Below are 56227 nucleotides of genomic sequence, written 5' to 3'. Positions count from 1 at the left end.
TGCGGTTCATCGTGGAGCAGAAGCAGACCGTCTTGTCGAGGAAGACGATCTCCTTGTCCTCGGCAGCGAAACGATTGGCCAGGCGGCGGACCAGGTTCAGCTCGGTGCCGATGGCCCACTTCGACCCGGCGGGTGCCGCCTCCAGGGTCTTGATGATGAGCTCCGTGGAGCCCACGTAGTCGGCCGCGGCCACGACCTCGTGCTTGCACTCCGGGTGCACCAGCACGTTCACGTCCGGAATGCGCGCCCGGACGTCCTCGACCGACTCCAGCGAGAAGCGGCCGTGCACCGAGCAGTGCCCGCGCCACAGGATCATCTTCGCGGCGCGCAGCTGCTCGGCGGTGAGGCCGCCGTTCGGCTTGTGCGGGTTGTAGACCACGCAGTCGTCCAGTGTCATGCCCATGTCGCGCACCGCGGTGTTGCGGCCCAGGTGCTGGTCGGGCAGGAAGAGCACCTTCTCACCCTGCTCGAAGGCCCACTCCAGGGCCCGCTTCGCGTTGGACGACGTGCAGATCGTGCCGCCGTGCTTGCCGGTGAAGGCCTTGATGTCCGCCGAGGAGTTCATGTACGAGACGGGCACGACCTGCTCGGCGACGCCGGCGTCGGTCAGCACGTCCCAGCACTCCGCGACCTGCTCGGCGGTGGCCATGTCGGCCATCGAGCAGCCGGCGGCCAGGTCGGGCAGGACGACCTTCTGGTCGTCGGTGGTCAGGATGTCGGCGGACTCGGCCATGAAGTGCACGCCGCAGAAGACGATGTACTCGGCGTCCGGCCGCGCGGCCGCGTCCCGCGCCAGCTTGAAGGAGTCGCCGGTGACGTCCGCGAACTGGATGACCTCGTCGCGCTGGTAGTGGTGGCCGAGCACGAAGACCTTGTCCCCGAGCTTCTCCTTGGCCGCGCGGGCCCGCTCCACGAGGTCGGGGTCGGAGGGCGCGGGCAGGTCGCCCGGGCACTCCACGCCCCGCTCGCTCTTCGGGTCGGCCTCCCGGCCGAGAAGGAGCAGCGCGAGCGGCGTGGGCTGCACGTCGAGGTCCTGACGGGACTGGGCGGTGGTCACGACACGCACCCTCTCTTCGTAATCGATCAGTGCGGCAGGGCCGCTCCAGTGGAGCCGGTGCTTGGCACCGGGTTACTTCTCGTCGAAATGACGCTATCTATCATAGCCGCTTCACGTCAGTTTGACGATGGGCATTGTGTCGATGTGACGCATCACCCGGTCGGCCGTACCCCGTCAGTCGCTGACCTTCGCGGCGGTGTGTGCGAGCATGAAGAGGGGCGGAAAATTCCCCAGAACTTCGAGCCCGCCCGGAATGAATCCGGGGCCCCGTCGGTTACTGCCGAGGGCAAGGGGTCCGTACAACCCGGGAGAGATGTAGATGAGCGTTCAGGACGAGACCACCGTCAGCGACGGCATCATCCTGTCCGACGCAGCCGCGTCGAAGGTCAAGACCCTGCTGGAGCAGGAAGGCCGGGACGACCTCGCGCTGCGGGTGGCCGTTCAGCCCGGTGGCTGCTCCGGCCTGCGCTACCAGCTCTTCTTCGACGAGCGCTCGCTCGACGGCGACGTCGTGAAGGACTTCGGCGGCGTGAAGGTCGTCACCGACCGGATGAGCGCCCCGTACCTGGGTGGTGCCTCCATCGACTTCGTCGACACCATCGAGAAGCAGGGCTTCACGATCGACAACCCCAACGCCACCGGCTCCTGCGCCTGCGGCGACTCCTTCAGCTGAGCCGGCCGGCTCCGGCACACGGAGACATACGACGAAGGCGGCGTTCCCCGCGGGGAACGCCGCCTTCGTCATGGCCGCCCTCGGACCTCCGGCTCGCGGCGGCCCGCCGTCACTTCTGCGGCACCGTCTCACCGCTGGAGGCGTCGATGACCTCCCGGCCGTCCAGCGGGGAGTCCAGCGTCACCGTCTTGCTGAACTGCTTGGCGATCTTCACGCAGACCCCGCCCGGCTTCTTCTCCTTGCCGGTGACCTGCGCGGTCACGGCCGTGCCCGACTGATCGGCGCTGGCCGAGTAGTTGCTGCACACGCCGCCCCAGAAGCGCAGCGTCAGCTTCTTGCCGTCCTTGGAGACCGCGTACGACTCCAGGCTCTGCGCACCCTTCTGGCCCTCCTTGCCGCCCTGCGGCGGCTGCGCGGGCCGCTGGGTGGCGGCGTCACCGGCGTTCCGGTCCACCACGAACTTCGGGTCGACCGCCGGGTGCGCGACCGTCGTGCCGGCGTCCTTGCCGCCGGGCGAGCCGGGCTGCCGCACCTCGTACATCCACGACGGCACGAGCGCCTGGCTGCCGTTCACGAACTGCACCGACAGGCCGAACCGGGCGCCGGTCACCTCGGCGGGCGAGGGCTTCCCGGGCGCCGGCTCGCACGGCGCGACACCCTTGTCGCCCTTGCCGTCGGCCTTCTCGTCCTTCTCGCCCTTGTTCGGCAGCGGCGTCGCGCACTTCTCCTTGCCCTTGCCCTCGGCGGAGCCGGCCCCGCCGTTCAGATGGTCGAGCGTCTTCCCCGCGCTCAGCACCGGGTAGGTGTCGCCCTTGACCGGCCGCGCGAGCTGGCCGCTGCCGCCCACGACCCGGCCGTCCGAGCCGACCTGGAGGTCGCTCTGCCAGCCGTACGTGGGCAGGCCGCCGAACGTCGGGTTCGCGGAGACGATCCGCACCGCGCCGGACAGCCCGCCGGCGTCCAGCTTCGCGTCCTGCTGCCCCAGCGCCGCGAGCACCGGCTGCACCGCCTGCTTCGCCTCGTTCTGCGACACGGCGCCCTTGCCGCTGCCGTCGTCCTCCGTGCTGGCCTCCCGGCCGCGGTACGAGGGGCAGCCGGGCCCGTCGGAGGAGTGGCCGGTCTTCGCGTCCGCCGCCTCGCCCTTGGGTGCGGCGGGCAGCGCGCAGTTGACCCCGCCCGGGGTGCCGTACTGCGCGAACGTCCACGAGCCGGTGCCGGCCTTGGCGACCTGGAGCACGGGCCCGCGGGAGTCCTTGTCCTGGCCGCCGACCTTCCAGGTGCCGCCCTCGGAGCGGATCCGGCCCGAGACGTCCAGCGCCTTGGCCAGTTTGGCCACCGCGGCCTTGCCGACCGGGCCCTGCGGACGGTACACGGGTGCGTCGGCCGGGCCGTCCGGCAGCTCGCCGACCGCGCGGTACCCCGCGCCCTGCGGGTTCGGCTCACCCGGCGCGATGCCGCTGTTGCCGCTGTTCCCGCTGTGCGACTGGCCGTAGCCCTCCAGGGCCAGGGGCGGCGGATCGGCCGCCGCGCCGGCGCTGCCCTCGCCGTCCTGGCCGGAAGCGCCCGATGCCCAGTACGCCGCGCCACCGCCGGCCAACAGCACGGCGGCGGCCATCGAGGCGACCACCAGCGGGCTGCGCCCGCGCCGCCCCGGGGTGGTGGGGGTGTCGGTGGAATTCTTCCCGCTGCCGGTGGCAGGGGGAGTGTCCTCGGTGCTCACCGCATCGCTCCTTCGGCTCCGCTGAACAACTGATGCGCCATCCTCCGTGAGGGGGACGCCGATTGGACGGAGCCGGGCCGCGGACGGTTCCGCCCGCGGCCCGAACGGGCCGCTGAAGGCCCGTGGAAGAGCGGTGGAGGAGTGGCTCGCCGTACTCAGTCGCCGTACTCGGACATCCCGTCCAGCAGTTTCGCAGAGGTGGCGGGCACCGTGATCCCCCGGAGCTCGGCGACCGGACGCGGCGGCGCGGCGAAATGGCCGTCGACCCGCCAGTGCGGCGCCATGCGGGCGCAGTCGCCGAGCAGTTGCTCCATCGAGTCGTGCGCGGCCCCGTCCGGGTGACGGCCGGTGGAGCGATCTGTTGTGACAGGCTTCACATGTGGGGTCATATGCGCACCGTACGCACCCTTCACACCGCGAAAGAAGACCTACTATCGGGTAGTTTCGCCAGGTCGGAAGGGTCGTCCCGAACGGGTAGCGTTGGGTCACGTCCGTCACCGCCCCACGCCTCCCCGCAGGAGCGAATCGCCGTGCGTATCGCAGTCACCGGCTCCATCGCCACCGACCATCTGATGACCTTCCCCGGACGCTTCGCCGACCAGCTGGTCGCCGACCAGCTCCACACGGTCTCCCTCTCCTTCCTCGTCGACCAGCTCGACGTGCGGCGCGGTGGCGTCGCCGCGAACATCTGCTTCGGCATGGGCCAGCTCGGCACCGCGCCGATCCTGGTCGGCGCCGCCGGCAACGACTTCAGCGAGTACCGCGCCTGGCTGGACCGGCACGGCGTCGACACCGCCTCCGTACGGATCTCCGAGGTGCTGCACACCGCCCGCTTCGTGTGCACCACCGACGCCGACCACAACCAGATCGGCTCCTTCTACACCGGCGCGATGAGCGAGGCCCGGCTGATCGAGCTCCAGCACGTCGCCGAGCGCGTGGGCGGCCTGGACCTCGTCCTGATCGGCGCGGACGACCCCGAGGCGATGATCCGGCACACCGAGGAGTGCCGTACCCGCTCGATCCCCTTCGCCGCCGACTTCTCCCAGCAGATCGCGCGGATGGACGGCGACGACATCCGCACCCTCATGGACGGCGCGGCCTACCTCTTCTCCAACGAGTACGAGAAGGGCCTCATCGAGTCCAAGACCGGCTGGACCGCCGAGGAGATCCTCGGCAAGGTCGGCACCCGTGTCACCACCCTCGGTGCCAGCGGGGTCCGTATCGAGCGCGAGGGCGAGCCGGCCATCGAGGTCGGCGTCCCCGAGGAGAAGGCCAAGGCCGACCCGACCGGCGTCGGCGACGCCTTCCGCGCCGGCTTCCTCTCCGGCCTGGCCTGGGGCGTCTCCCTGGAGCGCGCCGCGCAGGTCGGCTGCATGCTGGCCACCCTCGTCATCGAGACGGTCGGCACCCAGGAGTACGAGCTGCGCCGCAGCCACTTCCTGGACCGCTTCACCAAGGCGTACGGCCACGAGGCCGCCGCCGAGATCCAGCAGTACCTGGACTGAGCCCCGGCACGGACTAGACGCGGCGCCGCACCACGTACGCGGCGCCGCGCTCCGGGGACTCGGCGGCTTCCCCCAGGTACTCCTGGCCCTGCGTCCAGCACCACGCGGGGATGTCCAGCGCCGCCACCTCGTCGTCGGACAGCACGGTCACCGTCGTGCCGACGGCCACTCCGGCGACCGCCTTCGCCAGCTCGATCACCGGCACCGGGCAGCGCGCGCCGAGCGCGTCCACGACCACGTCGCCGGAGACGCCCTCCGGGGCCCGCGCGGGCCGCGCGGCGGGCGCGCCCAGCTGCTCCCGCACCCCGGCCACCGCCTCCGGCAGCACTGCCAGGAAGCGATCCACCTCGGCTTCGTCGGTCCCGGCCGGCAGCGACACCCGTACGTTGCCCTCGGAGAGCACGCCCATCGCCTTCAGGACGTGGCTGGGCGTCAGCGTGCTGGAGGTGCAGGAGGAGCCGGAGGAGACGGAGAAGCCCGCCCGGTCCAGCGCGTGCAGCAGCGTCTCGCCGTCGACGTAGAGGCAGGAGAAGGTCACCAGGTGCGGCAGCCGCCGTACCGGATCGCCGACCACCGCCACGTCCGGCACCAGCTCCGGCACCCGGGAGCGGATCCGGTCCACCAGGCCGCGCAGCCGCGCCGCCTCGGTCAGTGCCTCCCCGCGCACGGCACGCAGCGAAGCGGCCGCCGCCACCACCGCCGGGATGTTCTCGAAGCCGGGCGCCCGGCCCGACTCGCGCTCGTCCGCCGGGCCCCGGTGCGCGAAGCGGGTGCCCTTACGGACCGCCAGCAGGCCGACCCCGGCCGGGCCGCCCCACTTGTGCGCGCTGCCCGCCAGCAGCGACCAGGGGCCCTCCACCGCCCCCCAGGCGAGCGACTGGGCGGCGTCCACCAGCAGTGGCACGCCTGCCGCGCGGCACGCCTCGGCCGCCTCGGCCACCGGCTGTTCGGTGCCGACCTCGTGGTTGGCGGACTGCAGGACGGCCAGCGCGGTGTCCGGGGTGAGCGCCGCGGCGAACTCCTCGGCGGCCACCCGGCCCGTACGGTCGCAGCCCACCACGGCCACGGTGCCGCCGGCCGCCTCGTGCGTCTCCGCCGCGTGCAGTACGGAGGAGTGCTCGACGGCGGAGTGGACCAGCCGGGTGCCGACACGCCGACGGCCGGCCAGCACGCCCGCCACACCCGTGTGCACGGACCGGGTGCCGGACGGGGTGAAGACCAGCTCGTCGGGGCGGCAGCCGACCGCCTCCGCCGCGGCCTCGCGCGCGGCGTCCAGCAGCAGCCGGGCGCGCCGCCCCTCCCGGTACAGCCGGGCCGGGTCGGCCCACCCCTCGTCGAGCGCGGCGAGGAGCGCCTCGCGGGCGACCGGGTGCAGGGGAGCGGAGGACGCGGCATCGAAGTAGGACACGTCGAAACGCTAACGCGTTCGGGCGGTGACTCCTCCGGTGCGCCCGGCCGGGCCGGGGAGTGCCGGGCCGGCCCGGCGGCGCGGCGTCAGATGCCGGGCAGAAGCGGGGAATCCGGTTGTTCCGGGGGGCCAGTGAGGGGGCCGGGCCACCCCTTCGGGGGGTGACGCGCCGCGTTGGGCACCCTCCCCGCGCGACGCCAAATAGCGTCCAGTAGGGTTTGGTCCGCATAAACATCCAAACCCCTGCCCGTGACAGGGCCGGCGACCGACCAGCTGAGACGGCCGCAGCCGGTCCGCGGGCGAGACTCTCGGGAAGGCGCTACGTGAGTCCCAACGGCTCCGACCGCTCGTCGCGGCGCCCGATGCGGCGGAAGCTGCCGCAGGTGCTGGCTGCGGGCCTGGTCCTGCTGACCGCGACCGGTTGCACATACAAGGACTTCCCCCGCCTCGGCATGCCAACGCCCGTCACCGACGAGGCGCCGCGGATCCTCTCCCTTTGGCAGGGCTCCTGGGCCGCCGCCCTCGCAACGGGCGTGCTGGTGTGGGGCCTGATCATCTGGAGCTGGATCTTCCACCGCCGCAGCCGGACCAAGGTGGAGGTCCCCGCACAGACCCGGTACAACATGCCGATCGAGGCGTTGTACACCATCGTCCCGTTCATCATCATCGCGGTGCTCTTCTACTTCACCGCGCGTGATGAGAACGAACTCCTCAAGACTTCCAAGAAGCCGGACCACGTCGTGAACGTGGTGGGCTTCCAGTGGAGCTGGGCGTTCAACTACGTCGAGAACGTGGACGGCAACAAGTCGACCACGAACATCGACTCCAAGGAACTCTCCGCGATCCCGGACAAGTGGAAGAAGTCGGCGCCCCAGGGTGCCGAGGGCGTCTACGACCAGGGCACGCCGGGCGAGCGGAACCCGCAGAACGGCAACCCCGGCCCCACGCTGTGGCTGCCGAAGGGTGAGACCGTCCAGTTCATCCTGACCTCGCGTGATGTCATCCACTCCTTCTGGGTGGTGCCGTTCCTGATGAAGCAGGACGTCATCCCGGGTCACACCAATGTCTTCGAGGTGACTCCGAACAAGGAGGGCACCTTCATGGGCAAGTGCGCCGAGCTCTGCGGCGTTGACCACTCCCGGATGCTCTTCAACGTCAAGGTCGTGTCTCCCGAGCGGTACCAGGAGCACCTGAAGGACCTGGCGAAGAAGGGCCAGAACGGTTACCTGCCGGCCGGTATCGAGCAGACCGACCACGCCAGGAACGCGGAGACGAAGAACAAGTGAGCATCCTCAACGAACCTCAGGGTGCCGCCGCCGCATCGGCCTCGGCAGCACCACCCGTACGCAGGAAGCAACCCGGCAACGTCGTGGTGAAGTGGCTGACGACCACCGACCACAAGACGATCGGCACGCTCTATCTGGTGACGTCGTTCGCCTTCTTCTGCATCGGCGGCCTGATGGCGCTCTTCATGCGCGCCGAACTGGCCCGTCCCGGCACGCAGATCATGTCGAACGAGCAGTTCAACCAGGCGTTCACGATGCACGGCACGATCATGCTGCTGATGTTCGCGACGCCGCTGTTCTCCGGGTTCGCGAACTGGATCATGCCGCTGCAGATCGGCGCGCCCGACGTGGCGTTCCCGCGGCTGAACATGTTCGCGTACTGGCTGTACCTCTTCGGCTCGCTGATCGCGGTGGCCGGCTTCCTCACCCCGCAGGGTGCGGCCGACTTCGGCTGGTTCGCCTACTCCCCGCTGTCGGACGCGGTCCGCTCGCCGGGTGTCGGCGCCGACATGTGGATCATGGGTCTGGCCTTCTCCGGCTTCGGCACGATCCTCGGCTCGGTCAACTTCATCACCACGATCATCTGCATGCGTGCCCCCGGCATGACGATGTTCCGGATGCCGATCTTCACCTGGAACGTCCTGCTGACCGGTGTGCTGGTCCTGCTGGCCTTCCCGGTGCTGGCCGCCGCGCTGTTCGCCCTGGAGGCGGACCGTAAGTTTGGGGCGCATGTATTCGATGCGGCCAATGGCGGCGCATTGCTCTGGCAGCACCTCTTCTGGTTCTTCGGACACCCAGAGGTGTACATCATCGCGCTGCCGTTCTTCGGCATCATTTCCGAGGTCATTCCGGTCTTCTCGCGGAAGCCGATGTTCGGTTACATCGGTCTGATCGCGGCGACGATTTCGATCGCGGGCCTTTCGGTGACCGTGTGGGCGCACCACATGTACGTCACCGGCGGAGTACTCCTGCCGTTCTTCTCCTTCATGACGTTCCTCATCGCGGTTCCGACCGGTGTGAAGTTCTTCAACTGGATCGGCACGATGTGGAAGGGCTCGCTGTCCTTCGAGACACCGATGCTCTGGGCGGTCGGCTTCCTGATCACCTTCACCTTCGGTGGTCTGACCGGCGTCATCCTGGCCTCGCCGCCGCTGGACTTCCACATCTCCGACTCGTACTTCGTCGTGGCGCACTTCCACTACGTCGTCTTCGGTACGGTCGTCTTCGCGATGTTCGCCGGCTTCCACTTCTGGTGGCCGAAGTTCACCGGCAAGATGCTGGACGAGCGGCTCGGCAAGATCACGTTCTGGACGCTGTTCATCGGCTTCCACGGCACCTTCCTGGTCCAGCACTGGCTGGGCGCCGAGGGCATGCCGCGTCGTTACGCCGACTACCTGGCGGCCGACGGCTTCACCGCCCTGAACACGATCTCGACGATCAGCTCCTTCCTGCTGGGCCTGTCGATACTGCCGTTCATGTACAACGTGTGGAAGACGGCCAAGTACGGCAAGAAGATCGAGGTCGACGACCCGTGGGGCTACGGCCGCTCGCTGGAGTGGGCGACCTCCTGCCCGCCGCCGCGGCACAACTTCCTCACGCTGCCGCGCATCCGCTCGGAATCCCCGGCGTTCGACCTGCACCACCCTGAGATCGCCGCTCTCGACGCGCTCGAGAACGACGAGCAGAAGGACTCGGCGCTCATGGGCGGCAAGAAGGAGGCCGGCAAGTGAAGATCCAGGGCAAGATGTTCATCTGGCTCTCCGTCTTCGTCCTCGCCATGGCGATCGTCTACGGCGTCTGGTCGAAGGAGCCGGCGGGCACCACCGCGCTGTTCCTGGCGTTCGGTCTCTGCATCATGATCGGCTACTACCTGGCCTTCACGGCCCGGCGAGTGGACGCGGGTGCGCAGGACCGCAAGGACGCGGACGTCGCGGACGACGCCGGCGAGGTGGGCTTCTTCAGCCCGCACAGCTGGCAGCCGCTCTCGCTGGGCATCGGCGGAGCGTTCGCCTTCATGGGCGTCGTCTTCGGCTGGTGGCTGCTGTACTTCTCCGCTCCGATCATCCTCGTCGGCCTGTTCGGCTGGGTGTTCGAGTACTACCGGGGCGAGAACCGCACGCAGTAAGCGCGGTTCCGCACCGACGGGCCGGGCCCGGCCACTCCACGGAGTGGCCGGGCCCGACCCATTTGGCCTCCTCCAACGCGCCGTACGGGGGAGGTTTTTCCTATTTTGTTGCTATGAGCCACATGCCACGATCCCGGACGGTGCTCAGCTCCGCCCTCCTGCTGCTGCCTCTGGCGGCGGGGGTCACCGGGTGCGGCGGGGCGTCGTCGGATCCGCTCGCCGCCCAGCCCTACGACGCGGCCGGCCAGATCGCGGCCAACGCCCCGGCGGGCGAGCAGAAGGCCGATCCGGACAAGCCACTGGAAGTGACCACCAAGGGCGACGAGGCGAGGATCACCGATGTCACCGCCACGGACGCCGCCGGCCGCTACATCCGCGGCCGCCTGACCGCCGACGGCACCCGCTGGCGCAGCACCGTGCCGCTCGCCGCCGGCACCCGCTACACCGTGCGGGTGAGCACCGAGGACAGCGACGGCAAGCCGGGCCGCAAGGTCCTGCACACGGAGACCGAGGGCAACGGCGACCGGCGGCTGCGGGTGACCTTCGGGCCCGACAGCGGCACGTACGGCGTCGGGCAGCCGCTCACCGCCGAGCTCAGCCGGCCGGTGCACGGCAAGCGCGCCAGGGCGCTCGTGGAAGGCGCCCTGAAGGTCGACAGCAGCCCGCGCGTGCTGGGTTCCTGGCACTGGGCGGACGACAAGACCCTGCACTACCGCCCGCGTTCGTACTGGCCCGCGCACGCCACCGTCGAGGCGTACAGCAACCTCCAGGGTCTGAAGATCGCCAAGGGGCTGTACGGCGGGCCGGGCAAGCCCGTGAAGCTCCGTACGGGCGACCGGGTCGAGGCGCTCACGGACGCCACTGCCCACCGGATGACCGTCCGGCGCAACGGCAAGGTGATCAAGACCCTGCCCGTCACCACCGGCAAGCCCGGCTTCGACACCCGCAACGGCATCAAGGTCGTGCTGGGCAAGGAGGCCTTCGTCCGGATGAACAGCAACACCGTGGGCATCGCGCGCGGCAGTTCGGAGTCCTACAACCTGCCGGTCCACTGGGCCACCCGCGTGACGTGGAGCGGCGAGTACGTGCACGCGGCCCCCTGGTCCGTGGGGTCGCAGGGCGCGGCCAACGTCAGCCACGGCTGCACCGGCATGTCCACCGCCGACGCCCGCTGGTTCTTCGAGCACGTACGGGTCGGCGACCTCGTCGAGGTGGTCCACAGCAAGGGCGACGCCATGACCCCGTTCGACAACGGGTTCGGCGACTGGAACATGCCCTGGGACAAGTGGCGCGCCGGCAGCGCCCTCGGCGGCGGTATGAGCGGCGCGGACAGCGGCGAGAAGGCCGCGGGCCCCGCCGACGCGGCCAGACTGCGCCCGCAGGTCTGAGAAGCCCGCAGAAAGGCACACAGCGCCCCGTCCGGGCTTGTCCGCCCGGACGGGGCGCCGTACGTCGTGCGGCCGGTGTCGCTCAGGCCTCCGCGAGCAGCCGGCGGCGCAGCAGCCCCGCCAGTGCGTCGGCGAACGCCACCGGGTCGATCGGATGGGTCACCGCGGCGTCGGCCCGGCTCCAGGTGGCCAGCCAGGAGTCCTGGGGGCGGCCGATCAGCAGCAGCACCGGCGGGCAGTGGAAGATCTCGTCCTTGATCTGCCGGCACACGCCCATGCCGCCGGCCGGCGCGGTCTCGCCGTCCAGGACACAGGCGTCGATGCCGCCCTGTTCCAGGGCCGCGAGGACGGCCGGGAGTGTCGCGCACTCCACAATCTCCACCTGCGGCACATCGGCGGCGGGGCGCCGGCCGGCCGCGAGGCGTACCTGCTCGCGGGTGCCCGAGTCGTCGCTGTAGACCAGCACCGTGGCAGTCGCCTGCATCGTTCCTCCACGCTTTTGGGGGAGCACCGTTCACGGGAGCACCTCGGGGGCCGGTCCCGTTCAGCGGATGCTACTGCCCGGAAGGCCCCGCGCAGGAGGGTCCGTACCGGACGAAGATCTGCCCGACGACCCGTCAGGACTGGTCGGAGCGGGGGCGTCAGGGGGGTGCGGAAGGTGTGCTTCCCCCCTTCGGGGGACCCCGCCACTGGACCGTACGGGCAGGGCACACCCCCTTGACACACCGAACGGCACCCCCCGGAGTGAGCGCAAGATAAGCGACCGACATAATGTCGGTCGTGGCGACAGCAACAGCAGTAGAAACCGGGCACGCGCACCCGTCGGTCAATCGGCCGAACCTCACCAGCGTCGGAACCATCATCTGGCTGAGTTCCGAGCTGATGTTCTTCGCGGCCCTCTTCGCGATGTACTTCACCCTCCGATCGGTGACCGGAGCCGAGTATTGGAAGGAATCCGCCGATGCGCTGAATCTTCCGTTCTCCGCGACGAACACCACGATCCTGGTGCTCAGCTCTCTGACGTGCCAGCTCGGTGTTTTTGCGGCCGAGCGTGGCGACGTCAAGAAGCTCCGGGCCTGGTTCGTGATCACCTTCGTCATGGGTGCGATCTTCATCGGCGGTCAGGTCTACGAGTACACGGAGCTGGTCAAGCACGAGGGGCTCTCGCTCTCGTCCGGCCCGTACGGCTCGGTGTTCTACCTGACCACCGGCTTCCACGGACTGCACGTGACAGGCGGTCTGATCGCCTTCCTGCTGGTCCTGGGCAGGACGTACGCGGCCAAGAGGTTCACCCACGAACAGGCCACCGCGGCCATCGTCGTGTCCTACTACTGGCACTTCGTCGATGTCGTCTGGATCGGCCTCTTCGCCACGATCTACCTGATCAAGTAGGCAGTCCGGTCCCCGACCGGACCCGCAGTTCAGACAGACACAGTCCAGAAGCATCGACGCAGAAGATCCTGACACCGGGGTAATCCGTGAAAAAGCTCTCCGCACGACGGCGCCATCCGCTGGCGGCGCTCGTCGTCCTACTCTTCGCGCTGGCGGTCACTGGGGGGCTGTACGCCGCGTTCGCGCCGGCGGACAAGGCTCAGGCCGATGACACCGCCCAGTCTCTTGCCATCAAGGAGGGCAAGAAGCTCTTCGCCGTCGGCTGCGCCAGCTGCCACGGCACCGGCGGTCAGGGCACCTCCGACGGCCCGAGCCTGGTCGGCGTGGGCGCTGCCGCCGTCGACTTCCAGGTGGCCACCGGCCGCATGCCGGCGCAGCAGCCGGGCGCCCAGGTACCGCGGAAGAAGAACATCTACAGCCAGGCCGAGATCGACCAGCTGGCGGCGTACGTCGCGTCGCTCGGCGCCGGTCCGTCCGTGCCGGAAAAGAAGGACTACAGCGCCGACGGCGCCGACATCGGCAAGGGCGGTGAGCTCTTCCGTACGAACTGTGCCCAGTGCCACAACTTCACCGGTAAGGGCGGCGCCCTGACCAACGGCAAGTTCGCACCGGCGCTGGACGGGGTCGACCCGAAGCACATCTACGAGGCCATGGAGACCGGCCCGCAGAACATGCCTTCGTTCGGCGACGGCAGCCTCTCCAAGGCCAACAAGAAGGACATCGTCGCGTACCTCGGTGAGGTCAACGGCGACAAGACCGCGAGCCCCGGCGGCATGGACCTCGGCGGTCTCGGCCCGGTCAGCGAGGGCCTCTTCGGTTACATCTTCGGCCTGGGCGCGCTGGTCGCGGTCGCCATCTGGGTCGCAGCCCGGACAGCGAAGGCCAAGAAGTCATGAGTGAGACTGGACGACACGCAGACGTGCCAGAAGAAAACCTGCCCAGTGAGCGCGACGGTGCTCACGGTGACGTGGCGACGAAGAGCAACCCCTTCGCCGACCCGGGCCTGCCCCCCCACGAGCACCGCATCCAGGACATCGACGAGCGGGCGGCCAAGCGCTCCGAGCGTGCCGTGGCACTGCTCTTCGTGGTGTCCATGCTCGCGACGATCGGCTTCATCGCCTCGTACGTGATCTTCCCGATCGACAAGATCATCTACGTCTGGCCGCTCGGCCACATCAGCGCGCTGAACTTCGCGCTGGGCCTGACGCTCGGCGTGGCGCTGTTCTGCATCGGCGCCGGCGCGGTCCACTGGGCCCGCACGCTGATGTCCGACGTGGAGGTCGCCCAGGAGCGGCACCCGATCGAGGCCGAGCCCGAGGTCAAGGCCAAGGTCATGGCCGACTTCCGGGAAGGCGCCGCGGAGTCCGGCATGGGCCGCCGCAAGCTGATCCGCAACACCATGTTCGGTGCGCTGGCCCTGGTGCCGCTCTCCGGTGTGGTGCTGCTGCGCGACCTCGGTCCGCTGCCGGAGAAGAAGCTCCGCACCACGGGCTGGAAGAAGGGCATCCGCCTGGTCAACCAGTCCACCAACCTCCCGCTGCGTCCCGAGGACATCGCGGTCGGCTCGCTCACCTTCGCCAAGCCCGAGGGCCTGGAGGAGGACGACCACGAGTTCAACCAGAAGATTGCCAAGGACGCCCTGATGCTCGTGCGGATCCAGCCGCAGAACATCAAGGACAAGCAGGAACTTGAGTGGTCGCACGAGGGCATCGTGGCGTACTCGAAGATCTGCACCCACGTCGGTTGCCCGATCTCCCTGTACGAGCAGCAGACGCACCACGTGCTCTGCCCCTGCCACCAGTCCACCTTCGACCTTTCCGACGGTGGCCGCGTGATCTTCGGCCCGGCGGGCCACGCCCTGCCGCAGCTGCACATCACGGTGAAGGACGGCTACCTCGAAGCCGTCAGCGACTTCGCGGAGCCCGTCGGCCCGAGCTTCTGGGAGCGCGGATGAGTAACGAAACGAGCGCGACCAACGCGCGTCGCGGCCAGGCGCCGCGGGGTGAGCGGATCGCCGACTGGGCGGACGGCCGGCTGGGCATCTACAGCCTCGCCAAGTCCAACATGCGGAAGATCTTCCCGGACCACTGGTCCTTCATGCTGGGCGAGATCTGCCTCTACAGCTTCATCATCATCATCCTGACCGGCGTCTACCTGACGCTGTTCTTCCACCCGAGCATGGCCGAGGTCGTCTACCACGGCTCCTACGTGCCCATGCACGGCATCCGGATGACGCAGGCCTTCGAGTCGACGCTGGACATCAGCTTCGACGTCCGCGGCGGTCTGCTGATCCGGCAGATCCACCACTGGGCCGCGCTGGTGTTCGTCGCCGGCATGATGGTCCACATGATGCGGGTGTTCTTCACCGGCGCCTTCCGCAAGCCGCGCGAGGTCAACTGGCTGTTCGGCTTCCTGCTGCTGGTGCTCGGCATGTTCACCGGCTTCACCGGCTACTCGCTCCCGGACGACCTGCTGTCCGGTACCGGTGTCCGGTTCATCGAGGGTGTCATCCTGGCGATGCCGCTGGTCGGCTCGTACCTGCAGATGTTCATCTTCGGCGGGGAGTTCCCCGGCCACGACATCATTCCGCGGTTCTTCTCGGTGCACGTGCTGCTGCTGCCGGGCATCATGCTCGGCCTGCTGGTGGCGCACCTGATCCTGGTCTTCTACCACAAGCACACCCAGTTCCCGGGTGCCGGCAAGACGGAGAAGAACGTCGTCGGCATGCCGCTGCTGCCGGTCTACATGGCCAAGGCCGGAGGCTTCTTCTTCCTGGTCTTCGGTGTGATCTCGGTGATCGCCGCGATCGCGAGCATCAACCCGGTGTGGGCCATCGGCCCGTACCGCCCGGACCAGGTGTCCACCGGCGCCCAGCCCGACTGGTACATGGGCTTCGCCGAGGGTCTGGTCCGTGTCATGCCCGGCTGGGAGTGGGACATCGCCGGTCACTACACCGTCAACTTCGGTGTGCTGATCCCGATCATCATCTTCCCGCTGGTCCTGGCGGCCATCGCGGTCTACCCGTTCATCGAGTCCTGGGTCACCGGCGACAAGCGTGAGCACCACCTGCTGGACCGTCCGCGCAACGCCCCGACCCGCACCGGCTTCGGTGTGGCCTGGCTGATCGCGTACTTCGTCATGCTGATCGGTGGCGGTAACGACCTGTGGGCCACGCACTTCCACCTGTCGATCAACTCGATCACCTGGTTCGTCCGGATCGCGTTCTTCGTCGGGCCGGTGCTCGGCTTCATCGCGACCAAGCGGATCTGCATGGGCCTGCAGCGGCGCGACCGCGACAAGGTGCTGCACGGACGCGAGTCCGGCATCATCAAGCGTCTGCCGCACGGTGAGTTCATCGAGGTGCACGAGCCGCTCGGCCAGGAGCAGCTGCACGCCCTCACCTCGCACGAGCAGCCCAAGCCGCTCGAGCTCGGCCCCGAGGTCGACGAGAACGGTGTCAAGCGCAAGATCCCGCGCTCGCAGAAGCTGCGCGCCAAGCTCTCCAAGAGCTACTACGGCGAGGACAACGTCATTCCGAAGCCGACGGTGGAGGAGTACGAGGAGATCACCAGCGGCCACGGCCACCACTGATCTCCGCGGGGGAGCGGTGCCCGCACCGTGACCCCGAGCACGTAGCAGAGAACGCCACCCAGAGGGCCCCGTCCGTTCCCCAAGCTCTTAAGGAGCAGGGGAGACCCCTATCGGACGGGGCCCTCCGGCGTACCCGCGGGCCCGATAGGCTCGCCATGAAGCAGTTGACATGAACCAGGAGTGTGGACCATGAACGTTGTGACCCCGGATGACGGCGGCAGCGTGGCGGCCCGCACCTGGCCGGGCGTGCTGAACGCCCTCCTGGAAGGCCGTGACCTCTCCGCCGACTCCACCGAGTGGGCGATGGACCGGATGATGCGCGGCGAGGCCAGCGACGCGCAGATCGCCGGCTTCGCGGTGGCGCTGCGGGCCAAGGGCGAGACCGTCGCGGAGATCTCCGGACTGGTCCGTGCCATGTACGAGCACGCCAACCTCATCGAGGTACCGGGCCGCGGTGTGGACATCGTCGGCACCGGCGGCGACGGCGCCAAGACCGTCAACATCTCCACGATGTCCTCGATCGTGGTGGCCGGCACGGGCGCGAAGGTCGTCAAGCACGGCAACCGCGCCGCGTCCTCCGCCAGCGGCGCCTCCGACGTCCTGGAGAAGCTGGGCGTGAACCTGGACCTGACCCCGCGCCGGGTGGTGGAGGTCGCCGAGGAGGCGGGCATCACCTTCTGCTTCGCGGTGAAGTTCCACCCGGCGCTGCGGCACGTGGGCGCCGCCCGCGGCCAGCTGGGCATCCGGACCGTCTTCAACTTCCTCGGTCCGCTCACCAACCCCGCCAAGGTGCGCGCCCAGGCCGTCGGCGTGGCCGACGCCAGGATGGCGCCCATCGTGGCCGGCGTCTTCGCCGAGCGCGGCCACTCCTCGCTGGTCTTCCGCGGCGACGACGGCCTCGACGAACTGACGACGACGACCACCTCCCGGGTCTGGGTGGTGCGGGACGGCGCGGTCCGCGAGGAGTCCTTCGACCCGCGGGACGTCGGCCTCGAACTGGTCCCCGTGGAGGCGCTGCGGGGCGCGGACGCCTCCTACAACGCGGACGTCGCGCGCCGCCTCCTGGCCGGCGAGACGGGCCCCGTACGGGACGCGGTCCTGCTGAACTCCGCGGCGGCGCTGGTCGCCCTGGAGCCGACGGACGCGCCCCTGACCGACCAGATCGCGGCAGGCATCGCCCGCGCCGCCGAGTCCATCGACTCGGGCACGGCCCAACACGTCCTCCAACGCTGGGTGGCCGCCTCCCAGGCGTAGCTTCAGGGGCGGCAGCCCAGGGGCGCGGGACGTGTCGTAATGCGGCTCCGCCGCGTGGGCGCGAGCAACCACAGCGGCGTCGCACCCGGCATCCGGCGAATTGACCCTCCCTGGATGCCGGGCACGGCGTCCGGCATACGGACGCCCCTTGCGACACGGCGATCATGTGGCATGATTCTCGGCAGGTCACGAGCGACAGCGAACAGGCCCCGGCCCGCTGTCCGGCAACCCTCCGTCCGTGGCGGGGTGCCCCGGGTGATGACCAGGCCGCAGGCAGCAAGGCCCGCGGCAAGCGCGGATCCCTCGCCAGGGATCCTGGTTATCGAGGGAGCCTTTCCGTGATGCAGCGAATGCGATAGGGCCGGTCGGCCCCTTTCTTCGAACACCCCGCCCTGGGCGCCCCCTTTATTTCTGTGTGCGCGGCGCCCGCGGGTTTCTTCCACGCCCCGTGCGTGTCATTCGACTGCTCCGTACGTCTCGTACGGTTCTACGCCTCCGGGAGACTCCGCCATGTCCGTGCGCCCTGACACCGCCACCGCCGCCGCCCCCACCGCCGACGCCGACCCCGCCTGCGCCACCGCCGCGCCGCTTCCCGTGCTCGGCCGCGACGTGAGCGTCCCGCTCGTCACCGGCGGCGAGGTCACCTACGCCGCGCTGGACTACGCGGCCAGCGCCCCGGCGCTCCAGCGGGTCTGGGACGACGTGGCCGCGTACGCGCCGTACTACGGGAGCGTCCACCGCGGCGCCGGGTACCTCTCCCAGCTCTCCACCGACCTCTTCGAGAACAGCCGGCAGACCGTCGCGGAGTTCCTGGGCTGCCGGGAGGCGGACCAGGTGGTCTTCACCCGGTCGACCACCGACTCGCTCAACCTGCTGGCGGGCGTGCTCCCCGCGGACACCAGGGTGTTCGTCTTCGAGACCGAGCACCACGCCTCGCTGCTGCCCTGGGAGCAGCGGGACGACCTGACCGTCACCTACCTCGACGCCCCCCACACCCCGCAGCAGGCGGTCGACACGCTGGAGAAGGCGCTCGCCCACCGCGAGCCCTACGGCCCGGCGCTGGTGTGCGTGACGGGCGCGTCGAACGTGACCGGCGAGCTGTGGCCGGTGCGCGAACTGGCCGCCGCGGCCCACGCGCACGGCGCGCGGATCGTCCTGGACGCCGCCCAGCTCGCCCCGCACCACCCCGTCGACATCGCCGACCTGGACGTGGACTGGGTCGCCTTCTCCGGCCACAAGCTCTACGCGCCCTTCGGGGCCGGTGTGCTGGCCGGCCGCGCCGACTGGCTGCAGGCGGCCGAGCCGTACCTGGCCGGCGGCGGCGCCAGCCGGACGGTCGCCCGCCGCGAGGACGGGGGCGTGGCGGTCGAGTGGCACACCACCGCGGCGCGTCACGAGGCCGGTTCCCCGAACGTGATCGGCGTCTACGCGATCGCCTCCGCCTGCAAGGCGCTGACCGAGGCGGGCTTCGACGCGCTGGTCGCCCGCGAGCGGGAGCTGATCGCGAAGGTGCGGGCCGGGCTGGCCGAGGTGCCCCAGGTGAAGGTGCTTTCGCTCTTCGGTGACGAGGCCGACCGGGTGGGCGTGCTGTCCTTCGTCGTCGAGGGCTGGAACAGCTCGCACTTCGCGGCCGCGCTGTCCGCCGAGTACGGCATCGGCGTACGGGACGGTCTCTTCTGCGCCCACCCGCTGGTGCGCACCCTGCTGGGCAGCGACCCGCAGGACCCGGGCGCCTGCGGTGCACCCGAAGGGGCGCCGGGGGAGCGGTCGCTGAACGCCATCCGGGTGAGCTTCGGTGCGGGTACGCCCGACGAGCACGTGGAGCGCTTCGTGCGGGCGGTCAAGGAGCTGGTCTCCGACGGCGCGCGGTGGTCCTACCGGACCGAGGAGGGGCGCTGCGTGCCCGACCGCGGCTGAGCCGCGGGAGTCACCGGCCGGTGGCGGTCCTTGCGGGGACCGGTGCCGGCCGGTGGCCGTTCGCCTTCGGACCTGTCCTCAAGCGCCGGACGGGCTTGATTTTCAGGCGTCCAGCCCGATCGCGAACGCCGCCTCCAGGTCGTGCTGGGAGTACGTGCGGAACGCGATGTGCGTCTCGGTGGAGGCGACGCCGGGGACCTTGCTGATCCGGCCGGGGATGACGTCGGCCAGCTCGTCGTGGTCGGCCACCCGGACCATCGCGATCAGGTCGTGCGCGCCGGTGACCGAGTAGACCTCGCTGACGCCGTCGAGGGCCGCGATCTTCTCGGCGATCTCCGGGATCTGGTCCACGCTGGTCTTGATGAGCACGATCGAAGTGATCACGGTTGGCTCTCTCCCTCGGTCGGCCGTTCTGTGGGTCCCACCCTACCGGGGAGCCCCGGCACGGCCCGCGGTGGAGCGTCCGGTGCGCGGTACCGCACCCAGGCGTAGACGAGGCCCAGCAGGAACCCCACGACGTGGGCCAGATAGGCGACGCCGGGCCCGTTGACCGCGCGCTGTGCCGCCAGCCACTGGAGCACGAACCAGAAGATCAGTACGGCCCAGGCCGGGAAGCGCAGCGGCAGGAAGAAGAGGAACGGGAAGAGGCTGGTCACCCGCGCGCGGGGAAAGAGGTAGAGGAAGGCGCCGAGCACGCCGGAGATCGATCCGGACGCGCCGACCAGGGTCTGGCCCGACTCGGCGTGCGCCGCCGCGTAGCCCAGCAGGGCCACGTAGCCGGTCAGGACGTAGAACACCAGGAAGTGCAGCCGGCCCATCCTGGCCTCGGCCATGCCCCCGAAGACGTAGAGGAAGAGCATGTTGCCCAGCAGGTGCAGCCAGCTGCCGTGCACGAAGAGCGCGGTGAGCGGGGTGAGCAGCGCCTTCGGGTCACCGCTCCACAGATCGCGCGGAATGACGCCCCAACGGGCGAAGTACGCGCTCTGCGCCTGGAGGAGCGACTCGCCCGTGCCGTGTATCCCGTTGAGCCCCGATGCCGGGCCGATGACGAAGACCACGCAGCAGATGCCGATCAGGACGTTGGTCATACGGGAGAACACGGTCCGCGGGGACGGGATCGAGGCCGACATGAAGTGATCATGCCGTAATGACCATAAAGGGGACAGAGTGCCTCGCCGTGTTCCGGCAGCCGGGCACGGACGGCGCCGGGCCGCCGCCAGGCCGTAGGGTTACGGGCAGTACTTTCCGTACTTCCGCAGTTCGACGGCGCACCGCGTGAACCCGCACAACCGCACGAGCTTGACGAAAGAGGACGACACAATGGCTGTTCCCCTGCCGACGGCCGAAACCCGGTGGCGCTGCACCCTGTGCGGCAACCTCACGCGTTTCGACGTGACCCGCCAGTCGAAGGTGGTGGAGTACGTCCACCTCGACCTGGCCGGTGAGCCAAAGGTCGAGGAGCGCGAGGTGCTCAGTGAGAGCATCGAGTCCGTCCGCTGCCGCTGGTGCAACGCGGTCGACCAGATCGAGCTGGTGGACCGGCCCGGCGCGGACGCCTGAGATCGGAGCGGTGCAGCAGTGGTGGAGCGTCCAGCGGGGCATGAGGGGGAAGAGCGCGACCCGGAGGCCGGTGCGGCCGACGAAGTGCTCGACCGGCCCCTGCCCGAGGGCGTGCGGCGCCGTGTCGTGGCGCTCACCGCGGAGTCCTTCGGCGGCCTGACGGTCGCCGAACTTCCGCCGCCGCTGCGCCAGTACGCGCGGTTCACGCCGTCCCGGCGGCTGAAGTTCGCGGGCAACGCCATGGCCGCCGCGCTGGAGAGCGACCCGGTCTTCCGGCAACGGATCGCGGCCCGGCTCCGCGAGACCCAGCGGGAGCTGGCCGACGCCCTCCAGCAGGGCACCCCGCCCGCCGCCGCCGACCCGCAGGATGTCGCGGCGGCGGCGTACGTGCTGCGCCCGCCGGGCTGGGCGAAGCTGGTCGCCGCGGCGGGCGAGGAGGTCCGGCGCGCCGACGAGCAGCGGGCCGACGAGGAGACCGAGCGGGAGCTCGCCCGGCTGCGGGAGGAGCTGGCCGAGGCGCGGGCGGCGTCCCGCGCCGAGGCCGACAAGGCCAGAGGCGACCTCGAAGCGGCCCGCAAGGAGAACGACGTCCTCCAGCGCAAGCTGCGCAGCGCGCTCAGCGACGTCAAGCGCGCCCAGGCCGCGGCGCGCAAGGCGGACGCCGAGACCGAGTCGCTGCGCTCCGCCGCGGCCACGGAGAAGGCGGCCACCGACAGCGAGATGCGGCGGCTGAAGGCCCGGGTCGCGGAGGCGGAGGCGGCGCTCGAAGCCGGCCGCCGCGCCGCGCGCGAGGGGCGCAGTGTGGAGGACATGCGCCTGCGACTGCTCCTGGACACCGTGCTGGACGCGGCCCAGGGGCTGCGCAGGGAGCTGGCGCTGCCGCCCGCCAACGTGCATCCCGCCGACACCGTGGACGCGGTGGAGCCGGGCCGGATGACCCCCAAGGACGTCGCCACCCGCGCGCTGTCCGAGACGGACCCGGCGCTGCTCGACCAGCTCCTGGCGCTGCCGCAGGCCCACCTGGTGGTGGACGGCTACAACGTCACCAAGACCGGCTATCCGACGATGCCGCTGGACAAGCAGCGGCTGCGGCTGCTGGGCGGACTGGCCGTGCTCGCCGCGCAGACCGGTGCGGAGATGACGTGCGTCTTCGACGGGGCGGAGCTTGCCGCACCGGTACTCCTCGCCCCACCTCGGGGCGTTCGGGTTCTTTTCAGCAAACCGGGCGTAACGGCCGATGAGTTGATTCGTCAGCTCGTACGTGCCGAACCGCCCGGCCGTCCGGTCGTGGTGGTCTCCACCGACCGCGAGGTGGCCGACGGAGTGGCGAAGGCGGGCGCCCGTCCCGTCGCATCCGCCCTGCTCCTCAAGCGACTTGCCCGTACCTGAAGGCGTACGGAGCATCCCGCGCGCCGTGTGGGATAGAACACTCCGGCTGCATTTCGCCGGTGCCTGAGCGTCAATTCCCAGCTACGCGCGGTGCGCTATTGGTAAAGGATGCTCGTGTGGCCAAGTTTTTTCCCGTGAAGATTTGAAGCGATCACAACTCGGTTACTAAGGTCAGGCCTCGAACCTTCATGCAGTTGATCATCCAACCGGGATGAACAGTGAAGGAACCGCCGAGTCCGCAGCGTTCACGCGGAGCCGGGGAGCCCAGTCCCCCCATCACCCGGTAGGCGGCTGAAGGAAGAAGGAGCTCGCCCCCGTGGCGTCCCACCGTCGACCCAAGCAGCCGAGCCGCACGCGCGTCACTGTGCTCACCGCGACCGCCGCCGCGGCCGTCGCCCTCTCCTCCCAGGCCGCCCAGGCCGCTCCGAAGCAGTCCAAGGAAGAAGTCAAGTCCGAGGTCGACAAGCTTTACGAGCAGGCGGAGCAGGCCACCGAGAAGTACAACGGGGCCAAGGAGGACCAGCAGAAGCTGCAGAAGGAGGTCGACCGCCTCCAGGACAAGGTCGCCCGCGGCCAGGAGGAGCTGAATTCGCTCCGCAAGGGCATCGGGACCGTGGCGTCGGGCCAGTACCGCAGCGGCAGCATCGACCCCTCGGTGCAGCTCTTCCTCTCCGGTGACCCGGACACCTACCTGGAAAAGGCCTCCACGCTCGACCAGTTGAGCGGTAAGCAGGCTTCCCAGCTGAAGACCATCGCGGACAAGCAGCGCACCCTGTCCCAGGAGCGCGAAGAGGCCGCCGGCAAGATCAAGGACCTCGCCGACACCCGCAAGGCGCTGGGTGACAAGAAGGACGAGATCCAGGGCAAGCTCGCCAAGGCGCAGAAGCTGCTCAACTCCCTCACCGCCAAGGAGCGCGCGGCGCTCCAGGCGAAGGAGGAGCGCGCCAACCGCGCCAACAGCCGGGTCGACCTGGGCAGCGCCGTCCCCAGCTCGCAGCGTGCCGCCGCCGCCCTCGCCGCCGCCAAGACGAAGATCGGCTCGCCGTACGTCTGGGGCGCCACCGGCCCGTCCTCCTTCGACTGCTCCGGCCTGACCTCCTGGGCGTACCAGCAGGCCGGCCAGTCGCTGCCGCGGACCTCGCAGGAGCAGGCCACCGCCGGCACGCAGATCGGCCGCGACCAGCTCAAGCCGGGCGACCTCGTGATGTTCTACAGCGACCTGCACCACATCGGCCTGTACGCGGGCAACGGCCAGGTGCTGCACGCGCCCAAGCCGGGCGCCGCCGTGCGCTTCGAGTCGATGGACAACATGCCCTTCATGTACGGCGTCCGCGTCTGACGCCGGGTGACCGCGGCCGGGCCCGACACGCCGAGGGCATCCGGACGCGCCGCCCGATCGGGGGAATTGCGGCAGCCGCCGCTGACTTATCGCCTCGCCGGTGACCTGCGGAGTCACCGGCGAGGCGCTTTTTTGTGCGGGCCCCGAGGTCTTTGGCCGGGGTGTACCGCCGCGATTACTGTCTGCCCTCGCAGTCGCCGGTCAACGACCGCCCGCCCCGGGCGGCAGGGGCTGCACGGGAAGGGAGTGCGGCCTCACGTGGCGTCCCACCGCCGTTCCTCGCCGTCCGGTCCGCAGGGCCCGGCACGGATCACCCTGATGTCGGCCGCAGCGGCGGCCGCCGCCGCGCTGACCGCGGTCCCCGCGAGCGCCGACCCCGGCACCGGCCGGGCCGCCGGGCGCGCGGAACTCACCGCACGCGTCGACGCGCTCTACGCCCAGGCCGAGCGGGCCACCGAGAAGTACAACGGCGCCAAGGAGCGCACCGCCGAACTGCACGACCAGGTGGGCGTGCTGCAGGACCGCACGGCCCGCGCCCAGGAACGGGTGAACCGGCTACGCGACCGGCTCGGCGCGATGGCCGCCGCCCAGTACCGCGCGGGCGGCGTGGACCCCTCGCTCGCCCTGATGCTCTCCGCCCGCCCGGCGGACTACCTCGACAAGGCGCAGACGCTCAGCCGGCTCGGCACCGCCCAGGCGGGGCGGCTCAACCGGCTGGTGGACGCCGAGCGGGTGCTGAACCGGCAACGCCGCGCCGCCGCCGGCCGGCTGACGCGGCTGGAGGAGGCGCGCCGGGCCGTCGAACGCCACAAGGACGCGGTCGAGCACAAGCTCGCGGCCGCCAAGCGGCTGCTCGACGCGCTGCCCGAACGGGACCGGGCGGCGTACTCGCGTGCCTCGCGCGGCGACCGGCACGGCTCCCTCCCGGAGCTGACCGAACTGGCGGGCGCCTCCGGCCGCTCCTCGCTGGCAGTGGCCGCCGCGCGGTCCGCGGTCGGCGCCCCGTACGTCTGGGGCGCGTCCGGGCCGCGGTCCTTCGACTGCTCCGGGCTGATGCAGTGGGCGTACGCCAGGGCCGGCGTCTCGCTGCCGCGCACGTCGCAGCAGCAGCGGTCCGCCGGGCGGCAGGTGCCGCTCTCCCAGGCCCGCCCCGGCGACCTGGTCATCTACCGCTCCGACGCCAGCCACGTGGGGATGTACGTGGGCAACGGCCAGGTCGTCCATGCCCCGCACCCGGGCGCCCAGGTCCGGTACGACCCGGTCGGGATGATGCCGGTGTCCGGGGTGACCCGGGTCTGACCGCGGGCGCGGGCGGGTGGCCGCGCGCCGGGCGCACGATCCGGTGACCGGCGGCCGGATGTTGCCCGTCCGTATCCGCTCACGCATACGATTTGCCGCGTGGCGGAAAAGCAGCGGCCGTACCGGCGGCACACGGCGGCGATCTGGGCGGCGGGCGGCCTGGCCGGGCTGCTGACGGCACTGACGGGCTGCGGGGGCCCGGCGACCGAGCGGACCGGCCCCGCGGCCGTCCAGCGCGTACTGGACGCCCGCGCGGCCGCCGTCCGCGACCGGGACGCCGACGCCTTCCTCGCGTCCGTCGACCCGGCCGCCGACGGATTCCGCGACCGGCAGCGGCGGATGTTCGCGAGCCTGCGCGGCGTGCCGCTCGCCGACTGGCGCTACCGCGTCGTACGGACCGGCGCCTTCCCGCTCCCCGCTGCGGCCGGCGGCGGCCCGCGGATCGCCGTCGAGGCCCGGCTGAGTTACCGCCTCGCGGGGTACGACACCGCGCCGGTCGGCGCCGTCCAGTACCTCACCCTCACCCGGCGCGACGGCCACTGGCGGATCAGCTCGGACTCCGACGGCGCGGCCGACGGCAAGCGGACGGCCCGCCAGCTGTGGGACCAGGGCCGGGTGCAGGTGGTGCGCGGCGACCACAGCCTGGTGCTGGGCACGGGACAGACCGGGGCCAGACTGCGCGAACTGGCCCGGCGCGCGGACGACGCGGTGCCGGCCGTCGCCGACGTCTGGCCGGGGCGCTGGTCGCGCGAGGTGGTGGTCGAGGCGCCGGACTCGGTGCGCGGCATGGCCGAACTGCTGGGCTCCTCGGACGACTCCGCGTACGAGGGGATAGCGGCCGTCACCACGGGCGAGGCGGGCGCCTCGAACCGGGCGCCGGCGGACCGGGTGATCGTGAACCCGCGCGCGTACGGGGAGCTGAGCGGGCTGGGGCGGCGGATCGTCCTCACCCACGAGACGGCCCACGTCGCCACCCGCACCACGACGACGGCCGAGACCCCGCTGTGGCTCTCCGAGGGGTTCGCCGACTGGACCGCGTACCGCACCGCGCAGCGCACGCCGCGGGCCGCCGCGCCCGAACTGACCCGCGCGGTGGCCGCCGGCCGGCTGCCGGACCGGCTGCCGACCGCGGCGGACTTCGGCTTCGACGCGGGCGCCGACCGGCTGAACCGCGCGTACGAGGGCGCCTGGCTGGCCTGCCGCATGATCGCCGACACGTGGGGCGAGGACCGCCTGGTCTCCTTCTACCGGGCGGTGGGCACGGCGCCGAACGGCCCGGGCGCCCTGGACCGCGCGCTCCGCGGGGAACTGCACCTCTCGGCGGCGCAGTTCACCGAGCGCTGGCGGACGTACGTGGCCCGTGTCCTGGGCTGACCACCGGGCGACCGGCCGGCACGACCGCGTACCTGGGCCGTGTCGCCGGGTGGGTACGCGCTACTGTCGGCCCCGATGGACAAGACCCTGATCGTCACGAACGACTTCCCGCCCCGTCCCGGTGGCATCCAGGCCTTTCTGCACAGCATGGCGCTGCGGCTCGACCCGGAGCAGGTCGTCGTCTACGCGTCGACCTGGAAGCGCAGCCCGGAGGGCATCGCGGCCACGGCGGCCTTCGACGCCGAGCAGCCGTACCCCGTCGTCCGGGACCGCACCACGATGCTGCTGCCCACCCCGCGGGTCACCCGGTGCGCCGTGGACCTGCTGCGGGAACACGGCTGTACGTCGGTGTGGTTCGGCGCTGCGGCGCCGCTCGGCCTGATGGCGCCCGCGCTGCGCAAGGCGGGCGCGCGCCGGATCGTGGCCACCACCCACGGCCACGAGGCGGGCTGGGCGCAGCTGCCGGGCTCGCGCGAGCTGCTGCGGCGGATCGGCGAGGGCACCGACACGATCACCTACCTCGGCGAGTACACCCGCTCCCGGATCGCGCGGGCGCTGACCCCCGCGGCCGCCGGACGCATGGTGCAGCTGCCGCCCGGCGTGGACGAGAAGACCTTCCACCCCGGCTCGGGCGGCGACGAGGTCCGCACCCGCCTCGGGCTGGCCGACCGCCCGGTCGTGGTGTGCGTGTCCCGGCTCGTCCCGCGCAAGGGCCAGGACACCCTGATCGAGGCCCTGCCGCGGATCAGGGCCGAGGTCCCGGACGCGGCCCTGCTGATCGTCGGCGGCGGCCCGTACGAGAAGGACCTGCGCGCGCTCGCCGCGGCCCGCGGTATCGGGGACGCCGTGCACTTCACCGGTGCCGTCCCGTGGGAGGAACTGCCCGCGCACTACGGCGCGGGCGACGTCTTCGCGATGCCCTGCCGCACCCGGCGCGGCGGCCTGGACGTGGAGGGCCTGGGCATCGTCTACCTGGAGGCGTCCGCCACCGGCCTGCCGGTCGTCGCGGGCGACTCCGGCGGCGCCCCGGACGCGGTCCTGGACGGCGAGACCGGCTGGGTGGTCCCCGGCGGCTCCCCGGCGGCCGCGGCCGACCGCATCGTCCCGCTCCTGCAGGACCCCGCGCTGCGCCGCCGCATGGGCGAGCGCGGCCGCGCCTGGGTCGAGGAGAAGTGGCGCTGGGACCTCCTCGCGGAACGCCTGCGCACCCTGCTCTGACGGCCCTCGCGGCCGCACGAAGCCGGCCGGGCCCCTCTCCGGGGGCCCGGCCGGCTCATGTCGTGCGGGGAGCGCTCAGCCGCGGTACAGGGCCTCGATGTCCTCGGCGAAGTCCTTGGCGACGACGTTGCGCTTGAGCTTCAGGGACGGGGTGACGTGGCCCGACTCCTCGGTGAACTGGGTCGGCAGGACGCGGAACTTGCGGACCGACTCGGCGCGCGAGACCGCCGCGTTGCCGTCGTCCACCGCGCGCTGGACCGCCGCCAGCAGCTCCGGGTCCTGGGCGAGCTCCTCGGGGCCCTTGCCCACCTTGCCGTGCTCGGTCGCCCAGCGCGGCAGGAACTCCTCGTCGAGGGTGATCAGCGCGCCGACGAAGGGGCGGCCGTCGCCGACGACCATGCACTCGGCCACCAGGGCGTGCGCCCGGATGCGGTCCTCGATGACGGCGGGCGCGACGTTCTTGCCGCCGGCCGTCACCAGGATCTCCTTCTTGCGCCCGGTGATGGCGAGGTAGCCGTCCTCGTCCAGGGTGCCGAGGTCACCGGTGTGGAACCAGCCGTCGGACAGCGCGTCGGCGGTGGCCTGCTCGTTGTTCCAGTACGTGCTGAAGAGGTGCTCGCCGTGCAGCAGGACCTCGCCGTCGTCGGCGATCCGGACGACCGAGCCGGGCAGCGGCTGGCCGACCGTACCGATCTTCTGCCGGTCCCAGGGGTTGAAGGCGGTCGCCGCGCAGGACTCGGTGAGGCCGTAGCCCTCCAGGACGGTGAAGCCGATGCCGCGGTAGAAGTGGCCCAGCCGCTCGCCCAGCGGCGCGCCGCCGGAGATCGCGTGGGTGGCGCGGCCGCCGAGGACGGACCGCAGCTTGCTGTAGACGACCCGGTCGAACACCTTGTGCTTCAGCCGCAGGGCCATCGAGGGGCCGGCCGGGGTGTCCTGCGCGCGGCTGTAGGCGATCGCGGTGTCCGCGGCCTTGTCGAAGATCTTGCCCTTGCCGTCGGCCTGCGCCTTGGCCCGCGCCGTGTTGTAGACCTTCTCGAAGACGCGCGGCACGCCGAGCACCATCGTCGGCCGGAACGCGGCCAGTTCGTCGGTGAGGTGCTTGATGTCCGCGACGTGCCCGAGCTTGATGGGGGCCATCACGGAGGCGACCTCGACCAGCCGCCCGAAGACGTGCGCGACCGGGAGGAAGAGGAGGACCGAGGAGTCGCCGGTACGGAAGAGGGGGCGCAGCCGCTCGACGATGTTGCCGCACTCGGCGAAGAACGCCCGGTGGCTGAGCACGCAGCCCTTGGGGCGGCCCGTCGTGCCGGAGGTGTAGACGATGGTCGCGGGGGAGTCGGCGTCGGCCAGCGCGCTGCGCGCCTCCACCTCGTCGTCGGAGAGCCCGTCGCCCGCGGCGTGCAGCCGGGCTATCGCGTCCCGCTCGATCTGCCAGATGTTGGCCAGCCCCGGCAGCCGGTCGCGCACCGACTCCACCGCGGCCTCGTGCCCGGGCGTCTCGACCACGCAGGCCACCGCGCCGGAGTCGCCGAGGATCCACTGGATCTGCTCGGGCGAGCTGGTCTCGTAGACGGGGACGGTGACGCCGCCCGCGCTCCAGATGGCGAAGTCCAGCAGCGTCCACTCGTACCGCGTGCGGGACATCAGGCCGATGCGGTCGCCCGGCCGGACGCCGGAGGCGATGAGGCCCTTCGCCGCGGCGCGCACCTCGGCGAGGAACGCGGCGGCGGTGACGTCCTGCCACCGGCCGGCGACCTTGCGGCCGATGACGGCGACATCGGGGTGCTGCGCGGCATTCCGGCGGATGAGATCCGTCAGATTGCCGTCCGCGGGGACCTCGTAAAGGGCCGGAAGGCTGAACTCGCGCAAGACTGCTGCTCCTCGGTGGCCGCCGGCGTCACCACGCGGTGCGTCAGGCCGGCTGCGGTCCATGATCAGGCAGGGGGGATTGGACTGCCCGGACGTTACCCATCGGTATGCCTTCGGGGATAGGGGGTCCCGCCCAGATGTTTTATGCGTCACACATGCCCGGACGGCTCACGCGCAGCGTAGTCGAGGTCTCCGGTGACTCGGAAGTAACCGCAGGTCGGCGGGGTCTCCCGGCACCGGCCTCAGGGGCCTAATCTGAGTCGTATGCGCGTACATGTGGTCAGTGACGTACACGGCAACGCCCGGGACCTCGCCGCTGCCGGGGAGGGTGCGGACGCCCTGGTCTGCCTCGGCGACCTGGTCCTCTTCCTGGACTACGCCGACCACTCGCGCGGCATCTTCCCCGACCTCTTCGGCACCGAGAACGCCGACCGGCTGGTCGAGCTGCGTACGGCCCGCCGCTTCGAGGAGGCCCGTGAGCTGGGGCGGAGCCTGTGGGACGGGATGGACAAGAACGCCGCCATCGAAGGCGCGGTGCGCAAGCAGTACGCCGAGATGTTCGCCGCGTTCCCCACTCCTACGTACGCCACCTACGGAAATGTCGATCTGCCTCGTCTTTGGCCGGAGTTCGCCGGTCCCGGCACCACCGTCCTGGACGGCGAGCGGGTGGAGATAGGAGGCCGGGTCTTCGGCTTCGTGGGCGGTGGACTGCGCACCGCGATGCGCACCCCCTTCGAGATCAGCGACGAGGAGTACGCCGCGAAGATCGAGGCCATCGGCGAGGTGGACGTGCTGTGCACCCACATCCCGCCGGACGTCGCCGACCTCTGCTACGACACCGTCGCGCGCCGCTTCGAACGCGGCAGCCGCGCCCTCCTCGAAGCCATCCACCGCACCCGGCCGCGCTACTCCCTCTTCGGCCACGTCCATCAGCCGCTCGCCCGGCGGATGCGGATCGGCCGGACGGAGTGCATCAATGTCGGGCATTTCAACGCCACTGGGACGCCGTTCGCGCTGGAGTGGTGACCCGCGGCGCCCACCGGTACCCACCGCGCCCGCCGGCACCCGTGCCGTCCCGCCCCGCGCCTCCTGCCCGCGGGTCGGGGCGGCCCCGCCCGCGCGGTAGCCTTCAGCAGCAGGGTCGGCCCCGGTTCCCGCACCGTCGGACCCCGGCCCCCACGAGTCGGCGTACCGGCATGAATCGGCATGGAGGAGTCACGGCGATGGCCGAACACACCAGCTCTAGCATCACGATCGAGGCGGCACCCGCCGATGTGATGGGAGTGATCGCCGACTTCGACCGCTATCCGGCATGGACCGGTGAGGTCAAGGAGGCCGAGGTACTGGAGAAGGACGACCAGGGCCGCGCCCGGCAGGTCCGCCTGGTGCTGGACGCCGGCGCGATCAAGGACGACCACACCCTCGCCTACACCTGGACCGGCGAGCACGAGGTCAGCTGGTCGCTCGTGAAGTCCCAGATGCTGCGCGCCCTGGACGGCTCCTACCGCCTCGCGCCGAAGGACGGCGGAGCGCGTACGGAGGTCACCTACCAGCTCACCGTCGACGTCAAGATCCCGATGCTCGGCATGATCAAGCGCAAGGCCGAGAAGGTCATCATCGACCGCGCGCTGGCCGGCCTGAAGAACCGCGTCGAGAGCGGCGCCGCGGGCTCCGACGAGGCCGCGCGCCCCTGATGACACGTACGGTCCTCGTCACCGGCCCCGGCGGCGCGGGCCGCACCACCGTCGCCGCCGCCACCGCCCTCGCGGCGGCCCGGCGGCAGCGGCGCACCCTCTTCCTCACCCTGGAGAGCGGCGCCCCCGAAGCGCTGCTCGGCACGGCGCTCTCCGGCGGCCCCGTCGCACCGGCGCCCGGCCTCACCGCCGCCAGGGTCGACACCGCCGAACACTTCCGCCGCGAGTTCCTGGCCTTCCAGGACCGCGCCGCCGCCGCACTCGACCTGCTCGGCGCCACGCCGCTGGACGAGGACGAGCTCACCGAGCTGCCCGGCGCGGAGATCTTCGCGCTGCTGCACGCGCTGCGCGCCGCCCACGAGGCCGGCGGCTGGGACCTGATCGTCGTCGACCTGCCGCCCGCCGACCGGGCCGTCCGGCTGCTGGCCCTGCCCGAGCAGGCCCGCCGCGGGCTCCGCCGGCTGCTGCCCGCCGAACGCCAGGCGGCCCGCGCGCTCCGCCCGGTGCTCGCCCAGCTCGCCGGGGTGCCGATGCCCGCGCAGAAGGTGTACGAGACCGCCGCGCGCTGGGAACAGGAACTGGCCGCCGTCCAGGCCGTCATCGAGGCCCCGGGCACGACCGTGCGGCTGGTCGCCGAGCCGGGCCCGACGGGCGCCGCCGACCTGCGCGCCGCCCGCGCGGGCCTGGCCCTCTTCGGCCACCGGCTGGACGCCGTGGTCGCCAACCGGCTGCTGCCCGTGGGCTCCGCCGACCCCTTCCTGGCCGGGCTCTCCGGCCGGCAGCAGGTCGCGCTCAAGGCGCTGCGGGAGGACTTCGCCGGGGTACCGGTGCACGAGGTGCCGCACCTGGGCCGCGATCCGCAGGGCCCGGAGGAGCTGGCCGCACTGCTCGACGGGACGCCGGACGGGGGCGCGGACGCGGGGGAGAGCGCCGCGGTGGACATGGCGGGGACCGTGGAGGACCGCCTCGCCGCGGACGGGCTGCTGATCTGGCGGCTGCCGCTGCCCGGCGCCACCCGCGAAGCGCTCGGCCTGGTCCGCCGCGGCGACGAACTGATCGTCACCGTCGGCCCGTTCCGGCGCATCCGCACGCTCCCCTCCGTACTGCGCCGCTGCACCGTCTCCGGTGCCGGGCTGCGGGACGGGGCGCTGCACGTCCGCTTCACCCCCGACCCGGACCTGTGGCCCCGCGAGCGGTGACCCTGGGCGTGCGGCCGTGCCCTACGCGGCCCGTACGTACGGAATCCGTGCAGGTCCGGGCTGAGGGGCGTGCGGGTACCGCCATTCCGGTAACGTCGAAAGTACCCGCCCTCCGACGTACCGCCGCCAGGAGCCCGTCATGACCGATGACACCGAGCGCCCCGCCGACCACACCTCCCGGACGGACGACGACGCCTGGGAACAGGCCTGCGCCGAGGACCTGGCAGGGGAGCGCGCCCGCCGCCGCGCCGAGTACGGCCGGCAGCCCGGCAGCGCCGCCGAGGAGCTGCGCAAGCTCGCCGAGGCGGTCGGCGACCGGATCGCGGGCATCCAGCTGCCCGGCGCGGTCGGCGGCATGGCCGCCAAGGGCGCGGTCAATCACCTCATCCAGCAGGCCAGGGCCGCCGTCGAGCCGGTCGTCGAGCGCAACCCCGAGGTCTTCGACCACCTCGCGGCGGCCGGCTCCGAGCTGCTCGCCGCCTACCGCTCCGCCGTCGAGGCGGGCGAGCGCCGCTGGACCCGCGACGCCGCCGACGGCCGCGACGCCACCGCCCGCGGCCCGCACGCGGACACCGCTGAGGGCTCCGACGGCGGGCCGCGCGACGACGACGGACCGGCGGGCACGTCCGGCAGCGAGCGGATCGACCTCGACTAGCGCCGGCCCGGAGGCGAGCCGTCCGGGCCGCCTCCGGCGTGTGAGGTGCCCGGTTGATGATCCATCGGCCTCCGGTCGCCCCCCGGCTCCGGTACGGTTGTCCGTTGGCGGGGTTCGACCGGAAAACTGAGGGACACATGGGACTCACCATCGGCGTCGACATCGGCGGCACGAAGATCGCGGCCGGCGTGGTCGACGAAGAGGGCACGATCCTCGAGACGTGCAAGGTGCCTACCCCGCCGACCGCCGAGGCGCTGACCGAGGCCATCGCCGACGCGGTCCGCACCGTCGGGGCCGACCACCAGGTGGAGGCCGTGGGTATCGGCGCCGCCGGCTACGTCGACGAGAAGCGCGCCACGGTGCTCTTCGCCCCGAACATCAACTGGCGCCACGAGCCGCTCAAGGACAACGTCGAGCAGCGCGTCGGCCTCCCCGTCGTCGTGGAGAACGACGCCAACGCCGCGGCCTGGGGCGAGTACAAGTTCGGCGCGGGCCAGGGCCACAGCGACGTCATCTGCATCACGCTCGGCACCGGCCTCGGCGGCGGCATCATCATCGGCAACAAGCTGCGCCGCGGCCGCTTCGGCGTCGCCGCCGAGTTCGGCCACATCCGGGTCGTGCCCGACGGCCTGCTGTGCGGCTGCGGCAGCCAGGGCTGCTGGGAGCAGTACGCCTCCGGGCGCGCCCTGCTCCGGTACGCCCGGCAGCGCGCCTTCGCCACCCCGGAGAACGCCGGGATCCTGCTCGGCCTGGGCGACGGCACCTCCGAGGGCATCGAGGGCCGGCACATCAGCGAGGCCGCCCGGCAGGGCTGCCCCGTCGCCGTCGACTCCTTCCGCGAACTGGCCCGCTGGGCCGGCGCGGGCCTGGCCGACCTCGCCTCGCTCTTCGACCCCTCCGCCTTCATCGTCGGCGGCGGCGTCTCCGACGAGGGCGAACTGGTCCTGGACCCGATCCGCAAGTCCTTCCGCCGCTGGCTGGTCGGCAACCAGTGGCGGCCGCACGCGCAGGTCCTCGCGGCCCAGCTCGGCGGCAAGGCCGGCCTCGTCGGCGCGGCCGACCTGGCCCGCCAAGGCTGAGAGCGCGCCCCTTTTGCGCCTGAACCGGCGCCGCTTTCGCGGAGGTGGCCGGTCGCCGTGGGGGTTGCTCAATTGATGGTTGCGGTGGTGGGTTCTGCCCGTTGCGTCCTCTCGGACGTGGCGGGCATTGCCTTAGTCTGTGGCCGCATGTGCCCGCGTGACGTCCCGGAGTCCGGCGAGAGGATCTTGGCGCCTTGAGCATGTTTCCCGAGTCCCGCACCGAGTCCGACGGGTCTGCCGTCGTCCGGGTGCTCAGCTACAACATCCGCTCCATGCGGGACGACCGGGCGGCGCTCGCCAGGGTCATCAGGGCATGCGCTCCCGACGTCGCGCTCATCCAGGAGGCCCCGCGCTTCTTCCGCTGGCGGAAGGCCGCCGCGGCCCTGGCCCGGGAGTCGGGGCTGGTGTACGCCACGGGCGGCGCGACGGCCTGCGGCCCGATGATCCTCACCTCGCTCCGCGCCCACGTGGAGCGCGCCGAGGACGTCCTGCTTCCCAAGACCCCCGGCCTGCACCGGCGCGGCTTCGCGACGGCGGTGCTGCGGTTCGGCGGGACGGCTTCTGAGGAGCCCTCGCCGGAGGCGGCGGCCGGGCGGCGTCCCGGCGCCCGGCTGGGCGTGCTCAGCGCGCACCTGAGCCTGAGCGCGGCGGAGCGGTACGAGCAGGCGGGGCTGCTCCTGGAGCGGCTCGCGCTGCTGGACGCGCCGCACGCGGTGGCCGGCGGCGACCTCAACGACCGGCCCAAGGGCCGCAGCTTCCGGCGGCTGGCCGGGGCACTGACGGACGCCTGGGAGGCCGCGCCGTGGGGCGGCGAGTACACCTCGACCCCGCACGACCCGCACCAGCGCATCGACGGGGTGTTCACCACCCCGGGCGTCGCGGTCCTGGGCTGCGGCGTACCGATCGACCTGCCGGGCGTCGAGGAGGCCGACCTGCTGGCGGCCTCCGATCATCTGCCGGTGCTGGCGGCGCTGCGGGTGCCGGCCGCTTCCTGAGCGGCCGGCCGCGGGCGGCGCCGGCCGGCCGGTCGGCCGGCGGAGGATCCTGCGTCCTCAGACGACCGCGCCGCCCCCGGGCCGGGGATCCTCGTCGTCATCGTCCTTCATACGGGCGACGAGCGTCACGAAGCCGCCCAGGAAACCGCCGATGCCCAGCGTGGTGATCCACCACGTCACCGGCTGCTGGAAGACCAGTACCAGGATGAGCAGCAGCGGCCCGCCGAGCAGCGCGATCCACGCGAACTTGGTCGTCACGTCGGCCTGCGGCAGCGGCGGCGGCTCGGGCGGGGTGAAGTGCCCCTCGTCGTCCTCGTCGAGGTCGTCGTCGGAGGGCTCGGCGGCCGACCAGTCGCGCGGCCCGACGCCCGGCGCGAACACGACGAAGCTGCCGGGCCGGTCGCCGGAGCCGCCGGGCCGGTCGGCTCCGCCGCTCTCCGGCCGCTCGGCGGGCGGTGCGTCACCCGGGGTCTCTTCGGCGTCCGGCCGCGCCTCGGCCGTCGTCTCCCGTCCGGCCGCCGCGCTCTTCTCCGGCTCCGTGCCCAGGGTCCCGTCCGGTTTGTCCAGCGGGCCCTTCTCCACCGGGCCCTTGTCCAGCCCCAGCTCCTTCTCCCAGTTGGCCAGGCCTTTCTCCAGGTCCAGGTCGGTCACCGGGCGCTCCGGCTCTCCGGAGACCGGCGCGGACGGCCGGTCCTCCGGCGCGGGAAAGGCCGGCTCCTCGCCGTAGGAGGCCACGATCTCGGCCCAGGCGGCGTCCTCGTCGAGAGGATCGCGCGGGTCACGCTCCACCACTGGTGGTCGTCCCCTCCCCCTTCACGACCGGTGCAAGGCGGGCGATGAAGTCGTAGGTGTCCTCGAAGATCTGCTCCGCGTCGTGGTCCAGGGTCGCGACGTGGTAGCTGCGCTCCAGCAGCTTCTGCCGCAGGTCCTTGGACGAGACCCGGCTCATGATGCGTTCGGAGTCGGCCGGCGGCACGACATGGTCCTGCGGGCTGGTCATCACCAGCAGCGGCTGGGTGACCTGCGGCAGCTCGGCGTCGACCAGCCGGAAGAACTGCCGTACGGAGTGCGCGGCGTGCAGCGGGACCCGGTCGTAGCCGGTCTCCATCGCGTTCGCCTGGCAGATGTCGCTGGTCAGGCCCTTGGTGGTACGGACGAAGTGGCGCATTACCGGCAGTAGCGGGGCGGCCGCGTCGTGCACCTTGTTCGCGGGGTTGACCACGACCATGCCGCTGATCGCGTCGCCGTGCCGCGCGGCGAGCCGCAAGGTGAGGGCGCCGCCCATCGACAGGCCGCAGACGAAGACCCGGTCGCAGCGGGCGGTCAGCGCGCGCAGCTCGCGGTCGACCTCCGCGTACCAGTCCTGCCAGGTGGTGATCTGGAGGTCCTGCCAGCGGGTGCCGTGGCCGGGCAGCAGCGGCAGCGAGACGGTGAGCCCGCGGGCCGCGAGGTACTCGGCCCAGGGGCGGACGGACTGCGGGGAGCCGGTGAAGCCGTGGCAGACGAGGACACCGACCTGACCGCCGTCATGGCGGAACGGCTCGGCCCCGGGAAGGAGCGGCACCGGAGGACTCCGTTCGGTAAAGGGGAAGCGCCGGCCTGCGGCGAGAGCTGGTAACTGCAGGGTACGCAAAGCTCAGCCGCCCGGATAGGTCCGCAGGGGAGGGTGTGCCGTGCGGCGGGGCGGCGGCGTCGCGCACGGTGAGGGCGCGTGCCGCCCCGCGGGTTAAGGTCTTTGCGTCGGACACAGAAGGAGTGGCGTTGATCTACGGCGCAATGAAGTTTTCCATCGGCGGATCGCTGAAGCTCGCGTTCCGTCCCTGGGTGGAGGGCTTGGAGAACATCCCCGCCGAGGGCCCCGCGATCCTGGCGAGCAACCACCTGTCGTTCTCGGACTCCTTCTTCCTGCCCGCGGTGCTCGACCGGAAGGTCACCTTCATCGCCAAGGCCGAGTACTTCACCTCGCCCGGCGTCAAGGGCAAGCTGACGGCCGCGTTCTTCAAGGGCGTCGGCCAGCTGCCGGTGGACCGCTCCGGCGGCCGCGGTGCCGGTGAAGCGGCGATCAAGAGCGGTATCGAGGTGCTGGAGCGCGGCGAGCTGTTCGGGATCTACCCCGAGGGCACCCGCTCGCCCGACGGCCGGCTCTACCGCGGCAAGCCCGGCGGCCTGGCCCGGGTGGCGCTGGCCACCGGCGCGCCGGTGATCCCCGTGGCGATGATCGACACGGAGAAGGTGCAGCCGCCCGGGAAGGTCGTGCCGAAGATGATCCGGCCCGGCATCCGCATCGGGAAGCCGCTGGACTTCAGCCGGTACCACGGCATGGAGGGCGACCGCTTCATCCTGCGGTCGGTCACCGACGAGGTCATGTACGAGATCATGAAGCTGTCCGGCCAGGAGTACGTGGACATCTACGCGACCGCGGCCAAGCGGCAGATCGCCGACGCCGCCAAGAAGCAGGCCGAGGCGGAGAAGGCGGCGAAGAAGTCCGGGCCCGGCGGCCAGTAGCCCGGCGAGGGGGGCCAGATGACATCGGAGGACCGGATACCCGCCGTGGTGGGGCCGGCGAGCACGGCGGCGGCCACGGAGCAGGCGGCCAAGGGGCGGCCCCGGCAGCCCCGGGTACTGCGGATGTCCGTCGAACTCCCGCTGTGGCGGGCGCTGACGGGGTACCGCGTGCTCACCCTGGTCTACGCCGTGGCGATCTTCTCGCTCAACTACACCGAGTACGCGCACCCGTTGGGCGGCGCCGCGTACATGGCCGCGCTCACCGTATGGATGGTGCTGACCTGGCGCTGCACCACCTCCGCCGAGCGCTGCACCCGCCGCTTCCTCCTCGGCGACCTCGCCTTCGCGGTCATCGGCATCCTGCTCACCCCGCTCGTCGACACCCATGAGCGGATCGCGGGCGGCGCGCCCACGCTGCCGTCGATATGGACGGCCGGCGCGGCGCTGGGCTTCGCGATCAAGGGCGGCTGGCGCTGGGCGGCGGGCGCCTCCTCGGTGGTGGCGGTCGCCAACCTCGTGGAACGCCAGGAGTTCGCCCGGGACACCGTCCACAACGTGCTGCTGGTGTGGGTGGCGAGCGTGGCGATCGGTTACGTCGTCGAGGTGGCCAGGGCGAGTGAGCGCACCCTCGCGCGCGCCCTGCAGATCGAGGCGGCCACCCGCGAACGCGAGCGGCTGGCCCGCGACATCCACGACAGCGTCCTCCAAGTGCTCGCGATGGTGCAGCGGCGCGGTGCCGCGCTCGGCGGCGAGGCCGCGGAGCTGGGCCGGATGGCGGGCGAGCAGGAGGTCGCGCTGCGCACGCTGGTCTCCAGCGGGCTGGTGCCCGCGCAGCGGCCCACCACGGATGCGGTGTACGAGGACGGCGAGGCCGACGGTCCCTCGTACGGCGACAACTGCGTGCCCGAGGGGGAGGAGTTCTCGGACGAGCCGTGCGACGTGCGGGCGCTGCTCGCGCCGCACGCGGGCGCCGGGGTGACCTTCTCCGAGCCGGGCGCCCCGGTGCTGCTCCCGGCGTCCCGCGCCGCGGACCTGGCCGCGGCTGTCAGTGCCGCGTTGGACAATGTGCGGGTGCACGCGGGGGACGGGGCCCACGCGTGGATCCTGGTCGAGGACGAGCCGGAGGCGGTGATCGTGACGGTGCGGGACGACGGTCCGGGCATTCCGGAGGGCCGGCTCGCCGACGCCGAGCGCGAGGGCCGGCTCGGGGTCGCGCTGTCCATCCGCGGACGGCTGCGGGACCTCGGCGGCAGCGCCGAGTGGATCTCCGTCCCGGGCCAGGGCACGGAAGTGGAGCTGACGGTGCCCAAGGGCGGTACGCCCGAGGGCGGACGACGGGGGAAGGCAGGCGTATGAGCGAGCCGCAGGGCGTGAAGGTCATGGTGGTCGACGACCATCCGATGTGGCGGGACGCGGTGGCCAGGGACCTCGCCGAGGCCGGGTTCGAGGTGGTCGCGACCGCGGGCGACGGTCCGCAGGCGGTCCGCAGGGCCCGGGCCGCGGCCCCCGACGTGCTGGTCCTCGACCTCAACCTCCCCGGTCTGCCCGGCGTCGAGGTCTGCCGCGAACTGGTCGGCGGCAACCCCCGGCTGCGGGTCCTGGTGCTGTCCGCGAGCGGCGAGCACGCGGACGTCCTGGAGGCCGTGAAGTCCGGCGCGACGGGCTATCTGGTGAAGTCCGCGAGCACGGCGGAGCTGATCGAGGCGGTCCGCTCCACCGCCGACGGCGACCCGGTGTTCACGCCCGGCCTGGCCGGGCTGGTGCTGGGGGAGTACCGCAGGCTGGCGACCGAGCCGGCCCCGGCCACCGCGGACGAGCCCGGCGCGCCGCAGCTCACCGACCGCGAGACCGAGGTGCTGCGCCTCGTCGCCAAGGGACTGTCGTACAAGCAGATCGCCGAGCGGCTGGTCATCTCGCACCGCACGGTGCAGAACCACGTCCAGAACACCCTCGGCAAGCTCCAGCTGCACAACAGGGTGGAGCTGGTCCGGTACGCGATAGAGCGCGGTCTGGACACGCCCTGACGGCGGAGCGGTGGCCTGCGCCGTTTCGGGAAACGCTCGTACGAGTGAACGGCAGTGCGCCAACACCCCCGAAAATCACCGGAATCCGCCCCTCGCCCCTCTCCTGAGTGACCTGGATCACCATTAGCGTGACCCGCGTCGGTCCATCACGGGCGAAGGGAAGTAGCGATGCGGGTCGGAGTGCTTACCGGTGGCGGCGACTGCCCCGGTCTGAACGCGGTCATCCGGGCGGTGGTCCGCAAGGGCACCCAGGAGTACGAGTACGACTTCGTGGGCTTCCGGGACGGCTGGCGCGGGCCCATGGAGAGCGACACGGTGCCGCTGGACATCCCCGCGGTGCGCGGCATCCTCCCCCGCGGCGGCACGATCCTGGGGTCCTCGCGCACCAACCCGTTCAAGCAGGACGACGGGGTCCGGCGGATCCGGGAGAACCTCGCAAAGAACGAGGTCGACGCGCTGATCGCGATCGGCGGTGAGGACACCCTCGGCGTCGCCGCGCGCCTGTCGGACGAGCACGGCGTGCCCTGCGTGGGCGTCCCCAAGACCATCGACAACGACCTCTCGGCCACCGACTACACCTTCGGCTTCGACACCGCCGTGGGCGTGGCCACCGAGGCCATCGACCGGCTGCACACCACCGCCGAGTCGCACATGCGGGTCCTCGTCGTGGAGGTCATGGGACGGCACGCGGGCTGGATCGCGCTCCACTCCGGCCTGGCCGGCGGCGCCAACGTGATCCTCATCCCCGAGCAGCGGTTCGACATCAACCAGGTCTGCGACTGGGTCGAGTCCCGCTTCAAGGTCCGCTACGCGCCCATCGTGGTCGTCGCCGAGGGCGCGATGCCCAAGGACGGCCAGATGGTCCTGAAGGACGACTCCACCGACTCCTTCGGGCACGTCCGGCTCTCGGGCGTGGGGGAGTGGCTGTCCAAGGAGATCGAGCGGCGCACGGGCAAGGAGGCGCGGACGACCGTACTGGGCCACACCCAGCGCGGCGGCACCCCCAGCGCCTTCGACCGCTGGCTGGCCACCCGCTTCGGGCTGCACGCCATCGACGCCGTGCGCGACGGCGACTTCGGGAAGATGGTCGCGCTGCGCGGCACGGACATCGTCCGGGTGCCGATCTCCGAGGCCACCGCGAAGCTGAAGACGGTGGACCCGAAGCTGTACTCCGAGGCCGGCGTCTTCTTCGGCTGACGGCTGACGGCTGACGGCTGACGCAGCGGGCGCGCCGGTGGCGGCGCGCCCCCACTCCGTACGGCAGCGCCGGGCGATGGGTCGTATATTCGGCCCATCGCCCGAATGTCTGCAAAACGGCACAAGTGGGAGCGCAGTGTGGAGATCGTGGCCTTCGGAGTGCAGGCGGACGAACGCAAACTGCTGGAGCGGGCCTTCGACGGCCGGCACCAGGTCCGCAGCCTCGACGTCTTCCTCAACGGCGACACCGCCCCCATCGCGGCCCGCTACGAGATCGTCAGCACCGCCGTCAACGACGAGCTGACCGCCGGGGTGCTCCAGGAGCTCGCCGTGGGCGGCACGAAGATGATCGCCCAGCGTTCCACCGGCTACAACAACATCGACCTGCAGGCCGCCGCCGACCTCGGCCTCACCGTCGCCCGGGTGTCCTCCTACTCCCCGTACTCCGTCGCCGAGTTCGCCTGGGGGCTCGCGCTGGCGGTGAACCGGCGGATCGTACGCGCCGCCAACCGCACCCGGAACTTCGACTTCCGGCTGGACGGCCTGATGGGCCGCGACCTGCGCGGCCGTACCGCGGGCGTGGTCGGCACCGGCAAGATCGGCGAGGCGTTCACCCGTATCGCGCACGGCTTCGGCATGCGGCTGCTCGGCTGGGACGTCGCCGAGAACCCGGCCTGCACCGAGCTGGGCATGACCTACGTGGACCGGGAGCGGCTGTTCGCCGAGTCCGACCTGATCAGCCTGCACGTCCCCCTGCTGGAGGACACCCGGCACCTCGTCGACGCCAAGGCCCTGGCGGTGATGAAGGACGACGCGCTCCTGATCAACTCCAGCCGCGGCGGCCTCGTGGACACCGCGGCCCTCGTGGAGACGCTCAAGGCCGGCCGGCTCCTCGGGGTCGGACTGGACGTCTACGAGGAGGAGGCCGGGCTCTTCTTCTTCGACAAGTCGCTCGAAGTCGTCGAGGACGACACCCTCGCCCGCCTGATGACCTTCGGGAACGTGCTGGTCACCTCGCACCAGGCGTACTTCACCGAGGACGCGGTCGGCCAGATCGTCGACACCACCGTCGCCAATGTCGAGGACTATCTGGCCGGCCGCGCCGGCGGCAATGTCCTCGTCACACCAGGACAGCGGCCAGCAGCTGGGAGGTGAGCGCGGCCCCGTCCAGCGTCAGCACCGACTCCGGGTGGAACTGGACGCCCGCGAAGCCCGGGCCGCGCAGCGCGTGCACGTCCCCGCTCTCCGGGTCCCGGCTCAGCTCCACCCGGTGCATGGCCAGCTCCTCGACGGTCGTCTCGTCGCAGCGCGCGGTGAAGGTGTTGTAGAACCCCACCGTCTCCTCGCGTCCGAAGAAGTCGATCCGCTCCTGCGCCCCCTGGAACGGCACGTCCTTCCGGACGATCTCCAGGCCGAGCACCGCCGCGATCAGCTCATGGCCGAGGCAGACGCCGAGCAGGCCGTGCTTGTGTTCGCGGAGCAGCACGGCCGCCAGCCCGCGCAGCGTCCGCATCTTCGGGTCGGCGGCATCGGAGGGGTTGCCGGGCCCGGGTCCCAGCACGATGGGCCCCTCGTGCGCCAGCGCGGTCTCCCGCAGCCCCGGCTCGTCGTACCGCCGTACCGTCACCTCCAGCCCCGAGGTGCGCAGCACATGCGCCAGCATCGCGGTGAAGGTGTCCTCGGCGTCGATCACCAGCGCGTGGCCGTCCAGCGCCGCGGTCGGCGCGGTGGTCTGCATCCGCAGCCAGAAGGGCGCGAGGTCGGCCCGGCGCGCGTCCAGCGCGGCCCGCACCCGCGGGTCCTCGGCCAGCCGCGGCGGCTCGGCGGCGGTGCGGCGGGCCGGCGCCTCCCGCACGCCCAGCGCGGTGAGCACCCCGGCGGCCTTGGCATGCGTCTCGGCCACCTCGCTCGCCGGGTCCGAGCCGCGCACCAGCGTCGCGCCGACCGCCACCTGCAGCTCCCCGCCCGCGTCGATGTCCGCGGTACGGATCAGGATCGGCGAGTCCAGCGTCTGAGCCCCGCCCGCATCCCGTCCGATCAGCGCCAGCGCGCCCGCGTAGTAGCCGCGCCCGCCGGGCTCGTACCGCTCGATGACCCGGCAGGCGTTCTGTACGGGCGAGCCGGTGACGGTGGCCGCGAACATCGTCTCCTTCAGCACCTCCCGCACATCCAGCGAGGACCGGCCGCGCAGCTCGTACTCGGTGTGCGCGAGGTGCGCCATCTCCTTCAGGCGCGGGCCGATCACCACGCCACCCATGTCGCCGACCGTGCACATCATCTTGAGCTCCTCGTCGACGACCATCGAGAGCTCCTCGATCTCCTTGCCGTCGGCGAGGAAGGACAGCAGGTCGTCGGCGGTGGGGCCGCCGGCCGGGTAGCGGTAGGTGCCGCTGATCGGGTTCATCACGACGGTGCCGCCGCTCATGCGGACGTGCACCTCGGGGCTGGCGCCCACCAGGGTGCGCTCGCCGGTGTGCACCACGAAGGTCCAGTACGCGCCGCGCTCCGTGGTCAGCAGCCGCCGGAAGAGGGCCAGCGCGTCGGCCCGCCCGAAGTCCGGGATCTCGCCCCGGAACGTCCGCCGGATGACGAAGTTCGCGCCCTCGCCCTGGCCGATCTCCTGGTCCAGCACTCGCCCGACGATCCCGGCGTACTCCTCGTCCGTCACGTCGAAGTCGCCGTCCGTGACCGCCACCGCGTGGTCGGGGAGCTGCGCCAGCGCGTCGGAGAGCGGCAGCTCGTACCGCTCCTCGGGGACCAGCGCGGCCAGCGGCGTGCCGTCGTCGCGCACGTCGAAGCCGCGCTCCCGGATCTGCCGGAAGGGCACCATGGCCAGGCCCTCGGGGAGGTCGGCGAGCCGTTCGTACGTGGCGACCGGGCCGGTCAGCACCTCGACCGTGTCGTGGTCGCGGCCGGGTGTGCGGCGGCGCAGCAGCGCAAAGGGCCGGTCGTCGGCGAGCAGCTCGGCAAGGTGCATGATCTCGTCCTTCTCACTCAGGGGGCTGGGGGAGAGGGACGGGCCGGAGCCGGAAAGACCGAAGGCCGCCCCTCGGGCGGCCTTCGCAGTCAGTGGTGTGCGCGCGAATCAGTGGGCCGCCGGATGAGCGGTCCACCACCAGTTCATGGATGTGTGCGCGAACATGGCCTGCAGCCTACCGGATGGCACGGGGGGCTCTGTGGGTCCTGTCTCATACTGCGGTCGGCGTACTGGACGGCCCCGAAGACCCCGTAATGTTGACGAGGTGACCGTGAACGCTGAAATCCACGCCGGTGGCCACACCTGGCGAGACCTGCCCGCGGCGCAGCAGCCTGACTGGCCGGACCAAGAGGCTCTGCGCGATGTGATCGCGGAGCTCGAGTCCTATCCGCCGCTCGTCTTTGCGGGCGAGTGCGACCAGCTGCGCGAGCGCCTGGGAGCAGTCGCCCGTGGAGAGGCGTTCCTGCTGCAGGGCGGCGACTGCGCCGAGGCATTCGACGCGGTGTCGGCCGAGCACATCCGCAACAAGCTCAAGACGCTGCTCCAGATGGGCGCCGTCCTCACCTACGCCGGGTCCGTGCCCGTCGTGAAGGTCGGCCGGATCGCCGGTCAGTACAGCAAGCCGCGCTCCAAGCCGACCGAGACCCGCGACGGCGTCACCCTGCCGACGTACCGGGGCGACTCCGTCAACGGCTTCGAGTTCACCGAGGCGGCCCGGATCCCGGACCCCGAGCGGCTGAAGCGGATGTACCACGCCTCCGCCGCCACGCTGAACCTCGTGCGCGCCTTCACCACCGGCGGCTACGCCGACCTGCGCCAGGTGCACGCCTGGAACCAGGACTTCGTGAAGTCCTCGCCCTCGGGCCAGCGCTACGAGGCGCTGGCGCGCGAGATCGACCGGGCGCTGAACTTCATGAACGCCTGCGGGGTGGACCCGGAGGAGTTCAAGACCGTCGAGTTCTACGCCTCGCACGAGGCGCTGGTGCTGGACTACGAGACGGCGCTGACCCGTACGGACTCCCGTACCGGCAAGCTGTACGACGTCTCCGGCCACATGCTGTGGATCGGCGAGCGCACCCGGCAGCTGGACCACGCGCACATCGAGTTCGCCGCCCAGGTGAACAACCCGATCGGTGTGAAGCTCGGCCCGACGACCACGCCCGAGGACGCCCTCGCGCTGATCGACCGGCTGGACCCGGACCGCGAGCCGGGCCGGCTGACCTTCATCACCCGTATGGGCGCGGACAAGATCCGCGACAAGCTGCCCACGCTGGTGGAGAAGGTCACCGCTTCGGGTGCGCAGGTCGTGTGGATCACCGACCCGATGCACGGCAACACCTACGAGGCGGCCTCCGGCCACAAGACGCGCCGTTTCGACGACGTGCTGGACGAGGTCAAGGGCTTCTTCGAGGTCCACAAGGCGCTCGGCACGCACCCGGGCGGCATCCACGTCGAGCTCACCGGTGACGACGTCACCGAGTGCGTCGGCGGCGGCGACGAGATCTTCGTCGACGACCTGCACCAGCGGTACGAGACGGCCTGCGACCCCCGGCTGAACCGCAGCCAGTCGCTGGACCTGGCGTTCCTGGTCGCGGAGATGTACCGGGACCAGTAGACGGGCGCGTATACGCAAAGTGGGGCGCGGATTCTGTGATCCGCGCCCCACTGCGTTGTTAAGCGCCCGCGATGGCGGGTAAGGTAAGGGTAACCTCACTCAAGATCATCCGAAGCTACGGGAAGGACGGGGGTGACCGCGTGTACGTCTGCTCGTGCTTCGGAATCACTGAGGAAAAGGTGCGCGAACACGCTGACACCGGCGCCTGCACGCCGCGCCAGATAGCGTCCGCCTGCAAGGCCGGCACCGACTGCGGCGGCTGCGTGAAGCGCATCCAGGCCCTGCTGGGCCGTGGCGCCTGCCCCCGGCGGGAGCTTGCGGACAAGGGTGCCCCCGCGCTGGAGGAGCTGCCCGATCGGGGCGCGCCGCCGCTGGAGGAACTGCCCGAAGCCGCCTAGCGGTCCGCCGGGCGACGGAGTCGCCCGTGTGCGGTCACGCCGCCGAGTCCGGTGCCGTCTGCTCGATCACCGTGGACAGGTAGAGCGCCTCGCCGAGCTTCTCGATCAGCTCCAGCTGGGTGTCCAGATAGTCGATGTGGTGCTCCTCGTCGGCGAGGATCGCTTCGAAGACATTGGCGGACGTGATGTCGTTCTTGTTCCGCATGACCTCGATGCCGCGCCGCAGCCGGTCGATGGCCTCGACCTCGACCTGCCGGTCGGCCTGGAACATCTCGGACACCGTCTGCCCGACGCGGACGTGGAAGAGTCGCTGGTAATTGGGCAGGCCGTCCAGGAGCAGGATGCGGTCGGTGAGCACCTCCGCGTGCCGCATCTCGTCGAAGGACTCCGCGCGCGTGTACTTGGCGAGCTTGGTCCAGCCCTTGTGATCCTGCAGCTTGGCGTGCAGGAAGTACTGGTTGATCGCGGTCAGCTCGGCGGTCAGCTGCTCGTTCAGGAACTCGATGACCTCGGGATCTCCCTGCATGACTGCAAGGCTCCTTCCACACGACGACTGGACAGGTGCCGGGCATCCTTGCACCGGGGTGCACGGAGCGTCCAGTAAGTGCACGCTTAGTGGGAGTTGCCCGAATCGGTCCCGCCCTGGTCATCAGCACCCCTCCCGGTCTGACACCATGGAGACATGGGTCAGCCGGATAGCCGCGAAGAGGAGCTTCCTCAGCTGCCTCCGGGGCAGCGACTGCAGCGCGGATGGCCGGTCACGCACTACGGACCCGTGCCCAAGTTCCGCCCCGAACGCTGGGAATTCCGGGTCTTCGGCGCCACGGCCGACGGGGACAAGCACTGCTGGACGCACGAGGAATTCACCTCGCTGCCGTATGCCACCGTCGTCGCCGACATGCACTGCGTGACGAAATTCAGCATGCTGGGTGCCGAATGGGGCGGGGTGTTGACGCGTACGGTGCTCGATCTGGCGCCGCCCGACCCCGATGTCACCCATGTGATGGTCTGGGCCGAGTACGGCTTCAGCTCCAACATCCCGCTGGCGGACTTCGCGGACGAGCACTGCCTGTTCGCCAGCCACCGGGACGGTGAGCTGCTCACCGCCGAGCACGGCTTCCCCGTACGGCTCGTCGTGCCGCACCTGTACGCGTGGAAAGGCCCGAAGTGGGTCCGCGGCATCGAGTACATGAGGGCGGACCGCCGCGGTTTCTGGGAAGAGCGCGGCTACCACAACCTCGGCGACCCGTGGCGCGAGCAGCGCTACTCCTACCAGGAGGTCCCGGGCGACGGCCCGGAACTCTGAGCCGTACGCCCCTCGGCACTCCCGCGGTTCCCGGCCGCCCTCAGTGGTACTGATGCACCACGGCGTGCCCCTTGCCGCGGCCGATCATCCAGCGGTTGACGGGCGTGGTCACCAGGAACGCCATGACCAGCGAGAACGCCAGCGTTCCCCAGAACAGCCACTCCGACAGATGGGCGTCCATCGCGCCCGGCACGAGAGCGATCACGCCGTTGTCGATCAGCTCCATCACCGCGATCGAGAGGGTGTCTGCGGCCAGCGCGACCTTGACGGCGGCCCGGAATCCCAGCCCGGCCCGCAGGACGCCGCGCAGCGTGAGCGAGTAGCCGAAGACGAACGCCAGGACGATGGCGAGGATCATCGTCGGCGCGTTGTGCCAGCCCAGCGCGGTGCCGATCACCATGCCGAGGATCTCACCGACGGCGCACCCCGTGAGGCAGTGCAGGGTGGCCTTCGCGGCCATCGCCCAGCCGGCCGGGGCGTGCGCGTGCGCGTCGTGTCCGGCAGGTGCGTGCTGGTGCTGCATGGAAGCCCCCATCCAGAAGGAACGGTTCCCGCCAAAGACGGGAACCGTATACCCCCCTAGGGTATTCCTCAAGAGGGCTCGGGCAGCTCTCCGCCGTCCCGCAGCTCCTTCAGGCGGGCCACGTCCGCCGCGTGGCCTTCCTTGCCGCCCGGGGTTTCGATCACCAGCGGGACGCCCGCGGTCGCCGGGTGCCGGAACAGCTCCCCGAACGGCTCGGCGCCGATGTGGCCGGACCCGATGTTCTCGTGGCGGTCCTTGTGCGCCCCCACCACGTCCTTGGAGTCATTGGCGTGGATCAGCTTCAGCCGGCCCTCGCCGGCCACCGCCACCAGCTCGTCCAGCAGAGCCTTCGTGCCACCCGGCGCCGCCATGTCGTGCCCGGCGGCGAACGCGTGGCAGGTGTCCAGGCAGAGCCCGGCCTTCGGGTGCCGGTCCAGCGCGTCCAGGTACGGGCCCAGGTCCTCCGCCAGCGAGCACAGCGAGGCGCCCTGCCCGGCGGTCGACTCCAGCAGCAGCCACGGGTCGTCGTCGTGCGTCAGCTCCTCCAGCAGCGGCAGCAGGTGCTCCCGCACCTGCGCCAGCGCCGTGGCCCGCTCCCGTCCGCCGGTCGCCGAGCCGGTGTGCACGACCACGCCGAGCGCCCCGATGTCCCGGCCGCGGCGCAGCGAGTGCCGCAGCGACTCCACGGACTTCTCGACCGTCGCCGGGGTGTGCGAACCGAAGTTGATCAGGTACGGCGCGTGCACGTACGCCGGGATCGCGCGCTCCGCGCAGGCCGCGCGGAACGCCTCGTCCTGCATCGGATTACCGGGCGGGGTGGCCCAGCCGCGCGGGTTGGCGACGAAGACCTGGACGGCCTCGCCGCCGATGTCCTGTGCGTACGGGATGCCGACCTTGGCGAGACCGCCGGCCACCGGGACGTGGCCGCCGATCGGATTGCGCTCACGGGCGCGCTGCGGGGAAGTGCTCACCCGTCAAGGGTGCCAGGCGGCCGGGCGCCTGCGGCTGTCAGGTACGCCTCACAGCTTGCTGTCCAGCGTGATCGTGATCGTGCTGCCCTTCGGGGCGGTGTCGCCCGCGTCGACGGACTGGCTGTCGACCGTGTCCGACGGGAAGAGGAACGGCTTCTTCACCTCGACCTCGAAGCCCGCGTCCTCCAGCGTCTTCTTCGCGTCGGCGGCCTTCTCGCCCCCGACGTCCGGCACCTCGACCATCTGCGGGCCCTTGGACAGCGTGAGCGTCACCGTGTCGCCCTCGCCCAGCGGCTTCCCCTCACCCGGGGACTGCCGCGCGACCGTGCCCTTGTCCTCGGGCGAGTACACCGGCTGCGCGGCGATCTTCACCCGGAAGCCGGCCTCGCGCAGCTCGTCCGCCGCGTCGGCCCGCTCGTCGCCGACCACGCCCGGCACGTCGATCGCGCGGCCCCGGCTCACGGTCAGCGCCACCGCCGTGTCGGGCCGCCGCTTCGCCCCCGCGGCCGGGTCCGTACGGATCACCGAGCCCTTGGCCACCTCGTCGCTGAACGTCTTGCGCTCGGTCCCCGGCGTCAGTCCCCGGTCGCGCAGCTTGCGCCGCGCGTCGGCCACCGGGGTGCCCGACAGATCCGGCACGGAGACGATGTCCGGGCCCTTGGAGAGGGTGACGGTGACCGTGCCGGTGCCCCGGATGCGCTTGCCGTTCTCCGGGTCGGTGGAGATCACGTGCCCGCGCTCCACGGTGGAGCTGTAGGCGTGCGCCACGTTCACGTCCAGTCCGGCGTCGTGCAGCGTCCGCTCGGCCTTGGCCTGCGTCATGTCCAGCACCGCCGGCACGGTCGTGAACTGGCCCGTGGTGACGTACCAGGCGCCCGTGCCGAGCAGCAGCGCCGCCAGCACCGCGAGCACCACGGTGAGCGTCCTGCGGCGCGGCGCCCGGGCGGGCCCGGCTCGTCGCGCGCCGCCCGCCGTGGGCAGCCGGTCGGTCCGCGCGTCCGCGCCGGCCGCCGTCGGCAGCCGGCTGGTGTGCCCCGCGGCGTCGTCGGCGTCGTCCGTACCGGGCAGCGAGAGCTGCACCGCGGCGGCGCGCTGGATCACGCTCGTGCGGTCCTCCGAGCCCGCCGTGCCGGTCGCCGGCTTCGCGCCCGGCGGCACGGCGTCCAGCTGCTCCTCGGTGAGCGCCGCGCGGGCGTTTCTGGCCAGCGCGAGCAGCGTGACCGCGTCCTGCGGGCGCACCTCGGGGTTGCGCGCGGTCGCCTCGAGCACCAGGTCGTCCAGCTCGGGCGGCAGTCCCGGCACGAGCGCGGACGGCGCCGGCACGTCCTCGTGCAGGTGCTGGTAGAGCACCTGGGCCGCGGTGCCGCCGTCGTGCGGCTTGCTGCCGGTGAGCATCTCGTACAGGGTCACGCCGCAGGCGTAGACGTCCGCGCGGGTGTCCGCGCCGCCGTCCTCGATCTGCTCGGGCGCGAGGTAGGCGACAGTGCCCAGGACCGTGCCGGTGGAGGCAGTGGTGTGCGTGTCGACCGCCCGGACCAGCCCGAAGTCGGCGACCTTGACCCGGCCGTCGTCCCCGATCAGGACGTTCTCCGGCTTCATGTCGCGGTGGATCATGCCGGCGCGGTGCGCGGAGCCCAGCGCCGCCAGGATCGGCTCCAGGATGTCCAGCGCGGCGCGCGGCTGCAGGGCGCCGCGCTCGCGCAGCACGTCCCGCAGGGTGCACCCCGCGACGTACTCCATCGCGAGGTACACGTACGAACCGTCCGTGCCCTGGTCGAACACGCCGACCACGTTCGGGTGCGACAGCCGGGCGACCGACTTCGCCTCCCGGATGAAGCGCTCGACGAACGAGGCGTCCGCGACCAGGGACGGGTGCATCACCTTCAGGGCGAGCACCCGGTCCAGCCGGGTGTCGACGGCGCGGTAGACCGTCGCCATCCCGCCGGCGGCGATCCGCGCCTCTACGCGGTAACGGCCGTCGAGCAGCTGTCCGACCAGGGGGTCCTGAAGGGTGGTGTCCACGGCAGACGAGTCTACGAGCAGCCGTCCACCCGCCTCACGCCCCTGGCGCAGATCGCTCAGAAGGCGGGCCGCTCCGGGTCCAGCTCGGCCAGACCCGCGGCCGGCGAGGACGCCTCGGCGAAGTGGCGGCGCGGGATCCGGCCCGCCCGGTACGCCAGCCGGCCCGCCTCGACCGCGTGCCGCATGGCGTGCGCCATCAGGACCGGCTCCTGCGCCCTGGTCACCGCCGAGGCCAGCATCACCGCGGCGCAGCCCAGCTCCATGGCCTGGGCGGCGTCCGAGGCGGTGCCCGCGCCGGCATCGAGGACGACCGGCACCCCGGCCCGCTCGGTGATCAGCTGGAAGTTGTGCGGGTTGCGGATGCCGAGCCCGGAGCCGATGGGGGAGCCCAGCGGCATGATCGCCGCGCAGCCCACGTCCTCCAGCTTCCGCGCCAGCACCGGGTCGTCGTTGGTGTACGGCAGGACGGTGAAACCGTCGTCGACCAGCGTCTCGGCCGCGTCCAGCAGCTCCACCGGGTCCGGCAGCAGGGTCCGCTCGTCGGCGACGACCTCCAGCTTCACCCAGTCCGTGCCGAGCGCCTCACGGGCCAGCCGGGCGGTGAGCACCGCCTCGCCGGCGGTGTAGCAGCCCGCGGTGTTCGGCAGTGTCCGGATGCCGTGCCTGTTCAGCACGGAGAGCACCGAACCCTGCACCGTCGGGTCCAGCCTGCGCATCGCCACAGTGGTCAGCTCGGTGCCCGAGGCGAGCAGCGAGCGCTCCATGATGTCCAGGCTCGGCGCGCCGCCGGTCCCCATGATCAGCCGGGAGCGGAAGGCCGTACCGGCGATGACCAGCGGGTCCGCTTCGGGGGAGGCGTCAGGCGCCGCTTCGGGCACTGTCGTCTCTTCGAGGGTGTGCGTTTCGGTCATCTGTACGGATCAGCCTCCCTGTACCGCGGTGAGCACCTCGACGCGGTCCCCGGCGCCGAGCGGGGTCGCCGGCCACTGGCCGCGCGGCACGACCTCCTCGTTGACGGCCGCCGCGACCCCGCTGTCGGCGGTGGTCAGCGTCGCCACGAGCCGGTCGAGCGGCAGCCCCGCCGGTATCTCGCGGGGCTCGCCGTTCACGGAGACGGTCACGGGCGCCGGCCCGGAGGCGGCTTCGGGTGCCTGCTGGAGGGTCATACGGTCTGCTCCTGAAGTGCGGCGCGCGGCGCCGAAGAAGGGGACGAGGCGACTGCGGGCCCGAAGCGCAGCGGCGTGAAGGGCCGCGCCTCCTCGGGCAGCTCGCCGGTGGTCAGCGCGTGGGCCATGACGTCGCCGGTGGCCGGGGTGAGCAGCACACCGTTGCGGAAGTGGCCGGTGGCCATCAGCAGGCCGGGCAGCGCGCTGGGCCCGAGGAGCGGCGCGTTGTCGGGCGAGCCCGGACGCAGCCCGGCGATCGTCTCGACCAGCGGCAGCTCCGTGATGCCCGGCACCAGCTCGTGCGCGTCGCGCAGCAGCTCGTAGACGCCGCCCGCGGTCACCGTGGTGTCCCAGCCCAGCTCCTCACTGGTGGCGCCGACGACCATGTCGCCGTTCTCGCGCGGCACCAGGTAGAGCGGGCCGCCGCGTACGACGGCACGCACGGTGCGGGACAGGAACGGGCCGTACGCGGCGGGGATCTTCAGCCGCAGCACCTGGCCCTTGACCGGCCGGACCGGCGGCCGCACCTGCTCCGGCACCCCGGCCAGCAGTCCGCTGAAGCTGCCGGCGGCCAGCACGACCTGCCCGGCCGACAGCGATGTGCCGTCCGCCAGCTCGACGCCCGTGGCCCGGCCGTCGGCGACGGAGAGCCGCCCGGCCCGGTCCCGTACGAACGCCACCCCGGCCCGCTCGCAGGCCGTCAGCAGGGCCGTCGCGAGTCGCCTCGGGTCGATCTGGTGGTCACCGTCCACCCGGAGTCCGCCGCGCACACCCGGCGCGAGCATCGGTTCGAGCTTCCGGCACTCGCGGCCGGTCAGCCACTCCGAGTCCAGTCCGCAGCGGCGCTGCAGCGCGTGCAGCTCGCGCAGGTGGGCGCGGTCGTCGGCGTCCAGGGCCACGGCGAGCGTGCCGCACCGCCGGTATCCCAGCTCCTGTCCGCTCGCCTCGGCCAGCTCGGCGGCGAACGCCGGGTAGCGCGCGGCAGAGTCGAGATTCAGCCCGAGGAGCGTTTCTTCGCCGTAATGCAGCTCGGTGACGGCGGCCAGCATGCCGGCCGCGACGCGCGCAGCGCCGCCGCCCGGCGCCGGATCCACGACCGTCGTGCGCAGCCCCCGCTGGGCGGCGCGCCAGGCCGTCACGAGCCCCGCCAGACCGCCCCCGACGATCACCACGTCGGGGTGCCCGGAAGCCGTCCCCGGTGGCATACCTGCAGGTGGATGCATGAGTGTCCAGCCCCTCCCTTCGCCGGCATGACCCGGATCAGGTTCGTACGGTCGGAGGCCGCCGCAGCCTCCCTCTCAGCCCGGTGCGTCCGGGCTCCCGCGAGTACAAGTGCCGTCAGAGTAGTACGCGTGCCCGACGCGTCGTAAGGGTGCTCTGCGCGGCCGGACCGTGACCCTGTGTCAGAGATCTCGTCGCGCGGTGCTGAGCCAGTCGAAGGACCGCGTCCTAGAGTGATCGAGTGAGCCAGCAGAGCAAGTACTCGCGGACCCCCGACCGCTCGCGCCGCGTCGTCATCGTCGGCGCGGGGATGGCGGGCGTGCAGACCGCCGTTGCCCTGCGCGAACAGGGCTGGCGCGGCACGATCACCCTGCTCGGCGCCGAACCCCACCCGCCCTACGACCGGCCGCCGCTCTCCAAGGCGGTGCTGCTGGGCAAGGCGGACGGCTCGGCCTTCGACGTCGACTTCGCCTCCCTCGGCATCGACCTGGAGCTCGGCCGGCGGGTCACCGGACTCGCCGCCGACGCCCACGAGGTGCTGACGGAGACCGGCCCCGTCCCGTACGACCGCCTGGTCATCGCCACGGGGGCCGAGGCGATCACCCTCCCCGGGAGCGAGGGCGTCCCGGGCGTCCACGTGCTGCGCACCCTGGACGACGCCGAGCGGCTGCGCCCGGTGCTCTCGGCGCAGCAGCGCGTCGTGGTGGTCGGCGCCGGCTGGATCGGCGCGGAGTTCGCCACCGCCGCCCGTGAGGCCGGCTGCGCGGTCACCGTCGTGGAGGCGGCGGACCGCCCGCTGGCCGGCGCGCTGCCCGAGGAGGTGGCAGCGCACATGGCCCGCTGGTACGCCGACGCGGGCGCCGTGCTCCGTACGGGCACCCGGGTCGCCGCGGTGAAGGAGGGCGCCGTCGTGCTCGCGGACGGCACGTCGCTGCCCGCGGACGCCGTGGTGATCGGCATCGGCTCGCGGTGCGCCACGGACTGGCTGGCCGGCTCGGGCGTCGAGCTGTGCGAGGACCGCTCCGTACGGGCCGACGAGCGGCTGCGCACCTCGCTGCCCGATGTGTACGCGGTCGGCGACTGCGCCTCCTTCCCGTCCGCGCGCTACGGGCGCCGCCTCCTCGTGCACCACTGGGACAACGCCCTTCAGGGGCCGCGCACGGTCGCCACGAACATCGCCCGGTGCGAGGCGGAGGGCACGGTGTACGACCCGGTGCCCTACTTCTGGTCGGAGCAGTTCGGCCGCTTCGTGCAGTGCGCCGGGTACAGCCCGGTCGCCGACGAGCTGATCTGGCGCGGTGACCCGGAGAGCGCGGCGTGGACGGCGCTGTGGCTGCGGGAGGGCGCGCTGGTGGCGCTGCTGGCTGTCGGCCGGCCGCGCGACCTGGCGCAGGGCCGCAAGCTCATCGAGCGCGGCGCCCGGCTGGACCGGGCACGCGCCGCCGACGCCTCGGTGCCGCTGAAGTCGGCTGAGCTGTCCGGGCTCTGAAGGGCGGCCGGACCCCTGGTGTGGCCGGTGGTGTGCACTGATGGCGATGCCCGGCTACCGACTGTCAGTGGGGGATGGCACGCTTGGGGTGTGACCGAGATTGACGCAAAGATCGATGGACTGGTTTCCGCCTGGCTCACGCTTCCCGACATCGCCGAGGAGTTCGGCGTCGAGGTGACGCGGGTCCGGCAGCTGGTCAAGGAGGGCCAGCTGATCGCGGTGCGCCGCGGTGAGAACAGGGCCCTCCATGTGCCGGCCGAGTTCATCAAGGACGGAAAGGTCGTCAAGGGCCTGGTGGGGACGCTGACGCTCCTCAGGGACGACGGCTTCACCGACGAAGAGATGCTGGAGTGGCTGTTCACCGCCGATGAGACCCTGCCGGGGACGCCGGCGCAGGCGCTGCGCGAGAATCGCGGCACGGAGGTGAAGCGCCGGGCGCAGGCGCTCGCCGTCTGACACACCCGTCATCACCGCCGTAACCGCAGGGCGTACGGACCGGCAGATCCGGTCCGTACGCCCGGACTGGGGGGAACACCCGATGAGCACCGCACGACAGGCCCTGTCCGACGCCCGGCTGTACCTCTGCACGGGGGCACGCAAGGAGCAGGGCGATCTGCCGGAGTTCCTGGACGCCGTGCTCTCCTCCGGCGTGGACATCGTGCAGCTGCGCGACAAGGGCATGGAGGCCGGCGAGGAGCTGACCCACCTGGAGGTCTTCGCCGACGCCTGCAAGCGGCACGGCAAGCTGCTCGCGGTCAACGACCGCGCGGACGTCGCGCACGCCATCGGCTCCGACGTGCTCCACCTCGGGCAGGGCGACCTGCCGGTCCCGGCGGCCCGCGCCGTCCTCGGCGAGGACGTGCTCATAGGCCGTTCCACACACGCGGAGGCGGAGGTCGACGCCGCCCTGACCGCGCCGGGCGTGGACTACTTCTGCACGGGCCCCTGCTGGCCCACCCCCACCAAGCCCGGGCGGCACGCCCCCGGCCTGGACCTCGTGCGCTACACCGCCGCGCAGCGCCCCGACCGCCCCTGGTTCGCCATCGGCGGCATCGACGCGGACAACCTGGACGAGGTGCTGGCCGCAGGCGCCCGCCGCGTCGTGGTGGTGCGCGCGATCACCGAGGCGGAGGACCCCGGCGCCGCCGCGGCCGCGCTGGCGAAGCGGATCCGCGCGTACGACGCCTGAGTCGCACCCGGAGTGACGTCGGGCGCATACGGAGCGTCACGAAGTCCGGGGCGGTGAGCAGTGGTCTGACGTGAAGTGTCCGACTGGTGAACAGGAGCCCGGCAAACCGGGGCATTCCGCAAGGCGTGGTTGGGGGCCCGCCAGGCCGGTGGTTAACCTGCCGGTATGGCCCTAGGTACCCCTTCCACCAGGACTGACCGCGCGCGTACGGTGCGTGAACTGCTCGCTTCGGGCAAGCGGTCCTATTCGTTCGAGTTCGCCGCCCCCAAGACCGAGAAGGGCGAGCGGACTCTGTGGAAGGCCATTCGCCGGATCGAGGCCGTCGCGCCGACCTTCGTGTCCGTGACGTACGGCGCCGGCGGCACCTCCCGTGAGGGCACCGTCCGCGCGACCGAGCGGATCGCCACGGACACCACCCTCACCCCGGTCGCCCACCTGACCGCGGTCAACCACTCCCTCGCCGACCTGCGGAACATCATCGGCCAGTACGCCGGTGCCGGGATCCGCAACATGCTCGCGCTGCGCGGCGACCCGCCCGGCGACCCGATGGGCGAGTGGGTGCGCCACCCCGAGGGCATCGAGTACGCCGCCGAACTGGTCCGGCTGATCAAGGAGTCCGGCGACTTCTGCGTCGGCGT

The 56227-nt window shown here is 71.6% G+C and carries 55 protein-coding genes and 2 riboswitches (2 of these 57 only partly in view); of the genes, 36 read left to right on the top strand and 19 right to left on the bottom strand.

All coding sequences use genetic code 11. The annotated features are described in order from the left end of the window. Window positions 1–1066, bottom strand: the 5' portion of a protein-coding gene (gene nadA, locus ABZ840_RS18540) for a quinolinate synthase NadA (RefSeq protein WP_361560850.1). 131 nt of this gene lie to the left of the window's left edge; only the first 1066 of its 1197 coding nucleotides appear in the window; it begins with the start codon at window positions 1064–1066; its stop codon lies beyond the left edge, outside the window. 310 nt (window positions 1067–1376) lie between these two features. Between nadA and ABZ840_RS18535 the strand changes: the two genes are divergently transcribed. After that, window positions 1377–1730: an iron-sulfur cluster assembly accessory protein gene (locus ABZ840_RS18535; RefSeq protein WP_361560848.1), complete on the top strand. Its 354-nt coding sequence runs from the start codon at window positions 1377–1379 to the stop codon at window positions 1728–1730. Window positions 1731–1839: 109 nt separating this feature from the next. Here ABZ840_RS18535 and ABZ840_RS18530 read toward each other — a convergent pair whose 3' ends face one another. Together ABZ840_RS18530 and ABZ840_RS18525 are read right to left on the bottom strand one after the other, a co-directional pair. Next, window positions 1840–3450, bottom strand: a complete 1611-nt coding sequence (locus ABZ840_RS18530) for a hypothetical protein (protein ID WP_361560847.1) — start codon at window positions 3448–3450, stop codon at window positions 1840–1842. A gap of 155 nt (window positions 3451–3605) precedes the next feature. Next, window positions 3606–3839 (bottom strand): hypothetical protein, encoded by a 234-nt coding sequence (locus tag ABZ840_RS18525; RefSeq protein ID WP_361560845.1) that lies wholly within the window; start codon window positions 3837–3839, stop codon window positions 3606–3608. Window positions 3840–3980: 141 nt separating this feature from the next. On the opposite strand from ABZ840_RS18525, the gene ABZ840_RS18520 reads away from it, so the two are divergent. Then, the gene (locus tag ABZ840_RS18520; RefSeq protein WP_361560843.1) at window positions 3981–4955 is read left to right on the top strand and encodes a carbohydrate kinase family protein; all 975 of its coding nucleotides are present in this window, start codon (window positions 3981–3983) and stop codon (window positions 4953–4955) included. Between the two features lie 13 nt (window positions 4956–4968). Here the strand turns inward: ABZ840_RS18520 and ABZ840_RS18515 are convergent, their stop codons facing one another. Continuing rightward, window positions 4969–6363, bottom strand: coding sequence for an aminotransferase class V-fold PLP-dependent enzyme (locus ABZ840_RS18515; protein ID WP_361560841.1), 1395 nt, complete (start codon window positions 6361–6363; stop codon window positions 4969–4971). 323 nt (window positions 6364–6686) lie between these two features. Between ABZ840_RS18515 and coxB the strand changes: the two genes are divergently transcribed. The 4 genes from coxB (at window position 6687) to ABZ840_RS18495 (ending at window position 11162) form a co-directional block, all read left to right on the top strand. Further along, a complete protein-coding gene (gene coxB, locus ABZ840_RS18510) occupies window positions 6687–7649 on the top strand; it encodes a cytochrome c oxidase subunit II (protein WP_361560839.1) in 963 nt (320 codons plus the stop codon). Beyond that, entirely contained in the window at window positions 7646–9379 is a 1734-nt protein-coding gene (gene ctaD, locus ABZ840_RS18505) for a cytochrome c oxidase subunit I (protein ID WP_361560837.1), read from the top strand. The genes coxB and ctaD overlap by 4 nt, the downstream gene beginning before the upstream one ends. Continuing rightward, window positions 9376–9774 (top strand): cytochrome c oxidase subunit 4, encoded by a 399-nt coding sequence (locus ABZ840_RS18500; RefSeq protein ID WP_361560835.1) that lies wholly within the window; start codon window positions 9376–9378, stop codon window positions 9772–9774. The genes ctaD and ABZ840_RS18500 overlap by 4 nt, the downstream gene beginning before the upstream one ends. A gap of 113 nt (window positions 9775–9887) precedes the next feature. Then, a complete protein-coding gene (locus ABZ840_RS18495; RefSeq protein WP_361560833.1) occupies window positions 9888–11162 on the top strand; it encodes an Ig-like domain-containing protein in 1275 nt (424 codons plus the stop codon). An 82-nt stretch (window positions 11163–11244) separates the two neighbouring features. Here the strand turns inward: ABZ840_RS18495 and ABZ840_RS18490 are convergent, their stop codons facing one another. Then, window positions 11245–11646 carry a hypothetical protein gene (locus ABZ840_RS18490; protein ID WP_361560831.1) on the bottom strand — a complete coding sequence of 134 codons (402 nt, stop codon included), beginning with the start codon at window positions 11644–11646 and terminating at the stop codon, window positions 11245–11247. Between the two features lie 287 nt (window positions 11647–11933). On the opposite strand from ABZ840_RS18490, the gene ABZ840_RS18485 reads away from it, so the two are divergent. From ABZ840_RS18485 to ABZ840_RS18460, 6 genes are all read left to right on the top strand, one after another. Then, window positions 11934–12554 (top strand): heme-copper oxidase subunit III, encoded by a 621-nt coding sequence (locus ABZ840_RS18485; RefSeq protein WP_361560829.1) that lies wholly within the window; start codon window positions 11934–11936, stop codon window positions 12552–12554. An 86-nt stretch (window positions 12555–12640) separates the two neighbouring features. After that, the gene (locus tag ABZ840_RS18480; protein ID WP_361560827.1) at window positions 12641–13450 is read left to right on the top strand and encodes a c-type cytochrome; all 810 of its coding nucleotides are present in this window, start codon (window positions 12641–12643) and stop codon (window positions 13448–13450) included. Beyond that, entirely contained in the window at window positions 13447–14508 is a 1062-nt protein-coding gene (locus ABZ840_RS18475; RefSeq protein ID WP_361560825.1) for a Rieske 2Fe-2S domain-containing protein, read from the top strand. Before ABZ840_RS18480 ends, ABZ840_RS18475 begins: the two co-directional genes overlap by 4 nt. Further along, the gene (locus ABZ840_RS18470; protein ID WP_361560823.1) at window positions 14505–16145 is read left to right on the top strand and encodes a cytochrome bc complex cytochrome b subunit; all 1641 of its coding nucleotides are present in this window, start codon (window positions 14505–14507) and stop codon (window positions 16143–16145) included. The genes ABZ840_RS18475 and ABZ840_RS18470 overlap by 4 nt, the downstream gene beginning before the upstream one ends. A 189-nt stretch (window positions 16146–16334) precedes the next feature. Next, window positions 16335–17399: an anthranilate phosphoribosyltransferase gene (gene trpD, locus ABZ840_RS18465; RefSeq protein WP_361560821.1), complete on the top strand. Its 1065-nt coding sequence runs from the start codon at window positions 16335–16337 to the stop codon at window positions 17397–17399. 184 nt (window positions 17400–17583) lie between these two features. Further along, window positions 17584–17700, top strand: a riboswitch (SAM riboswitch). Window positions 17701–17909: 209 nt separating this feature from the next. Then, window positions 17910–19316: an aminotransferase class V-fold PLP-dependent enzyme gene (locus ABZ840_RS18460; protein WP_361560819.1), complete on the top strand. Its 1407-nt coding sequence runs from the start codon at window positions 17910–17912 to the stop codon at window positions 19314–19316. Between the two features lie 102 nt (window positions 19317–19418). Here the strand turns inward: ABZ840_RS18460 and ABZ840_RS18455 are convergent, their stop codons facing one another. Then, window positions 19419–19700: an Lrp/AsnC ligand binding domain-containing protein gene (locus ABZ840_RS18455; protein ID WP_052865790.1), complete on the bottom strand. Its 282-nt coding sequence runs from the start codon at window positions 19698–19700 to the stop codon at window positions 19419–19421. Then, entirely contained in the window at window positions 19697–20446 is a 750-nt protein-coding gene (locus ABZ840_RS18450; RefSeq protein WP_361560816.1) for a rhomboid family intramembrane serine protease, read from the bottom strand. Before ABZ840_RS18450 ends, ABZ840_RS18455 begins: the two co-directional genes overlap by 4 nt. A 190-nt stretch (window positions 20447–20636) precedes the next feature. Between ABZ840_RS18450 and ABZ840_RS18445 the strand changes: the two genes are divergently transcribed. The 6 genes from ABZ840_RS18445 (at window position 20637) to ABZ840_RS18420 (ending at window position 27495) form a co-directional block, all read left to right on the top strand. Beyond that, window positions 20637–20876 carry a hypothetical protein gene (locus ABZ840_RS18445; protein WP_030256686.1) on the top strand — a complete coding sequence of 80 codons (240 nt, stop codon included), beginning with the start codon at window positions 20637–20639 and terminating at the stop codon, window positions 20874–20876. 21 nt (window positions 20877–20897) lie between these two features. Further along, entirely contained in the window at window positions 20898–22265 is a 1368-nt protein-coding gene (locus ABZ840_RS18440) for an NYN domain-containing protein (RefSeq protein ID WP_361560933.1), read from the top strand. Between the two features lie 316 nt (window positions 22266–22581). After that, on the top strand, window positions 22582–23604 hold the full coding sequence (locus ABZ840_RS18435; protein ID WP_361560814.1) for an NlpC/P60 family protein: 1023 nt from the start codon (window positions 22582–22584) through the stop codon (window positions 23602–23604). A 258-nt stretch (window positions 23605–23862) separates the two neighbouring features. Next, window positions 23863–24903 (top strand): NlpC/P60 family protein, encoded by a 1041-nt coding sequence (locus ABZ840_RS18430; protein ID WP_361560812.1) that lies wholly within the window; start codon window positions 23863–23865, stop codon window positions 24901–24903. A gap of 99 nt (window positions 24904–25002) precedes the next feature. Then, window positions 25003–26277 carry a hypothetical protein gene (locus ABZ840_RS18425; RefSeq protein WP_361560810.1) on the top strand — a complete coding sequence of 425 codons (1275 nt, stop codon included), beginning with the start codon at window positions 25003–25005 and terminating at the stop codon, window positions 26275–26277. Between the two features lie 75 nt (window positions 26278–26352). Further along, entirely contained in the window at window positions 26353–27495 is a 1143-nt protein-coding gene (locus ABZ840_RS18420; RefSeq protein ID WP_361560808.1) for a glycosyltransferase family 4 protein, read from the top strand. Between the two features lie 75 nt (window positions 27496–27570). Here ABZ840_RS18420 and ABZ840_RS18415 read toward each other — a convergent pair whose 3' ends face one another. Next, window positions 27571–29364: an AMP-dependent synthetase/ligase gene (locus tag ABZ840_RS18415; RefSeq protein ID WP_361560806.1), complete on the bottom strand. Its 1794-nt coding sequence runs from the start codon at window positions 29362–29364 to the stop codon at window positions 27571–27573. A 276-nt stretch (window positions 29365–29640) separates the two neighbouring features. Between ABZ840_RS18415 and ABZ840_RS18410 the strand changes: the two genes are divergently transcribed. The 6 genes from ABZ840_RS18410 (at window position 29641) to ABZ840_RS18385 (ending at window position 34986) form a co-directional block, all read left to right on the top strand. Continuing rightward, window positions 29641–30390, top strand: coding sequence for a metallophosphoesterase (locus tag ABZ840_RS18410; protein WP_361560931.1), 750 nt, complete (start codon window positions 29641–29643; stop codon window positions 30388–30390). A 197-nt stretch (window positions 30391–30587) separates the two neighbouring features. Then, entirely contained in the window at window positions 30588–31058 is a 471-nt protein-coding gene (locus ABZ840_RS18405) for an SRPBCC family protein (protein ID WP_361560804.1), read from the top strand. Then, window positions 31058–32257, top strand: coding sequence for an ArsA-related P-loop ATPase (locus ABZ840_RS18400; protein ID WP_361560802.1), 1200 nt, complete (start codon window positions 31058–31060; stop codon window positions 32255–32257). The genes ABZ840_RS18405 and ABZ840_RS18400 overlap by 1 nt, the downstream gene beginning before the upstream one ends. Window positions 32258–32396: 139 nt before the next feature. Next, on the top strand, window positions 32397–32912 hold the full coding sequence (locus ABZ840_RS18395; protein WP_361560800.1) for a DUF5304 domain-containing protein: 516 nt from the start codon (window positions 32397–32399) through the stop codon (window positions 32910–32912). Window positions 32913–33049: 137 nt separating this feature from the next. Further along, entirely contained in the window at window positions 33050–33991 is a 942-nt protein-coding gene (locus tag ABZ840_RS18390) for an ROK family glucokinase (protein WP_361560797.1), read from the top strand. 200 nt (window positions 33992–34191) lie between these two features. Further along, window positions 34192–34986, top strand: coding sequence for an endonuclease/exonuclease/phosphatase family protein (locus ABZ840_RS18385; protein ID WP_361560929.1), 795 nt, complete (start codon window positions 34192–34194; stop codon window positions 34984–34986). 57 nt (window positions 34987–35043) lie between these two features. Here ABZ840_RS18385 and ABZ840_RS18380 read toward each other — a convergent pair whose 3' ends face one another. Both ABZ840_RS18380 and ABZ840_RS18375 read right to left on the bottom strand, forming a co-directional pair. Then, the gene (locus ABZ840_RS18380) at window positions 35044–35778 is read right to left on the bottom strand and encodes a hypothetical protein (protein ID WP_361560794.1); all 735 of its coding nucleotides are present in this window, start codon (window positions 35776–35778) and stop codon (window positions 35044–35046) included. Then, window positions 35765–36550, bottom strand: a complete 786-nt coding sequence (locus ABZ840_RS18375; protein WP_361560791.1) for an alpha/beta fold hydrolase — start codon at window positions 36548–36550, stop codon at window positions 35765–35767. The genes ABZ840_RS18380 and ABZ840_RS18375 overlap by 14 nt, the downstream gene beginning before the upstream one ends. 212 nt (window positions 36551–36762) lie before the next feature. Between ABZ840_RS18375 and ABZ840_RS18370 the strand changes: the two genes are divergently transcribed. From ABZ840_RS18370 to ABZ840_RS18350, 5 genes are all read left to right on the top strand, one after another. Next, a complete protein-coding gene (locus ABZ840_RS18370; protein ID WP_361560927.1) occupies window positions 36763–37491 on the top strand; it encodes a lysophospholipid acyltransferase family protein in 729 nt (242 codons plus the stop codon). 123 nt (window positions 37492–37614) lie between these two features. Beyond that, entirely contained in the window at window positions 37615–38847 is a 1233-nt protein-coding gene (locus ABZ840_RS18365; protein ID WP_361560925.1) for a DUF5931 domain-containing protein, read from the top strand. Further along, window positions 38844–39515, top strand: coding sequence for a response regulator transcription factor (locus tag ABZ840_RS18360; RefSeq protein ID WP_361560787.1), 672 nt, complete (start codon window positions 38844–38846; stop codon window positions 39513–39515). Before ABZ840_RS18365 ends, ABZ840_RS18360 begins: the two co-directional genes overlap by 4 nt. Before the next feature lie 168 nt (window positions 39516–39683). Beyond that, window positions 39684–40712 carry a 6-phosphofructokinase gene (locus ABZ840_RS18355; protein WP_361560784.1) on the top strand — a complete coding sequence of 343 codons (1029 nt, stop codon included), beginning with the start codon at window positions 39684–39686 and terminating at the stop codon, window positions 40710–40712. Between the two features lie 138 nt (window positions 40713–40850). Continuing rightward, window positions 40851–41867, top strand: coding sequence for a 2-hydroxyacid dehydrogenase (locus tag ABZ840_RS18350; RefSeq protein ID WP_361560923.1), 1017 nt, complete (start codon window positions 40851–40853; stop codon window positions 41865–41867). On the opposite strand, the gene ABZ840_RS18345 is transcribed toward ABZ840_RS18350, so the two are convergent. Further along, window positions 41833–43689 (bottom strand): anthranilate synthase family protein, encoded by a 1857-nt coding sequence (locus ABZ840_RS18345; protein ID WP_361560781.1) that lies wholly within the window; start codon window positions 43687–43689, stop codon window positions 41833–41835. The two genes, ABZ840_RS18350 and ABZ840_RS18345, sit on opposite strands and share 35 nt — an antisense overlap. A gap of 108 nt (window positions 43690–43797) precedes the next feature. Further along, a complete protein-coding gene (locus ABZ840_RS18340) occupies window positions 43798–43854 on the bottom strand; it encodes a trp operon leader peptide (RefSeq protein WP_361560921.1) in 57 nt (18 codons plus the stop codon). Window positions 43855–43954: 100 nt separating this feature from the next. On the opposite strand from ABZ840_RS18340, the gene ABZ840_RS18335 reads away from it, so the two are divergent. Together ABZ840_RS18335 and ABZ840_RS18330 are read left to right on the top strand one after the other, a co-directional pair. Further along, the gene (locus ABZ840_RS18335; RefSeq protein ID WP_361560778.1) at window positions 43955–45304 is read left to right on the top strand and encodes a class II 3-deoxy-7-phosphoheptulonate synthase; all 1350 of its coding nucleotides are present in this window, start codon (window positions 43955–43957) and stop codon (window positions 45302–45304) included. Between the two features lie 140 nt (window positions 45305–45444). Next, window positions 45445–45702, top strand: a complete 258-nt coding sequence (locus tag ABZ840_RS18330; RefSeq protein WP_361560775.1) for a (2Fe-2S)-binding protein — start codon at window positions 45445–45447, stop codon at window positions 45700–45702. A 34-nt stretch (window positions 45703–45736) separates the two neighbouring features. Here the strand turns inward: ABZ840_RS18330 and bfr are convergent, their stop codons facing one another. After that, entirely contained in the window at window positions 45737–46228 is a 492-nt protein-coding gene (bfr, locus tag ABZ840_RS18325) for a bacterioferritin (RefSeq protein ID WP_361560772.1), read from the bottom strand. A 156-nt stretch (window positions 46229–46384) separates the two neighbouring features. On the opposite strand from bfr, the gene ABZ840_RS18320 reads away from it, so the two are divergent. Further along, the gene (locus ABZ840_RS18320) at window positions 46385–47008 is read left to right on the top strand and encodes a sulfite oxidase-like oxidoreductase (protein WP_361560769.1); all 624 of its coding nucleotides are present in this window, start codon (window positions 46385–46387) and stop codon (window positions 47006–47008) included. A 40-nt stretch (window positions 47009–47048) separates the two neighbouring features. Here ABZ840_RS18320 and ABZ840_RS18315 read toward each other — a convergent pair whose 3' ends face one another. The 6 genes from ABZ840_RS18315 to thiO form a co-directional block, all read right to left on the bottom strand. Beyond that, complete coding sequence (locus tag ABZ840_RS18315; protein WP_361560766.1) at window positions 47049–47531, bottom strand: DUF4396 domain-containing protein; 483 nt, start codon at window positions 47529–47531, stop codon at window positions 47049–47051. 68 nt (window positions 47532–47599) lie between these two features. Beyond that, a complete protein-coding gene (locus tag ABZ840_RS18310) occupies window positions 47600–48502 on the bottom strand; it encodes a deoxyribonuclease IV (protein ID WP_361560763.1) in 903 nt (300 codons plus the stop codon). A gap of 48 nt (window positions 48503–48550) precedes the next feature. Further along, entirely contained in the window at window positions 48551–50524 is a 1974-nt protein-coding gene (pknB, locus tag ABZ840_RS18305) for a Stk1 family PASTA domain-containing Ser/Thr kinase (protein ID WP_361560761.1), read from the bottom strand. 56 nt (window positions 50525–50580) lie between these two features. Beyond that, complete coding sequence (locus ABZ840_RS18300) at window positions 50581–51435, bottom strand: thiazole synthase (protein WP_361560758.1); 855 nt, start codon at window positions 51433–51435, stop codon at window positions 50581–50583. Between the two features lie 9 nt (window positions 51436–51444). Continuing rightward, the gene (gene thiS / locus ABZ840_RS18295) at window positions 51445–51690 is read right to left on the bottom strand and encodes a sulfur carrier protein ThiS (protein ID WP_361560755.1); all 246 of its coding nucleotides are present in this window, start codon (window positions 51688–51690) and stop codon (window positions 51445–51447) included. Then, the gene (gene thiO / locus ABZ840_RS18290; protein WP_361560752.1) at window positions 51687–52913 is read right to left on the bottom strand and encodes a glycine oxidase ThiO; all 1227 of its coding nucleotides are present in this window, start codon (window positions 52911–52913) and stop codon (window positions 51687–51689) included. Before thiO ends, thiS begins: the two co-directional genes overlap by 4 nt. Then, window positions 52911–53024: riboswitch (TPP riboswitch) on the bottom strand. It overlaps the preceding gene by 3 nt. Window positions 53025–53152: 128 nt before the next feature. On the opposite strand from thiO, the gene ABZ840_RS18285 reads away from it, so the two are divergent. From ABZ840_RS18285 to metF, 4 genes are all read left to right on the top strand, one after another. Continuing rightward, the gene (locus tag ABZ840_RS18285) at window positions 53153–54400 is read left to right on the top strand and encodes an FAD-dependent oxidoreductase (protein ID WP_361560749.1); all 1248 of its coding nucleotides are present in this window, start codon (window positions 53153–53155) and stop codon (window positions 54398–54400) included. 90 nt (window positions 54401–54490) lie between these two features. After that, the gene (locus tag ABZ840_RS18280) at window positions 54491–54856 is read left to right on the top strand and encodes an Rv2175c family DNA-binding protein (protein ID WP_346100301.1); all 366 of its coding nucleotides are present in this window, start codon (window positions 54491–54493) and stop codon (window positions 54854–54856) included. An 82-nt stretch (window positions 54857–54938) separates the two neighbouring features. Continuing rightward, window positions 54939–55589: a thiamine phosphate synthase gene (gene thiE, locus ABZ840_RS18275; RefSeq protein WP_361560746.1), complete on the top strand. Its 651-nt coding sequence runs from the start codon at window positions 54939–54941 to the stop codon at window positions 55587–55589. A gap of 165 nt (window positions 55590–55754) precedes the next feature. Further along, a protein-coding gene (gene metF / locus ABZ840_RS18270) for a methylenetetrahydrofolate reductase [NAD(P)H] (RefSeq protein ID WP_361560743.1) crosses the window boundary here: on the top strand, window positions 55755–56227 show its 5' portion. The gene runs 445 nt beyond the window's last position; only the first 473 of its 918 coding nucleotides appear in the window; it begins with the start codon at window positions 55755–55757; its stop codon lies beyond the right edge, outside the window.

The organism is Streptomyces sp. NPDC047117, assembly GCF_040643545.1.
In the GTDB taxonomy this organism is placed as follows: domain Bacteria; phylum Actinomycetota; class Actinomycetes; order Streptomycetales; family Streptomycetaceae; genus Streptomyces.
This window is presented reverse-complemented; position numbering and strand designations above follow the sequence as displayed.

Bases quoted from the DNA above. Each gene is read 5' to 3' on its own strand.
- ABZ840_RS18365 (WP_361560925.1), top strand. From the start codon at position 37,615: ATGTCCGTCGAACTCCCGCTGTGGCGGGCGCTGACGGGGTACCGCGTG.
- ABZ840_RS18355 (WP_361560784.1), top strand. From the start codon at position 39,684: ATGCGGGTCGGAGTGCTTACCGGTGGCGGCGACTGCCCCGGTCTGAAC.
- ABZ840_RS18300 (WP_361560758.1), bottom strand. From the start codon at position 51,435: ATGACCGAAACGCACACCCTCGAAGAGACGACAGTGCCCGAAGCGGCG.
- ABZ840_RS18400 (WP_361560802.1), top strand. From the start codon at position 31,058: ATGACACGTACGGTCCTCGTCACCGGCCCCGGCGGCGCGGGCCGCACC.
- ABZ840_RS18470 (WP_361560823.1), top strand. From the start codon at position 14,505: ATGAGTAACGAAACGAGCGCGACCAACGCGCGTCGCGGCCAGGCGCCG.
- ABZ840_RS18535 (WP_361560848.1), top strand. From the start codon at position 1,377: ATGAGCGTTCAGGACGAGACCACCGTCAGCGACGGCATCATCCTGTCC.
- thiE (WP_361560746.1), top strand. From the start codon at position 54,939: ATGAGCACCGCACGACAGGCCCTGTCCGACGCCCGGCTGTACCTCTGC.
- bfr (WP_361560772.1), bottom strand. From the start codon at position 46,228: ATGCAGGGAGATCCCGAGGTCATCGAGTTCCTGAACGAGCAGCTGACC.
- ABZ840_RS18360 (WP_361560787.1), top strand. From the start codon at position 38,844: ATGAGCGAGCCGCAGGGCGTGAAGGTCATGGTGGTCGACGACCATCCG.
- ABZ840_RS18405 (WP_361560804.1), top strand. From the start codon at position 30,588: ATGGCCGAACACACCAGCTCTAGCATCACGATCGAGGCGGCACCCGCC.
- ABZ840_RS18390 (WP_361560797.1), top strand. From the start codon at position 33,050: ATGGGACTCACCATCGGCGTCGACATCGGCGGCACGAAGATCGCGGCC.
- ABZ840_RS18450 (WP_361560816.1), bottom strand. From the start codon at position 20,446: ATGTCGGCCTCGATCCCGTCCCCGCGGACCGTGTTCTCCCGTATGACC.
- ABZ840_RS18490 (WP_361560831.1), bottom strand. From the start codon at position 11,646: ATGCAGGCGACTGCCACGGTGCTGGTCTACAGCGACGACTCGGGCACC.
- ABZ840_RS18460 (WP_361560819.1), top strand. From the start codon at position 17,910: ATGTCCGTGCGCCCTGACACCGCCACCGCCGCCGCCCCCACCGCCGAC.
- thiO (WP_361560752.1), bottom strand. From the start codon at position 52,913: ATGCATCCACCTGCAGGTATGCCACCGGGGACGGCTTCCGGGCACCCC.
- ABZ840_RS18385 (WP_361560929.1), top strand. From the start codon at position 34,192: ATGTTTCCCGAGTCCCGCACCGAGTCCGACGGGTCTGCCGTCGTCCGG.
- ABZ840_RS18315 (WP_361560766.1), bottom strand. From the start codon at position 47,531: ATGCAGCACCAGCACGCACCTGCCGGACACGACGCGCACGCGCACGCC.
- ABZ840_RS18475 (WP_361560825.1), top strand. From the start codon at position 13,447: ATGAGTGAGACTGGACGACACGCAGACGTGCCAGAAGAAAACCTGCCC.
- trpD (WP_361560821.1), top strand. From the start codon at position 16,335: ATGAACGTTGTGACCCCGGATGACGGCGGCAGCGTGGCGGCCCGCACC.
- ABZ840_RS18370 (WP_361560927.1), top strand. From the start codon at position 36,763: ATGAAGTTTTCCATCGGCGGATCGCTGAAGCTCGCGTTCCGTCCCTGG.
- thiS (WP_361560755.1), bottom strand. From the start codon at position 51,690: ATGACCCTCCAGCAGGCACCCGAAGCCGCCTCCGGGCCGGCGCCCGTG.
- ABZ840_RS18445 (WP_030256686.1), top strand. From the start codon at position 20,637: ATGGCTGTTCCCCTGCCGACGGCCGAAACCCGGTGGCGCTGCACCCTG.
- ABZ840_RS18495 (WP_361560833.1), top strand. From the start codon at position 9,888: ATGAGCCACATGCCACGATCCCGGACGGTGCTCAGCTCCGCCCTCCTG.
- ABZ840_RS18320 (WP_361560769.1), top strand. From the start codon at position 46,385: ATGGGTCAGCCGGATAGCCGCGAAGAGGAGCTTCCTCAGCTGCCTCCG.
- ABZ840_RS18345 (WP_361560781.1), bottom strand. From the start codon at position 43,689: ATGCACCTTGCCGAGCTGCTCGCCGACGACCGGCCCTTTGCGCTGCTG.
- ABZ840_RS18525 (WP_361560845.1), bottom strand. From the start codon at position 3,839: ATGACCCCACATGTGAAGCCTGTCACAACAGATCGCTCCACCGGCCGT.
- ABZ840_RS18420 (WP_361560808.1), top strand. From the start codon at position 26,353: ATGGACAAGACCCTGATCGTCACGAACGACTTCCCGCCCCGTCCCGGT.
- ABZ840_RS18485 (WP_361560829.1), top strand. From the start codon at position 11,934: ATGTCGGTCGTGGCGACAGCAACAGCAGTAGAAACCGGGCACGCGCAC.
- ABZ840_RS18395 (WP_361560800.1), top strand. From the start codon at position 32,397: ATGACCGATGACACCGAGCGCCCCGCCGACCACACCTCCCGGACGGAC.